The organism is Candidatus Uabimicrobium helgolandensis, from assembly GCF_041508025.1.
Lineage (GTDB): Bacteria > Planctomycetota > Uabimicrobiia > Uabimicrobiales > Uabimicrobiaceae > Uabimicrobium > Uabimicrobium helgolandensis.
Window position 1 is genome coordinate 1,321,273 of record NZ_CP165719.1, and the last position, 57,671, is coordinate 1,378,943.

Sequence of the window (57,671 nt, forward strand, 5' to 3'; positions counted from 1 at the left end):
ATATGGTCTGCTTCATCAATAGTAAGAATTTCTATTTTTGAAAGGTCGACGCTACGCGAATAAATATGATCGATGAGTCGCCCTGGTGTCGCGACTAGTATATTTGGCCATGATCCTAATGCTTTTACATCTTCTTTTATGGGTATACCACCAACTAAAAGGGCAACGCGCGCTCCGCTAGATTTTCCAAGTTTGCACAGCATCTGAGATATTTGTTCTGCTAATTCACGTGTTGGCGCAAGAATTAAGGCAGCCATATCCATTTTTTGGGCAACTTTTTGGATAATAGGTAGTGCAAAAGCGGCGGTTTTACCTGTACCTGTTTGGGCTAAACCGATAATATCTTTGCCAGTAAGCGCTACTGGAATGCACTGTGCCTGAATCGAAGTAGGATTTTGAAATCCCATTGCTGCGATGTCTTTTAGAATATTTTCATTTAGTTTATAACTGTCGAATTTTGTGTTTTTCAATTTCAAGAGAACCTCTTTTGTTAAAGTATTGGGTATAGTTGAATCTTTCAATATATTGGTTTAGTACGTTAGTTTTGTACATTGTAATACTCCAGAGTACTAGATGCAAACACTGCAAGTTTGAGAAATTGAGCTATAGTTTTGGAGCTCATTTAAGTTTGTAAATCGTAGTGAATAATAAGCACTAGAAATGTTTGAGAGGAACGTTTGCGTTGTTTGCAAGATGCCAAGGAAATGAAAGAGCAAAATTGAATTTAAGTGATCTAATTTGATAGGAGGAATGTAAGCATTCTATTAAGGTTTAAAACAAACTTTCAAGACCAATTAAATTACAATAGAAATTAATTTTTTTTATTTTAATTAAAATTTGAAACATTTGCAAATAAAAAATTTTAAGGCACGGTGTTTTAGGCTTTCTTTACAGAATGATTTTTATTCTGTAAGTCTTTAAGAGTAATAGAACTAAAGAAATTGCTAAGTTCATTTTGCAGGGACAACATGCTATTTTTGATATTGCAGTCGATATTTTGTGGACATTCGCAGTCATCTACACAATCAACTATTTTTACCGGCTTGTGAGTGGCATTTATTATTTCAATAACACTTATATTGTTTAAGGATTTTATTAATCGAAAACCACCTTTTACTCCCTGGATAGACTCGACAAGAGAATCTTGCGCAAGTGCATATAGAACTTTACGTAAAAGTTCTTTTGGTATAGAGAATTTTTCAGAAATTTCTCTTACAGAAAACACTTTATTGTTTTCTTTTGCCATATACAAAAGTGCCATAATTGCATATTCTGTTTTCTTGTTTAACTTTAACATAAAGAATTACTCTTATATTTGATGGTTTTGAAGTACGTGGATTTTCGTTTCTTAAGTCTTACTACTTCCTAAAATAACTCATGTTATGTAAAAACCTAAATGCTACCATACCTAAGTATTAACTTTATAATAGGTTCTTAGTTGAATAAACTTGACTATTTTAGTCTCAATTAGGTACAATATAACACATCGATATTTAATTTTAAAATAAATATTTTCTTGATTTTAAATGTAAAATTCAGTAATAACTTATATCAAATAAATAGGGTGTGTTAGCATGCCTTGAATATATAAAAATTTTTTTACAGTAAACGTGACTATTTTAGTCCAGTTTATTAGGGTTTGCCTCGTACCATTTACAATTAAAATCGCTGCACTTCAAAAATACAGAGGCTGATCCTAAACTTAATAAATAATACTTTATGATTGCAAAAGAGATTTAACATGTCTAAACAGCAAATAGAAGAACTTGCTACAAAGGAGTATAAACACGGTTTCCACAGCGATATAGAAACGGAACTTGCTCCCAAAGGTCTATCGGAAGATATTGTAAGACTTATTTCCGAAAAAAAGCAAGAGCCTCAGTGGATGTTAGATTGGAGATTAAAAGCTTTTCGTCACTGGCAAACAATGACAGAGCCGACATGGCCAAATGTAAAATATCCGCCTATTAATTACCAAGAATCGTACTACTATGCTGCTCCTAAAAAACACAAACCCCTTGAGAGCTTAGACGAACTTGATCCAAAGATAAAGGAAACATTTGACAAGCTAGGTATTCCCTTGCTAGAGCAAAAAAGGCTTGCTGGGGTAGCAGTAGATGCTGTAATTGACAGTGTGTCAGTGACCACAACATTTAAAGCGCAACTCGCAGAAAAAGGTATTATTTTTTGCTCTTTTTCTGAAGCTCTTCAAGAGCATCCTGAACTAATCAAAAAACATATTGGTAGCGTAGTTCCTTACACCGACAACTATTTTGCTGCTTTAAATTCTGCGGTGTTTAGTGACGGCTCTTTTTGTTATATTCCCAAAGGCGTAAGATGTCCAATGGATCTTTCAACATATTTCCGCATCAATACACCAAATACTGGGCAATTCGAACGTACTTTAATCATTGCCGAAGAAGGCAGTTATGTTAGTTACCTCGAGGGATGTACAGCGCCGCGTTTTGCCGACACTCAATTACACGCTGCTGTTGTTGAAATTATTGCTGACAATGATGCTGAAGTTAAGTATTCTACAGTGCAAAATTGGTATCCTGGAGATGAAAATGGCGTAGGTGGAATATATAACTTTGTAACTAAAAGAGGTATATGTCAAAAAAATGCAAAGATTTCTTGGACGCAAGTAGAGACAGGGTCTGCTATTACTTGGAAGTATCCAAGTGTTATCTTAAAAGGAGATAATTCTGTAGGAGAATTTTACTCTGTTGCTGTTACAAACAATCATCAGCAAGCGGATACTGGAACAAAAATGATCCACCTTGGAAAAAACACAAAAAGTACAATCATTTCCAAAGGAATTTCAGCGGGAAAAAGTCATAATTCTTATCGTGGACTGGTGAAAGTAGCTAAATCGGCTGACAAAGCTCGTAACTTTTCGCAATGCGATTCTCTCCTCATAGGTGATCGTTGCGGTGCTCACACTTTCCCGTACTTAGAAATTAGCAATAAAAGTGCAAAAATCGAACACGAAGCAACTACGTCAAAAGTAGGCGAAGATCAATTGTTTTATTGTGCACAAAGAGGAATTGAAATGGAAGATGCTATAGCTCTTATTGTCAATGGCTATTGCAAAGAAGTATTAGAAGAACTTCCTGTCGAATTTGCTTTAGAAGCGCAACAACTTTTAAAAATCAGTTTAGAAGGTAGTGTAGGATAGAAATATGCTAAAGATTAAAAATTTACACGTATCTGTTGATGGCACTGAAATACTACGAGGCTTAAATCTCGAAATTGCTAAAGGCGAAGTGCACGCTATTATGGGACCAAACGGCTCAGGAAAAAGTACATTAGCAAATGTACTTTCAGGAAAAGAAGACTACGAAGTCACTTCAGGTGAAATTACATACAACGGACAAGATTTACTTGAAATGTCTATTGAAGATCGCGCTCGCGAAGGTGTTTTTATGGCTTTTCAGTACCCTGTTGAAATTCCTGGGGTAACGATGATTAATTTTCTAAAAACAGCGCTTAATGCCAATCGCGAGTACCACGATGAAAAGAAGATGGGCGCGCGCGAAATACTGAAACTTGTTCGTGAAAAAGCGAAACTAGTTGAAGTGGATGATGATTTTTTGCGTCGTGCTGTTAATGAAGGTTTTTCCGGCGGTGAGAAAAAGCGTAATGAGATTCTACAAATGGCTGTTCTTGGATTTAAACTAGCTGTTCTCGACGAAACAGACTCTGGTTTAGATATCGATGCACTGCGTATTGTTTCAGCTGGAATCAATCAGTTACGTAATAAAGATAACGCTTTTATCGTTGTTACTCACTACCAGCGATTATTAGATCATATTGTGCCTGACTTTGTGCATGTTTTACACAAAGGTGTTATTGTGAAATCGGGTGATAAGGGTCTAGCTTTAGAACTAGAAAAACAAGGTTACGCATGGCTAAAAGAAGAGGCCGCAGCCGCTTCTTCATAAGAGAGGAATATTATGAATACAAAGCAACATTTTATCTCTCTTTTCGAAGGGATAGAACAAAGTGACTCTCCATTACAGCCTGTTCGCAAAGAAGCAATAGAAACATTTTCGCAATTGGAATTTCCAACAAAACGCAACGAAGAATGGAAGTACACAAACATAAATCCTATTGTGGAAAAAAATTATTCTTCGTCGCCAAAAAGTAATGTTACTCAAGAAAAAATAAACGAGTATTTGTTAGAACAAACACCAACAAATGTCTTGGTTTTTGTGAATGGTTTATTTTGCGAAGAACTTTCTAAGATTGAAAAGCAAGAAGGCATTGTTATTTGTAACTTAAATACAGCTCTTGAGGACCATCGCGAAAAAGTAACTAAGTTTGTAAAAGAGACAACAAATAACAAAGAGATATTTTCAGTATTGAATACTGCGCTACTCCAAGATGGTGTTTTTATCCACGTATCGCAAAACAAAGTAGTGGAAAACCCTATCTTTATCTTAAATATTTCTGATAGTAAAGAACCGTTTATTCATAATGGTAAAAACATTATTGACGTTGGTGAAAATAGCCAAGTTAGTATTGTAGAAAATTATCACCATATCCAAGATGGAACTTACTTCAACAATATAACTACCAATGTTTTTGTTGCGCAAAATGCTCATGTCTACCATACGCGTTTGCAGATGGAGAGCAGAGAAGCTTACCAAGTAACTGCTCTGAATATTCATCAACAAAAAAATAGCACTTATACATCTGTGAATCTAGATCTTGGTGGTGGAATTATAAGAAACAATATAAATGTTGACTTGCAAGATTCGCATATCGAGTCAAATTTATATGGTCTGTACTTGGGAAAAGACAAACAATTAATAGATAATCACACCTTTATCGACCATGCAAAACCACATTGCAATAGTAACGAATTGTACAAAGGTATTTTAGATGATAGAGCGCGCGCTGTTTTCAATGGTAAAGTTTTAGTTCGCCAAGATGCGCAAAAAACCAACGCTTTTCAATCAAATCAAAATATATTACTAAGCGAAAATGCTGGAGTTGATACCAAGCCACAACTAGAGATCTTTGCGGACGATGTAAAATGTAGTCATGGTGCTACTGTGGGCGAGTTAGACAGTGGTGCAATGTTTTACTTACGAGCAAGGGGTATTGGCGAAAAAGAGGCACATATTCTGCTAAGACAGGCATTTGTTGCAGAAGTGTTACAGTTTGTAAAACAAGAGTCTTTGCGCGAAAAATTAGAAGATATTGTAATGAATCACTTTTAGAAAGGTTAGCAAAATGAGTCGCGATGTAGAAAAAGAAATAAAAGCAACAGTAGAAAATAACAATGTTGTTCTTTATATGAAAGGAACAGCACAACAACCAATGTGTGGTTTTAGTGGTCAAGCTGTCGCTATGTTAAAAGCATGTGGAGTAACCGAATTCGTAGATTTCAACGTTTTGGAAGATGATTTGACTCGCCAAGGCATCAAAGATTACAGTGATTGGAAAACTATTCCGCAACTGTATGTAAAAGGTGAGTTTGTTGGTGGAAGTGATATCATGCGCGAAATGTATGACTCAAAAGAATTGCAAGAATTGTTGAAAAAATAGTTTTATTTCAATCTTGCGCAACTTATTATAGAAGCATATTTGACACTGTCGAATGAAGGGATAATTTCAGTTGTGTAAAAGAAATATTATCTTTTGCGATGCCCTTACTTCGTTTTGCGTGAGTCCTCTTCTTAAAAAGAGGACTCGGCATCTGTTTTAATCACAAATTCTAATACACTTCTTACTACTCAAATATAGAGCTGTAAACGACAACAGAGCAATTATAATAAAATAGATCAGAACTTCGCCCATCATTTCCGCTTCTATTGAAGAAAAATAAGGATGTGGGATATGGCTATTTATCACGCATAAAAAAATAGAAACAGGGCTAAGTAATGCTAAAGAAGGATAGTTTCTTCCAAATAATTCGTATGAAAATGCGTAGACTAACATCGGTAGTGCACACCAAGTAATTAAAACAGCTAAAGCAATAAAAATCATCTTCCTATTGTTCTTAAAAACCAGTCCTAACCACATCATTATCCATTGTAAACTAAAAAAAATCAAAATCGTAAAAATGCAGCCGTTTATCCACTTCGTTTTTAAAATACTATAATAGTAGGTTCCTAGAGTTGTTATCTGAAAAAGATGTGTACAAACAAGAAGTATTGTGGAATATGTTGTAAATTTTGTAAGTGCTAACACTTTTTGAAAAAAAATACTCCTAGTGCTGATTGTTGTTGTAAGAAGTATTTCCCAGGTTTCTTGTTTTATTTCGCGTTGAAATGTTGTAGCGCTTTTTATTGTAATATATAAAATTGATAAAACTACGCTCAATAAATATATTGAAATAATTAGTATATTGAGTATTGAGAAAGATTCAGAGATAATAAGGTCTATTGCAATAAGTGTTCCTATTACCATGACTACAAATATTGATAATCCTCCGTAATTATTTAAGTTTTCGCGCCATACGATAGGTAAACGAATATGGAATTTGTTATTTTTCTTTGGTAAAAATTTGTAGTAAATTTTGCGTGTTCGTGATTCTTGATTAGATTGTGTCTGCTGTATTAAAAAGTATCTTGCACCTATAAAAGCAAACAAAACTGTAATCCAAATAGGCAAAGTATAAATAAAAATATTAAGATTAGTTACAAGGAAATTATCGAAATAAAAATAAAAACCTGGGGGAAAAAACAAAGTTATGCTGTAGTTGCTTATAGAAGAAAGTAAGCTGTAAAATGGTAAAGCCGCGTAAAGTATAAATCCATAAATATAAGTTGCTACTATGGCTGTTATTGATCTTTTACAGTAGCAAGAAAAAAATAAGGCTAGTGTTGCTACTTGTACAGTTGCTAAAAACTGAATATAAAGTGCTAAAAAAATCTTTTGGTTTGTCACTCCTCCCAGCAGATAAGTCATATACATTATAGGAAATGACATCAATAAAAAGCCAAACATTGAGAGTACTAAACCGAGGAGTTTTTCAAATAGAATTAAGCTTGGGCTAAGCGGTGTAAGAAGTAGTAAAGATAAAGTACGCTTTTCTTTTTCATTTGTAATGACATAGGAGCTTACCATAGGTAGGATAATAAATATAGCACCTATATTTACTTTAAATATATTTTCTAATAACCAGTGTCCACTTCCTAGAACTTGATAGACATTATTATGATTGGAATAACTAGACCAACTGACTAAAAAAACAGCGTAGATACATATCCCATATAGAATACGTAGTAAATATATACGCTTTGTTGAAGCGTACTCAATCAATTCTTTTTGCAATAATGGAAATATTGATATCAATTCTTGTTCCTCAATCACAAACTCGAATTTGTTTCTTTCCAGAAAAATACGCCCCTAGAAATGAAAACAAAGTGATTATTGCAAAGATAATGAAAGCTTTATCCATAAGACCATATGCGTTATAATAATAGTTAGTATGTTGGCCTTCTATTACACATGAAAAAATAGTGACAGGGCTAAATATTGTCAAAAAATGAAGCCGCTCATATCTTCCTCCAAACATCTCATATAAAAATGTAGGTATGCACATAGGTAATGCGCACCAAGTAATAAGAATTATCAAGGCAATAAAAACTACTCGCTTATTGTTCTTGAAAATGAGTCCCAGCCAAGTCATTGTCCACTGGATACAGGAAAAAATCAAAATAGTAAACGTACAACCATACACCCACCGTGTTTTCATCGGTATTTTACCATAAGTGTAATGATCTAATACATTTCCTATTGCGCATACGTGAAAAGTATGTAAACAAATAGGAAGTATAGAAAGATATATTGTATATTTCGTAAGGGTTAAAGCCTTTTGAAAAAAAATACTTCTAGTGCTCATTGTTGTTGTGAGAAGCACATCCCAAGTCTGTTGTTTGACTTCGCGTTGAAGTATTGTTGTGCTTTTTATTGTAACGCACAAAGCGACAAAAATTAAGCTTATGATATATATTGAAAGTACTATTAAATTCAGTATTGTTAAAGATTTTGAGACTATAAGAGATATTCCGAGAATAGCTACTATTATCATAACCACAAGCATCGAAAATCCCCAGTAATTATTTGAATTTTCACGCCACAATATAGGCAAACGGATACGTAGACTATCATTTTTTATCAACGTAAATTCGTCGCTCATTTTAGTTGTTAGTGACTTTTTATTAATGCGTTGTGGGTAACGTATCAGAGTATATCTTGCGCTTATAAAAGCAATCGAAATTGTGACCCAAGTGGGTAAAGTAGAGATAAAAATGCCTATAGCTAGACTAATATCAATAACACCGTTTTTGACATAAAAATAACACTCGGGGGGGAAGAAAAAGTTTATAATACCACCGTTTACTATAAATAAGTTATAAAATGGCAAAATACTGTAGAGCGCAAAACAACAAAAATAAGTTGCGATAATAGCTCTTATTGATGTTTTGCAATAGCAAGAGAAAAACAAACCTAATGCTGCCACTTGTAGTGTGGTTAAGAGTTGAGAATAGAGAGATAAAAAAATCTTTTGATTGGTTACTCCTCCCAGCAAGTAAGTCATATATATCACCGGGCATGACATCAATAAAAAACTAAACATTGAAAATACTAAACCAAGAAACTTTTCAAAAAGAATAAATCCTGGACCCAACGGTGTAGAAAGTAGTAAAGATAATGTACGTTTTTCTTTTTCACTGGTGATGATACAAGAACTCATAATCGGTAAAATTATAAATATAGCTGCTATGTTTGCTTTAAATATACTATCGAGTAACAAGTATCCACTTCCAAGACTCTGATAAATATAACGATGGCTTGTGTATGGAGACCAACTTATAAGAAAAACTGTGTAGATACATATTCCATATAGAATACGTAGCAAATATATACGTTTTGTTGAAGCGTACTCAATCAATTCTTTGTGTAATAATGGAAATATTGATATCAATTCTTGTTCCTTAATCACAAACGCGAATGTGTTTCTTACTGCTAAAGTATGCGCTTGCAAAACATATAGCAGCCATTGCCAAATAAATGAGTAAAGAAAGATTCAAAGCAGTATATGCGCCTTCGCCTCGAAAATGAGGTATACGACCTTCAGTAACAAATACGAAAATAGCAAATGGACTAAAAAGTGAGAAAATACGGTAGTCGCCTCGCGATCCGCCAAAAATATCGCGCGAAAATTCGGAAGCTAATATGGGTAAGAGGCACCAAGAGACGATAATTCCAATGGCAACAAATGCGATTCTTCTGTTTCTTTTGAATACTAGACCTAGCCATGTCATTGACCACTGAATAATTGAAAATATCAAGAACGTAAAAATAAGAGAGTAAATCCACTTTGCCCCGGTAGATAGACGGACGTTGTAATAATTATATCTATGAAATGCTGCTATATTAAAAGAATAGACAATTACAAGTAATGTACATATATATATCGTGAACTTTGTTAAGGCCATTGTCTTTTGAAAAAAGATACTTTCCGTTTTGATTGTTGTTGTCAGAAGCACATCCCAGGTTTCTTGTTTAATTTCGCGTTGAAATAAAGAAACACTTTTCATGGCGAGAAATAAAGCTGCTATCGCAAGGCCAAAGAAATAAATTATCATGGCCATTTCGTTTCGCCGATGTCGAGAGTCGGGAAGGTTACCAATAATGGCAATAGCTATAACGACTCCGACGCCAAAGAAAATTTTAGCAGAAAGCCCCCAAGTATTGTGAGTTCCTTCGCGCCATAGTAGAGGTAAATGGATACGTGGTGTTTTGTGCCTATCCAATTTGAAATCTTCGCGAACTCTAACCGCTAAGGGCTTTTGGTTAATTTTTCGAGGATAACGTATCAAAAGATGCCTTGCTCCTAAAAGAGCAAGTAAAATAGTGATCCAAATAGGGAGTGTGTAGCTCAAAATATCCCAACTATTTAATGAATATCTATCCAAATAAAAATAAAATCCTGGAGGAAATAGCATGATTTCTCCGTAGTTGCTTATATTGGTAAATATATCAAAAAAAGGCAAAAAGGCGTACAGAATAAAACCCCAGATATAGGTTGACATGATTGCTTTAATTGAGGTTTTGCAGTAACAAGAGAAGAACAAACCTATCGCTGCTACTTGTGCAATAGTTAAAAACTGTATATAAAGTGATAGAAAAATCTTTTTATTTGTGAGACCTCCAAGCAAATACGTCATGTATATAATTGGAAATGACATTAATAAAAAATAAAACATTGATAGCACTAAGCCAAGAAATTTTTCAAATAGAATTAGTCCTGGTCCCAACTTGGTGGTAAGGAGTAAAGACAATGTACGCTTTTCTTTTTCATTGGTCACAACAATAGAGCTTATCATGGGTAAAATAATATATATAGCACCTGTATTTGTTGCAAAAATATATTCCAGTAGCCAACGTCCACTTCCTAAAACCTGATAAAGATTATCATAACTTGTATACTGAGACCAGTTGACTAGAAAAATTACATACAGGCATATACCATACAAAACACGCAATATATAAATACGCTTTGTAGAAGCATACTCGATTAGCTCTTTTTGTAGTAGCGGGAGTTTAGATATCAATTTATTGCTCCTAAGCGGTTTTTCCTTCTGTTAGTTTCATAAAAACAGTTTCAAGGTCAATGGCACCTGGCTGAAACATGCGAATACAGGCATCTAGAGCAATAAGGTTTTGAAGGAGTACTTCTGGTTTTAGTTGTTGTTCTTTGATATGAATCTCTACGCGATTTTGTTGCTTTTTCACAGATGTAACCCCTGGAATTTCTGAGATTTTTTGATGTAAATGTTCATCATAATTGAGTATTTGTGTGTGCACTACTTTTTCTACGCCAAGTTGAGTGTATATCTCTTCGAGAGAACCTTCTGCGACTATTTTTCCTGCTTCGATAATTCCGATGCGTGTACAAAGTTCTGATAGTTCGCTCAAGATATGGCTAGAAATCATGACTGTTTTACCCATGTTGCGCAGTTCTTTTAACAATTCGCGCATTTCTATACGCGCACGTGGGTCTAAACCGCTTGCTGGCTCGTCGAGAATCAAAAATTTGGGATCGTGAATAAGTACGCGCGCAATACCCAAACGTTGCTTCATGCCACGGGAAAGAGAATCTACTTGCGCATATTTTTTTTTGGTGAGATCAGTGAGAGCTAACAGGTCATTTACAAGATTTTTACGTTTAGACCAATTAATACGGTATGCTGCTGCGAAAAAATGTAAGTACTCTTGTACAGTTAAGTCGTCATAAACTCCAAATGCATCAGGCATATACCCTATAATACTTCGTATTTTTTTGGGTTCTTTTAAGACATCTATGTTATCAACAAATACTTTGCCGATTTGGGGTTTTAGTAATGTCGCAAGAACTTTCATAGTTGTTGATTTCCCTGCTCCGTTTGGTCCAATAAAACCAAATACTTCGCCAGCAGGTATTTGCAAGTTCATTGTATGAACAGCAATAAAGCTATCATAACGAACTGTCATGTTACTAATATTAACAAAGCTCACATTATGCTCCTTTGTAGAATAAATAACGAAAAACAATGATTCGTTCTTGCTCTTCACGAACAAGGATAAAAATATACTGGAGAGGATTTGTCGTGTCGTGAACAGTTAAATCGGTAGATGCGTCTGATCCTCCACTTGGAGACCTTTGAGAAAAGAGAATACGTTTTCCTTCTGGAGGAGAATAAGTAAATTGAAAAATCCCACGGTCCATGTCGTTTGATTGTCCTTTAATATAATAAACATGACCTTGGTGTATTACATATACACGATCAAATTCTTGGATTTCAGGATAGAATTTCGTTGCTCGATGATTACTGTGACTTCTCCTGTTATAATAACTTTTGTACATTCTTACTGATTGCGATAAGTGCATATTTTTTAATACGGTTTCAAAATTTCCTTCGAAAGGAAAAGGAGTGCCTTGTTTAACAATACGTCGTAAGTAAGGAGACCATTTTCGTAAATTTTGGGTGACAGAAAATTCAGAAGGAAATGCACCTTCATAAGAGCAGTTATCATTAACAACATTATCGCGATAATAATCTATTGACGTCTCCAAATTAGCTTGAATGGCATTCTCTAACTTGTTTGTGATTTGCTTAGGCATCGAACTCATAAAAAAATTAAGTTCGTTGTAACGCACAGTTCTTTTTTGAGAGTCAACATCAACAATAAAAATGGTTTTGCTTGATTTTACATCGCTAAGATACAAACTCGCAATCCATTGGCAAACAAGCCAAAAACAAAGAGTTGCAATTGGAAATGTTATCCACGTGAGAACACGCTTGTTCATTTTCTTAAGTACAAAATACTCTATGGGGCCAACGAAGATTAAGAATAATACAAGCAGTAATGCTAGCAACATTGTCGGAGGAATTTGTATGCTTTTTGGGAGCAAATAGTTTCCTATTTTGCTCGAAGCTCCCCCACTATAATTGCGATAACGAAAATCATTACGCCAATTTGCAATTTCTTGGTAGTAGCTGAGGTTTTCGATTAGATTTATTCGGCCATCAACAATTTCTTTGATTACGCTGCTTCTTATTTTCCATAACCACAAGATCGTTTTTTGCCAATTTAAACTACTAAAATCATCATAAGGCTTTTGCAAAAAATTGCAAATCATTGCTCTACCCCAACCGTGTCTGTAGGTAGTTACAATGTTGCTTAAATTGTGAATATTATTTGTGGAGCTTATTTTTGATATAAAATTGCGGTGATGTTGTTGAAAGAGATTATCTTTGTTGATTACGAAACACGCGCTCCCTCCCATAAGTATCCATTTGTCTAGAGTATTAAGGTGTTCTTCTGTCATAAGCGACAAGAAACTACTATGAATTAGTATTATATCGGTATTGTGATATGCCGTTATAACATTCGAAGGTAGATCCTCTAATAATATTCGCCGATAAGCAGTCATATTTTTCCCATTGCTAGTTTGTGGCAGCAAACTTGTTATATTGCAGGCGCGTTCAAGAGGTGTGTTTTTAGTAAACGTAGTGGTAATGAGTAAATCGACTACTTGCCCTAGATCACGAGAACCTAAATTTATTTTTTTATTTTGTGTTTCAAAAAAAACGCGATAGTAAGAAGTTTTTAGCGGAGGAAGCCAAAATAAATATTTGTTATTTTTTCCTGCTGTAAGGATGATGTCTTTACTACGATAAAACAAAGCATCATTATCGTAAAAAAAGCTCAATTTTCCTTTGGTACTTTTTGTTGTTGTAAAAGAAACTTCTAGCTGACAGGGACTATTAATACGAATCAACTTTTTGTTGATCGTAAGTTTTACTTGTGTTTCTGCTTGTAGCATAGATAAGCAGAAAAGTGCGGGTAACATCCATTTCATAAGACAGTCCTAACTAAAGGAGACGGTGCAAAATTTGGCGACTTATTTTACACTATCTCTTAAATGATGACTTTTACTAAATTCACTGGCATAACCAGTGAGCTAATTTTGTATAACGCGTTCGCGATTCCACATTACGTACAGCAATACCTAAAGCACGCCAACTACCCACAATGACGACCATTTTTTTACCGCGAGTGATTGCTGTGTATAGTAAATTTCTTTGCAACATAATATAGTGTTGTGTAAATACAGGAATAATAACAACAGGGTACTCACTACCTTGCGATTTGTGGATACTAATAGCATATGCTAAGGCCAGTTGATCTAACTCTGAAAACTCATAATTTACCTCCTTGTGATCAAATGCAATAGTAAAAGTGTGGTCTACGCGATTTACACCAGAAATAATACCAATGTCACCATTATAAACATCTTTTTCATAGTTATTACTGACTTGCATTACTTTATCACCTTCGCGAAATTTACCACCGGAAATTTTCTTCTCAGAAGCGTTTAGGCTTTGCGAAAGTAGTGCGTTAAGGTTATCAGCTCCTACTTCACCGCGATACATAGGAACAAGAGTTTGGATATCGTGTATAGGATCTAAATTATATTTTTTACGTAATCTTGAAGAGACAAGATCGACAATCATTTTTGCGCCTTCTTGCGGATTATCCGTTGGTAAAAAAAAGATATCTGATTTATCACTATTGATAATTTGAGGCAAAGACCCAGAATTAATTTCGTGTGCGGTACGCACAATAGACGAATCTGTAGATTGACGATAAATATGAGTAAGACGCGTTAAAGGTATTTCGTCACTCGTAATTAGGTCTCCTAAGAAATTTCCTGGTCCTACAGAAGGTAACTGGTCACAGTCCCCTACAAAAGTTACTCCTGCACCAGGAGGAATAGCGCTTACTAAGTGATAAGACAATGATATGTCCATCATTGATGTTTCATCTATGATTAGCCAGTCTATCTCTAGGTGCCGCTCTTTGTTGTATTCAAAAGCATTTTCATGAGGATTGTAATGTAAAAGTCTATGAATAGTGCTTGCTGATGTTCCGGAGGCTTCAGCAAGACGTTTAGCTGCGCGTCCTGTAGGAGCAGCAAGAGCAATACGGCAATCATTTTTTTGCAAAACAGAAACAAGGGCCTTGATTATAGTTGTTTTTCCGACTCCAGGCCCTCCAGTGATAAGAGAAATTTTATTGGTAAGAGAAAGTTCTAAGGCATTTTTCTGTTCAGGATGAAGTTCTACATTCATCGTTTTTTTTATGTGCTTAATAATTTTAGGTAAAGGTGGTAAATCAACTGCAAATGCCGTACGCATTATACCTGAAAGATAACGAGCAACCTGGGTTTCGCAAAAATATATTCTTTTGAGGTATACAGGATGTTCAGGGTCCTCAATTGTCATTAGTTTTTGTTGCGATATATTTTTTTGTAAAATATCAGCAATAAGAATAGGGTCAACTTTTAGCAATGTATAAGTACGATCAACAAGCATATCTTGCGGCAAATAACAGTGTCCTTGAGAACTTGCTTCTCCCATTGTATGCAAAATAGCTGCCTCTATACGTTCTGGAGAATCTTCGGGAATACCTACTTCGCGAGCTATTTTGTCCGCTGTTAAAAAGCCAATACCATCAATGTCAATAGCTAAACGATAAGGATTATTTTTAATGATGGCAACGAGATTTCCTCCGTACTTTTTGTAAATTTTGGCTGCGCGGCTGCCTTTAATACCATGTGAAGTCAAAAAAAGCATCATTTCATGGCGATTGCGTTGCATTTTCCACGAATTTTCGATATCAGCGGCTTTTTTTTCTCCTATACCCTGCACCTCTTGAATTCGCTGGGGTTCTTTGTCTAGTACTTCAAAAGTACTATCTCCAAAATGTTTAACTATTCTTTTTGCCAATGAAGGCCCTATTCCACTTACAATTCCTGAAGCCAAGTATTTTTCGATTGATTCTTTTTGAGTAGGAAGGATTACTTCAAAACGTTCAATTTCAAGCTGCAAGCCGTATTTTGCGTGTTTCTTCCATACCCCACTAATGCGCAATTTTTCTCCAACATTTGCGGAAAAAATATTACCGACAACAGTAATAGATGGTTCACTTTCTTTGTATGTAAACCTTGCTATTGTAAAGTGTGTCTCTTCAGAGGTAAATATAACACTTTCTAATACTCCTTCCAAATTTTCAACTTTTGTATTGACAACATTAACCATACTATGTCTTTTCTGTAAAGGAATGTGCGGACTACTATTTAAAGTCTTGTAGAAGCAAGGTTATTGTGAATTGTGAAGATTATTTCTGTTTACGCTTGTACATCGTTTCGCGAATATTGTATATCCTACGCCACAAACGCTGACTGCGAACGAACGATTTAAATATAGTCAAAATAAAATTAATCGTATTCTTTTATAAATTCTGAATAACCATTACTTGTAGGATGCTATCCTATTTAAAATTTTGATACGCCCTACTTGGGTAGGTGTAGTTGGTGCCTGTATACACATATACTACGATATATCTTTAATGCATGGTGATGTAGGAGTGGATCGGCACACGGTTTCACACTTTTTGTAATTGATGACAGGTTCTAGTAAAATCTAACCTGTGGATACTCAAAAATCAAGTACAACAAAAATTTTCGTTGACCTAAAACTATTTTCACCTACAATTAAGCAATTGTATAAGAACCTGTTACAAAATTGTAGTGAGAGAAGTGGTTGAAAATAATATACTATATTTTACATAGAAATTTTATTCATCAACTAAGCATTTTGAGCGCGCATCGCCGTAGTTCTGTAAGTAAAGAATAACGACGTTGATGAATAAAAGAGCATGTGAAATGGTAAATTATTTTCCGCCACTTCCCTGAAGAGAATATTTGTAGATGATTTTGAGTCTGGGGTCGCTTTATGGAAAAAGTTTTGTGCTTTTCTGGTGTTTCGGGTAGTGGCAAAACAACTGCTGTAGAGAAAATGATTCGAGAATTAAATAATCGAAAAATAGGTGGTATAACAACCACTGGTGATTTCAATAATGGCAAGCGTCAAAATTTTTGGGTTCGCGATGTTACTACAAATAACAATGTATTACTAGCGCAAAGAGATTTGGTGGCAACGACAATACAAGGCGCTTTTGGCTTTACACAAGCAGGTTTGCAGTTCGGCAATAATTGCTTATACAAAGCACTTAGTACACAAGTAGAGGTTTTATTCATAGATGAAATAGGGCCTTTGGAATTAAGGGGTGAAGGTTGGTATCCTAGCTTGCAAATAATGATGAAGACAGAGATAGCAGACGTTGTGTTTACTTCAAGGCCAACAACTGTCGCGCAAATTTGCGATACATTTTTTCCGAATAGGGATGTCCAAATAATAGAAGTTAATAGGATATAGTTATGGATTTACAAAAAATTATTTTTAGCCTTACTCTTCTAGGGCGTGAACACGAACAAAGAGAAATTGTTGATCGCATAAAACTATTATCTCAAGGGCAGGGAGGCGTTCTTCTTGTTGAGGGATCATCGCAGTACGGGCAAAAAAATATTCTACGCAACATGGTAACAAACAGCGGCTTGCCGTATTATCTTGGTTTTGGTTCCCACATTCCTACGCCGTATGACATATTTCGTTTTTCTTTTAGTAATATTTTTGATGAATTTGCCAGTAATCGTGAAACTAATTTACAAGAAGTCAATAAGCTGGAAAAAGCTATCTACAAAGGAATTATAGGGAAAACAACGCGTAGATTTGCTCGTAGTAATCAATCACTGCAACAAAAAGACATAACCGATTTACACATTTCTTTTTCACGCCATCTTCTGGATGAAGATTTACCCGCTATTTTTTATTGCGAAGACTTGCAATGGGCGGAAACTAGTTCTCTGGAATTACTGTTATTTTTGATTAAGAGTTCTATGAGTATCTCAGCTCCTATTTTATTTGTCATCCAACTTGATATTGAAGATCAAGGAATGATAACGCCTTTTGAGCTTCGAAAAAAAAATGTATCGATTATGCAACAACTTCAAGCAATGAAAAGTATTAAGAGACGTACAGGAATGCGACCGAAGGAGTTTGTTGCCCAAATAGAAAATTTAGATTACACAAAAGCACTTTCTTTGCAGCCTGTTAGTGAAAAAGAGATAGAAAGAGTCTTTAAAAAAATACTAGGGTTAAAGCTTTTTTCTTCTACCTATATCGATGCTTTTTGTTATTTAGCAAAGGGTAGTGGCTTTTTTGTTGGTGAACTACTTTTGTATTTATCGCGCAATGTTTTGGAGTTTCGATCACAGAAATGGAACTTAAAATATGAAGAACACCAAATAACACTATTTGACAGTATTGATTATTTTATACATGCAAACTTAGAAGATTTGGGACCGCAAGCTTTTAGTGAATTACAACGCGCAGCTTTTTTGCACTCTCCTATTGCTAAAAAAGACTGGGCTGCTAGTTCATCTTTATCTTCAGAAGAATTTGACAATATTGCACAAAGTGCTGTCAAGTATGGAATATTGCAATTAATAAGTGATGAACACTATGTATTTAGTCATGATTATAGTAAGTATGCTTTAATTGCAGGTTCATCAAAAGAAGACAAGCTTCACTTCCATACAAACATTGCAGCATCGCTTACAGATGACCATCCACCTTATGTACATCTTTTCCATTGGAAGAATAGCCAAAAACCAGAAATGTCATTAGATCACATGCTTAAAGCTGGTATTGAGAATGAGAAAATGATGGCTTATGAAAATGCTTATTTTTTATACGAAGAAGGTGCTAAGCTATTTCCTGAAGCAAGAGATATGTTTATTGACATTGCTAAAGATATGTTAGAGTCTAGTAAAGACAAAGAAAAAAAGAAAGAAAAAGACTTCCTTGAACCACTTCTTGCTTTGTTGAAATTATATCGTATAGCAGGACTTATCGAAGGAGGTCCGTTATTAGCAGAAGAAGACATGTCTTTGTGGAAAAAAATAATATATAATTACAGCCCAGATAAAACCTTTCCTGAATTTGCATGGCTGTTACTTTTCTTACTAAAATCCTATAAAGCCAGCGTTAGAACATATTTTAAACCAGAAGTCGAAAATTTAGCGCTGCTCTTAATACGTGAACTTTGTCCTGGTAAAGATCATCAAACAAAAGCAATCTTCTTACAAGCTCTTGTTTCTTTTTCTAACAATAATGATCAACGAAATCGTCTTGCTGTCAATATTGAAAAATGGGGTAGCTATCAAGCTAAACAAGGCAACTTACTAAAGGCAGCGGTAAAATATCTCGATAGCTATAATGTTTACTTATCTTGTAAAGATTATTTTAATTGCGCGCGAGCTTTGCACTTGACTATTAAACTTTGCCAAGAAAATATTCACGAAAACCATCTTATGCCACTTTTACAAGTTGAGGCTTTGAGGTTACTTGGAATTAACTACCAAGATTGGTCAGAAGAAGAGAAAAAACAACATGTAGAAGATGAATATGCTCCTAAAAAATACTTAAATTACGCATTACAATCTGTTGCTGCGTACATCGATAGTGGTCGATTTTGTCTAGAAAGATACAAATGTTCATGGTTAGCAATTTACAGTTTGCAGCAAGCTTATAGTTTTAGCGAAGAGATGTATGTTGAAAATGATCAGGTGAAAGAACTTCTCGAACAAGCGAAGAATGAATGGGAAATCCTTTTGGATCATGAGTATGAAAAGTCAGCGTTAGTTATTGCTAATAGCAACGATGCCGGAGCAGCTTCTGTTATCGGTGAAGCAGTTATTCGCGAAGGTTTAAGGGTAGAAATTGATGTTGAGTGTTACAATGACTTGGAAAAAGCACTCGAAAAAATGTCTAAACACGATATTTCATTCTTACTTTTACAACCAGATTCTAAGTTTAGTTTTATGACAACAGAAGAGGCTTTATCCATTGTTGCTTCATACCATGAGAAAAAATCTAGTGGATGGTTTATTCGAGAACATGGTGATCATGTTCAGTTTATCTTTTGGGAAACAACTTCTTCTAAATTACTAACCGCATGCTTATCATTCTTAGACGAAAAAATATTGCGTAGTTATGTTTAAGTGTTCTTTATACTAAGTGTTGATATGTTCTAACAACAAAAAAATAGCAGATTCACCAATTTTATTTGGCGGTCTGCTATTTTTTTGTTGTTTAGGGCGCGTCGACATTTAAAATATACTAAAATAGAATTTAGTCTTGTCTTGAGAATTCTCCCGCTCCTTCAGTAATATTAAGAATTAAAATGTAACACAAGATAGTGATGATGAATATGCGCTACATTGATTCAATGAGTGTTAAAGCGCATTAACATATCAGGTGCAGGAAAGAAAGAGAATACCAAATGCCCCTGCTCTGGTCCTAATTGAGACATTTTATTTTGTCCACATCTCTTATGTACTCTTCTTTCTTTCTTTTTATTTCCTTACTTCACTTCACAGAGTGTAGGTTAAATTACGGTTAAGTCCCTGAGGGGATCGGATACAAAAGAATGCTCTTCTCGATATAACGAATCGTTTCGATTATGAATGTCTTGGGCTCGCAAGCGGGCTCGAAGAAATAGACTACTCAACTCAGATGATTCTGAAATCGCTCAAGTGATGGACCACACCTACTTTTACTTTTTATCGAATAAAAGTAACAATTCTTTTGCTTGTAAATTCCCTGCTTTTATTGCACTTTTTAAGCATCTTTCGGCTAAACGAAGTTCAGTACTAGAATTCTTAGTTTTTGCATAGCTATATAGCAACAAACCAAGAGAATATGACACATCAGGATCTCCTAGGTATTTACTTTCTAGCAATTTAAACATGTACTGTGCTTTTATCTCTCTATACTTATACTTCTCTACGGAACTGTATGTTTTTAGTAAAAATGTTCTTTTTTTTGTTGAAACAACTATTCCACTGCGTAATTTTCCAGAGATCATTGCTAGGGGAACTTTCTTTTTACTTCTTTTTAAAGATCGTAATTTTTTATAAATAAGCAGATCCATTTTTTCTAGTTGTACTAAATCTTTGATAGCTTGATCTAGTTTGGCATCCCACGAACTACTATTTAGTTTTGTAAGAGTCTGTTTATAGTCGAGAATGCGTTTACGTGCTCCTTGATAATTTTTATTAGTTAAATATTCATAGTAACTGCCATTGAAAAAACTAGCCACTAGTGTTGAAACTCTCTTTATTTCTATAGCATTTTCTTTTTCTTTTTGTTTTATGTACTTAGCGTGGCCCGTTCCCATTTTTCTGTATAACGCTGAAATTCGGCGAAAAAGCGTTGATGTTTTTTTGTCTTTGGAAAACAATTTTTTGAGTATAGCGAAATTTTCTTTAGAGAAAAAAGAATTGTAAGTAGTGTCGAATTCGCTATCCATTTTTTCATAACTTTTTTTTGTACTTATCTGCTTCATAATACTGTACAAGTTATCTATGTTCCTAAGAATCTCATCTTTAGAATTGGAAATATGTTGATGGACTTTATCAACAATTGGCAATCCTGCATATTTTTCTAATGGAAATTCATTCCAAATTAGCCAGTTTTGTAGCGGCGTTTTTGGATTTGTGCGCGAGAGATACTGTTTATAAAGAATTTTAGTTTCATCAGCAAACATTTCTTGCTTTAAACTGTTGATGCGGTCTTGTGCTTTTTCTGAGTAGATACCGATAGAATATGTACGTAAAAATTGTTCTAAATAAGTTATTTCTTCTTGGAGTGTTGTAAAGATTTTTTCATTATACTCAGACCACATTACCTCTTCAGATATTTTAGAGTGTCCTTCGCTACCCAGCCATTTCATTTCATCAATAAAATTAGAGTCCAAAGCCCAATTTATAATCAAACTGTCTTCTTCAGTGTGTAAATTAATGTTATTTAGTAGTTCAACAGAGTTTTTGATTTTTTCTGTTTGAAATGATTGGACATAATTTTGTAGATTTTGTCTTTGTTCTAGCAAAAATCTATATAGTTTTTCGGCCACATTGCCATCTTCAAATGCACCCTTAAAATATATGTAACCCTGTTTTTTATTATGGCCAATTTCGAAAGACATTCGATATAATGAAACATACGAACGATATTCTTGAGGAATTTGTCCAAACTGAGGAATTTTGCGAAGCCCTTCTAAGTCTATTTTGCCATGAAGCTTAAAAATATAAGGAATTTGATTTGTGCCACTCTTTAAAAAATTTAGGTCAAAACCTGTCTCAGCAGAACTTCCGTTATCATAGCGATCAATAATTTTTTCAAGCCTTTTTTTCGAATCTGCTAAGGCAAGTAAGTCTTTTTGTAGTAAAGAGTAGTATGTTTTTCGATTTGTTTTCGGAACCTCTAGTTTACCTACACCGTAACCTTGATAATTACTGGAAAGCCCTTGGTATCTTTCGGGAATGAATTTTCCGATAATGAGCATTTCAACATCTGGCTTTTGTTGTTCACCTGAGGTATAGATAAATACTTGCTTTAAACTACCTTCGCTAAATGGGGCATCTTTGGGAAGAGAACGAAACAAATTACTTACAAATTTGCGGCTGTTTTTGTCAAATAACTTTTTCAGGCTTTCGTAGTTGACAACTATAGCGCCATTTAGATCGTCTGGAGCAAGATCAACAACTTTAGAAACTGTAATTGGAGGTGCTTCATATTTACGAATAAAAAGTACATAAACTCCAATTAGAACAGCTAAGCCCCCGAGTAAAATAGGAAGCTTATTTTTTTTGCCAACACCTGTGACAATAGGTTCTAATGATACACCAGTATCATTGTCTACTTTTCGAGCCGGAGGCACATACTCAGGCGCAGGTTTTAAATTATCTTCTGCTAAATCATCAGGGATAGTAATGTCAGCATCTAAATCAATCTCTGAATCACCGTTATTATGATCATTGTCATCATTAATATCTAGCGTTGGATCATCATAAACATCTTCATTTTGTGTGCTATCGTGGGAAAAATCGTCATCTGAAAATCCCAACTCAATAGAAACAGCATTTCCGCAACTTGGGCAGTTTACTTTTTTACCAAAACACTCATCAGGAACTTCAAATGCATGACTACAACTAGAACAAGTACATTTAATTGCCATTAGTTTTTCCTTTTGAATACAAATACGTTCCAACAAAACAATTATTTTCGATTACCATACATACTTTTACATAGTATTTATCTGATTTTAAATTTTCTGTGGGGATTCGAAAGACACCATCTTTATATGTTGTAGAAATTTTAAAAATAGCATTGTTGTTTACTGTATGGTAAGTCGACTCATTTTTTTTATTTGCAGTGAATAAACTTTTTTCCATAGACACTTTAACAATAGTATCTTGTGGAATTTTAACGCTTGATTTTATTTTTAAAGTTAAAAATTTAGTATCTTTATTTTTTTCTTCGATAGAAAGAGCACTTTGGGGATATCTTATGCGTATTGCTGGGTCACCGAGAATATTGTACAAATACCGATGTTCTTTGCGAATCCGTTTTAGATCTTGAAGAGGAGTTCCGATAGTAAATATTTTAGCTCCACCATCTATGAGAATTTGCAAAAAATCAAAACGCGGAGGAGATTTTAGCTCTTTATTAACGTGGTTTACTAGTTTTCCAAGAGTTGTTATTTTTTTTTCAAAAAGTCCTTTTAGCAGTGATTTACCAACAAGAGCGTTAGCATATGGATGAGAAATGCGTGTTGATCCTAAAAAAGCAGCTGGCCCAAAAGGATGTAACAATAATTTTTCGCCTAGAGAGTTTCCATCAAAATATGAATTTGAACAAGCGATAGATACCATAATTGGAGAAGTATTACCTTTGGCAAGTTTTGCCACATCGCGAAGGCCAAACATTTTGTACTTGCGATTTTTATAAATTATTCGAGAGAAACTATCGCGATTACCATGCCCGATGTAGACAAAAAACAATGAACCTTTTTGTATTTTCTGTAATATTCTTTCCGTAAATTTTTGGGGAGGAATAAAGTAAGGAGAGCTAGGATTTGCGTATGCCATGTTTATTTTATATTCTACAGGTAAGTAACTTGCAATGAGCTTTTTGAAAATAAGTTCACTGAAATTGTCAATAGCTTCTCCGAATCCACCTTGACCAGCAACAAAGTCTATTCTTCGTTGCCATAGTCCTCCTTTGGATTCATAATCAATAATCTTTGCGATTACTTTTTTCAAGGTCTGTGGATTCTGGGATGGAATGCGCCCTACGGCGATATGACCATCTAAACTGTAAGGAAAGTCGCTTGCTGTCACTCCATCAAAATAAGTATATACATAATTAGTGGGGATGCCAAAGTTTGTGTCGGGAAAGACATCTCCTACAAGCAGTAAATATTCTAGATTGCTAGAATTCTTTTTATGAGCATAAGCAACGAAGTTTTTTATTGCTTGAGAGCTGGGAATACCATTACCAAAAGTATTATAGATTTGCTGCGGTGAAATAAAAGAAATTTTATGATTTTGTTTTTGACGCCAATGAACTAATGTTGTAAGTGTAGACTGTAAAACAGTAGGAGCAATTATGATGTAATTTGCATCGAAAGATTTTAGATTATAATCTTTTACTGTGGTGATCTTGGTAGGAGTTAAAAAATCTTTTTTACGCCAAAAATAAACACTGCCTGATTGCTCACAAAAAAAAGTGCTTTTTACTCGCTGGTACACATAGTTTTTGTCTAAAAAAAAGTACATATCGTTATTGGTAATTGTTAGTAAGTGTTTTTTACCGCTTAGTAATAAACGACCACGATTGCGAATTACTCCTAAATAACGAATAATGATTCTGTTTAAATAGACAGGTAAATAGGAGCCTGCTGTTAGTTCAAAACGCAAAACATTGTTACCTAGTTGCAAATGAGTCGTTTTAATTTTCTTCAAGGAACTAATGTCGAATTTACCTACATAGTTGTCATTGAGGAATATTTTTGTTTGTCCGATAGCTTTACGCGTATAACTATGAATGAGGTCAATAAATATTTCTGACTCTTTAGGAAGATAATTGTCTAGTGAAAATTGAATCTCAAGAAGACCACTACGATTAGCTTGTTTCCACATCTTATAATCGATATGTAAAGGTGTTATTGGCAAGTTTTCTTGTGGAAAAGAGGCAAAAACATTATTTTGCTCAAATACTTTTTCAATTATGCATGCATGCTTAAAATTCTTTGATGATCTATTCTCGGTTTTTTCCTGCCAACGCAAAGTACAAATCTCGTTTTTAAGCCATAATAAATAATGAGTTTTATGCGGGAAGGTGTTATAAAAATATAAAGCTTTACGCTGTGATTCAGTGTCATTTAAAATACAAAGAGGAATATTTTTTCCATTGTGTTTTAGATGGAGGTAATCACAGTTGAGTTTGGCAAAAAACGGTTTTATTTGGTCGAAATAAATGACATAAGGACCTTCTTTATTAACGGTTATTTTTATTGCTTGGTCAGCGAGAATTTGTGTGTATAAAAAAAATAATATTATTAAGATGGGTCCGTGTTTTGGTTTTTGTATCGTACGAAATATCTCGACTAGTAGGGTACTTTGAAAACGCATGGTTTTTCTCTGCAATTGAAAAGTAACAAAGTTAGTGTAAGGTATAACTAAATTATAAAGGTGATGAATGCGTACGCGTTCTATTCCAAAGAGTTTTTTGCTTGTTGTAAACAAAGCGCTGCTTCCTTATGCTCAGGGGAAAATTTAAGTACTTTTTTAAAGTCAAAAATCGCGGAAGAATATTCTTCTGTAGCTAAAAAACATTTTCCTCGTAAAAAACGCGCTTCGTTGTGAATATCATTACCAAAAGCGGTGGTTAAATAATCAATGGTTTGTTCATACTTTTTGTTGTTAAAAAAGCTGAACGCATTTTTAAGAGCGTCTTCTTTATTGATTTTTTGGGAATCAACAGAGACAGACTCTCCTAAGTAAACATCGCGCACAATAGGACTTGCAGCAACAATATCAGGTGTGTCTTCTACTAAAATTTTTCCTTGGTGCATTACATATACATAGTCGCTAATTGCGAGAGTTTCTTTGGGTTTGTGGTCAGTGATAAGAATCCCAATTCCCTTTTCTTTAAGATCAAGAATAATTTTTTGTAGGTATTCTACTATAATAGGGTCGACTGCAGCAAACGGTTCATCCCACATCATAAAAGAAGGCGAAGTGGCAAGTAGTCTTGTTACTTCTAATCTTCTTCGTTCTCCGCCTGATAAACGCTCTGCGTATGTCTTTTCTAAATGCTTTAAGTTCATTTCATCCAACAGGGATGCTAGTAAGTTTTTACGCTCTTTGGAACTTAGTTTTAGGTGTTGGAGAACTACAAGTATGTTATCGCGAACTGTTAAACGGCGAAATATAGTGGCCTCTTGTGGGAGATAGCCAATACCAATACGTGCTCTCATGTACATTGGTAAATTTGAAATATCTTTATTATCTAATACAATGCGTCCATGATCTGGTTTTACTAATCCGGCAACCATACGAAAAGTAGTTGATTTGCCAGCACCATTTGCCCCAAGTAGACCAATCACTTTACCTGGTTCTATACGTAGAGAAACTTTATCGACAACGCGTCTTTTTTTATAAGCCTTTACTAACTCTACAGTTTGTAAAAATCGTTCCATATTGTTCACCTAATACTGTTATGATAGCGATATAACACGGTCCAAACAAAATGCTTCGTTTCGAGTGGAGCATGCGTTTTTAAGATGGCAACTGCTGAGATATTTGGTGTTTTTCTAAGCCATTTTTTTACACGATTAGGACCACAGTTATATGCAGCTAACGCTAAAATTTTACAACCATAAAAAGAATCTAACAAATAGTGAATATAGTAACATCCAAGAAATATATTTTGTTGTGGTTGTAGTAAAATATCGTCAGAAAAAGAAATTTGCAGTTTTTGACATAAATTTTTGGCTGTTTCAGGTGTTATTTGCATTAAACCCTGTGCGCCTTTTGGAGAAACAGCCTTGACATCACCACTAGATTCTGTCATAATCATCGCCGCAATTAAATTTTCATCTATAAAAAATTCGCGGGCGTATTTCTTAACCCACATCTCATGAATATTTATATTGGATTGTGGGGAAAAAAAGTTACCAATAATTGCACTTACACAAAATAACACAACGAACAGAAATTTGATGTTATTTGGAGAAATCATAGGCAAATCTCAATTTTTAAGATTATAATTTTGGTAGGACGTGTCGGTATTTAGATTTTAATATAAGTCAAATTAAGTGACGACATGCCCTCATCTTAAGTATAGCAAAATATTCTTAAATTGGGTAACAAATATAACTATGAGTAAGAAAAAATTCCCCCAACCATCCTTGACAGTTGACCTTGTCCTGTTTAGGTGGTATCGTTCCAAAGTAGAACTTCTCCTGATCAAAAGAAAACAAAATCCGTTTAAGGATTGTTGGGCATTGCCAGGTGGTTTTGTGGCTAAAGGTGAAACAGCAAAAGAAGCTGCCTATCGCGAATTGCAGGAAGAAACCAATCTAATTGCCTCTTCACTAGCACCGCTAACTTTATTCGATGAGCCAGGTCGCGATCCTCGTGGCTGGACAATATCCATGGCATATTGGAGTATTGTTAAATCAAAAACAAATATTAAAGCTGGAACAGATGCTAAAGAAGCAGAGTGGTTTTCAATAAAAAGTCTTCCTGAATTAAGTTTTGATCACGATAAAATCATTGACTATACACTAAACACCATAAAGGATCATGCAAAATTGGCAGATCAACTTCTAAATGGTGTTGAAGATCTCTCGATATCGAAATTGAAATCGATATTGAACTATATATAAGAAAGGCCGAACAATGAAAGTAAAGACAAGAAAATCAAGCATAAAGTATCGCAAAAAAACTGGTTTTTTGACACGAATGAGAACAAGAGGCGGACGTGCGATTCTTACCAACAAAAGAAGACGACGTGCTAACAAGAAAAACTAGTACTAGTACGAAAAATACCAAGCGATAGTAGAGAAATATAAAGAATACAACGGTTACGGTCTCCCATATCGGCGAAAACCGTAAGCTCCCCCTGCAGGGGGAGCTTGTGTATATCAAAAAACACAACTAGTACTGAGAGAATGATGGAAAAATTACAAAAACTAATAGAAAACATCGAGCAAGTGATCGTAGGTAAAACGGAGTCTGTAAAGTTATCTGTAGCCTGCTTACTCGCTGGTGGCCATTTACTCATAGAAGACATTCCTGGAACGGGAAAAACAACATTAGCGCTTGCTATTGCAAAATCAATAGAAGCTAATTTTTGCCGCATTCAGTTTACTCCAGATCTTATGCCTGCTGATATTACTGGAGTTTCACTCTTTAACAAAGAAGCCAACGATTTTGAGTTTCGTAAGGGACCAATATTCCACAATATTATTCTTGCTGATGAAATAAATCGCGGAACTCCTAAAGTACAAAGCAGTCTTCTTGAGGCAATGAATGAGGCGCAAGTAACTGTTGATGGTACCACATATCAATTACCAGATCCCTTTTTTGTTATTGCAACGCAAAATCCTATTTCGTTTACAGGTACCTTCCCTTTATTAACGGCGCAGTTAGATCGCTTTTTATTAAAAATTTCTTTGGGTTATTTAGATGATAACCAAGAAATGGCAATGATGAAAAGCCAGTCGCAAAATCATCCAATAAATGAGCTCAAGTCAGTTTTGCACGTAGAAGATATTTTAGCTTTACGTCAAAAAGTCAAAGAGGTTGTTGTCGATGACAATATATATAGGTATATAATTGCTTTAGCAAATGCTACGCGTAATACAAAAGAAGTTGCCTACGGTGTTAGTCATCGTGGAAGTTTAGCTCTTTTTAAAATAGCTAGAGCATATGCATTAGTATCTGGCCGTGATTATGTTCTTCCCGATGATATAAAAGAATTATTCCTACCTACGCTACTACACCGTGTCGTTCAATCTATGGATCATCATAATCAAGTGTATGTTAAGAAATTTTTGTTGCGTGTTTTAGAACAAACCTCTGTACCGCTATGACACTTACAAAAATGGGAAAAATCCTCATAGTCATTATACTCGCTTTGTTATTTGCAGGATTAAATACTCGTTCAAATTTGATGCATTTATTCAATACCTTTTTAATTTGTATTTGGTTGCTTTCTCCGATGTTAGCACAGAGAAATTTATTAGGCATAAAAGCAAAAATTAGTAGCCCAGGTGAAGTTTTCGTTAATGAAGAGCTATCGATACAAGTATTATTTGGTAATGAAACAAACGAAAACAAATATGCAATGGTCTTTAAGGATCATACATGTAGCAAGGATGTCTTTATTCACCATATTCCCCCACAATCAGAGATACTCTCGACATATAAAACAACTTATCGTCATCGAGGTGTAGTATATTGGGAAAAAATATCACTAACAACAAAGTACCCTTTTGCACTATTCCAAAATAAAATATCTCTTTCTGCGAGTAATAAATTGTATATTTTGCCCCCAGTTCTCAATGTTGAAAATTTTTCAATAAATTATTTTGATAGGTATTACAATAATAAAAAGCAAAGTATTACAAATAACAAAACCTCACAGGATTCATTCTCTCGTTTACGTGACTATATTCAAGGAGATAATCGTCGTTATATTGATTGGAAAGCGTCTGCAAAAAAAGATCATTTGATTGTCCGTGAATATGTAGATGAAAATCCATGCGAGTGTAGTGTAATCATTGCTTTTAAAATAGATACTCCGTACATCACAGGGCAAAGCGAGATGTTTGAAGAACTTATACTCGCAACTTCTTCTATAACTGCACAAGTTTTTCAAAAAGCTAAATTGAATTATTTTGCTGTCGGTAGCAAAGAATTACAAAATAATTCACTTAAGCTACGAAATGTTTTGCGTTTTTTAGCAGAGTTGAAGATGAAAGATATTCCATTTATCGCACCTGAAAAATCATATAAAAAGCTCATTATTGTAACCAACGTTGTAACCCAAGAAATCAAAGAGTATTTAAAAAATAATTCTGAGACAACTTTAATTTGTACGGAACAAAATGTAGAAAGATATACTCGCTATCAATATACTTTTTCTGTACAGCCAAATTCAATTAGGTTAAGAGTATGCTAAAAAAAACAATTGCTCTGAGTAGTAAAAATATTGAAAAATACTATATCCGTTGGATGTACATTAATATGCTTGTAACTCTTGGTTGTTTTAGTTTTGCGGTAGAGAGAGCTTATTTAATTTTTCCATTATATTTACTTGTAACTGTTGGATTTTTGATCAACAAACCTCTTTCAAATAAGATAATAGATGCACTTGCTTCCGTTTTACTCATTGCAATATTTGCCTTGATTTATACCTTCACCCAAGGAGATACTCTATTCTCGGCCGGTGGTATTCTCATAGGCTCATATTTTTTGTTTTTTTTTAGAGAAAAGAATCATCAGAAGTCAGCAGTGAATCTACTTACAATCCTTGGTATGATGCTATTGTGCACCTCTTTATTAAACCGCTTTGAATATTTAGTATTTTTTATTCTCTTTGTTTTTAGTAGTATGCGTTTATTGTATTATTCATTATTATTCCAACAAGAATTAGCAGTATGTCAGGTGATTTCACAACGCCCTGTTACTTACCGCAATTCTCTAAAAACCACCTTTGTAAAACTAGTAATAGTTTTAATAAGTGTTGTAGTTGCAGTTACCGTATTTATTTTAGTGCCACGTTCTCATAAGTGGGAATTTGCAACTTCTGGCCAGCTTAATATTGGCAAAACAGGATTTAGTGGGAAGATAGCTAGTTCTTCGGTACGTAATATTCTTTCTGATCCAAATGTATTTTTTGTGGTTCAAACAAAAAATACGTCAGATTATTTTAAAGGTGCTATTTACAACAGATTCGATGGAAGTAATTGGCATGCTGACCTTCCTACTAAAAATATTCGTTTTCGAGGTTATCTTGAGATTAATCCTTCTGTCAAAAATATGGTTGCAGAAGTTTACAAATTCAACAATAGCCCAGGAGAAACTATATTTTATCGCAATACCCCTTACGTTCTAAAATCGAGTAATTTTAGAACGCAATTAATCATTGATGAAGTTGGCAATATTAGTTCAAAGCGCAAATTTAAAAAAAGCTTTACTTATTTTCTGTTGACAGGTCCAAAAATCAAAAAAAAGTGGGACCCAAAATGGATAAATCAGCACTTTTTACAATTACCAAATATTTCGCAACGAGTACATAATTTAGCGCAAGAAATAACGGAAGGTTTGAGTGGCAGCCGCAAAAAAGCCCAGGCGATAGAAGATTATTTAAAGGGAAATTATCCATATACGCTCAATATGAATCCAGGAAAGAATGAAGTAAGCGATTATTTCTTATTTGAAGCAAAACGCGGATATTGTATTCACTTTGCCACAGCAATGACAGTTATGCTACGCTCTGTAGGTGTTCCTGCGCGTGTGGTTGGAGGGTTTCGTTCAGGGAAATATGAAAAAGGTCATGCTATTGTCAGTAACGAAGATGCGCATGCATGGGTAGAAGTTTTCGATGAGCGCCAAAATTGGGTATTTTTTGATCCTACTCCTCCTCAGAGTGATTATTTAATAGGTCTTAGCTACTGGAAAAAAATTTACTATAAGATTTATGCCTTTTGGACACTTGATGTGTTAGGGTTTTCTTACTCTCAACAAAAATCTGTTTATACTTATGTAAAATCATTGTTTCTTTCCGCGAAAAAATACTGGTGGGTACTTGTTGTTCTCTTGATAATGTATAGTAGCAGAACCTCGTTATATAAAAAGAGAAAACAAAAAACCTTAACTAAACAACAACGTGATGCACTTATCGATAAAAGCCCTCATGCTATAGCCAATTCTTTTTATCAAAATATGCTTTCTATTTTAGGTAAAGTAAACTGTTATAAATATATAGAAGAAACACCTTTTGATTTTCTAGCAAGAATAGAACATCAGTTTCCACAATACTACGAAACAGTCAAAAATATAAGTACGCTATTTTGCGAAATTCGCTTCGGTCACGTAGAGTTTTGTACAATAAAACAACAGATTATCAAAAATAACATTGCGCAAATGCAAAAAATTGTGGAAAATCAACTAGAGTGCACTGACATTTAAAAAAAGTACACTTCATTTATACCCGAATTTCGTGACGGCAAGGTCTCACTCATAATCAATTGCTAACAGTCCTAAAAACTACTACCTCACCTATTCACAAGAAACATCTATAATAAAAGAGAATTTAATGACTAATTTTACAAATCAAACTTTACAGGAAATCGAAAATAACGCGACATACGATAATTGTACATTACAATTATATGGAGATAATCAAGATTTGACAGGCTGCAAATTTAAGAAATGTAAATTCAAAAGTGAAGTAGTGCTTATATACGGAAGCAAGAATTGCTCTTTTCAAAATTGTGAATTTGAAGAATTACGCATAGCTAATGAAATAAACGCAACAACGATATCAGAATGCAATATAAACTACCTCAATTTAGAAACGACGAAAATAGAAGATAAGAGTTTAAGCTTTATCGAGGCAAATAATTCGATACAAAAACTTAATCTTCATTGGACTGACTTAAAAGAAATTCCATCTGCAGTACTACAGTTAAAAACGCTACGGAATTTATATTTAGGAAATAACTATATAAAAATGGTGCCTGAAAATATTATCAAACTGTATCAATTAGAGTTGCTAGATTTAACAGATAACAAAGTTGAATCTCTGCCAAATAGTTTATCGCAATTGCAAAAATTAAAGGTACTTGGATTATCGGGTAATAGCATCCAGCAAATACCAGGGATACAAAGCATGAAACAATTATCTAATCTAATCCTTGACCACAAAAGTTTTTCTCCCGAACAACAAAAAGTTATTCGCGAGTACTTACCTTCATGTGATGTATTTTTTGAGTGATGTTGATATTTTTTAGGGATTTTTATCGTTACTTTTCTGTTGCGGGGCATCATTATTTTATTTTGAGGTGCCTTGTTACTCCCTAAAATAGCTCATATAATAAATAAAGATTAAAAAGACTATTCTGCCCCAGGATTTTCGATGGCACTTTCCCATAATCTTAAAAATTCCATTGCTTGATTCGAATGGTGCAAAAACGAAAATTTTGCAAGTTGTTGCCCTACATTTTTGACTTGTTTGTGTAAGTCTTTGTCTGCGAGACTACCTTTATCATCAAATTTTTTCCACGCTTCGGAAATAGAAGCTTGCTGAGGAATGACCCACGAGTGTAAAGTACGTCCAACTACACGTAAACCATTTAATGCATTGATTGCGCCCATTTTTCCGCCAGAAACACCGATAAGCCCCATCATTTTTCCTTCGAATTGTTTGAAGCCCATCAAATCAAGAGCATTTTTAAGTACACCACTGTAACCACCGTGGTATTCAGGTGTTCCTAGGATAATTCCGTGGGCAGACTCTACCTTTTCACGTAACTTAGCAACATCTTTAGGGTAATTATCTTCTCCTTCAGTATTACAAAACACCAATTCGTATTTTCTTAATTCAATTAATTCAACTTCTGCGCCAAATTCTTGGGCGCCTTCTAGAGCTAATTCAACAGCGGCACTGGTATAGCTATTTTCGCGGATACTGCCAGAAATGCCAATGACACTAATTTTGTCTTTACTCATTTTAAATTCCTTATGATTTGTTTCTTAAATGGCTTAATAAACGTGTTAGTATTCAGAGTTTACCTCAGATGTTTACGTGTTTTTTTTATTTTAACGAAATGTATTAACTCTGGTAAAATATAACAATCCCAAAAAAATGCAAAAACAATACCGACTTGAAACAATAGTGCAAAACTATGATAAACACTTAGTTCACTTACAAAAAAAGCACAAAACCCACCCAATAAGATAAGTGAACTAGAAAAAATTGCTGGTTTTACATGAGATAGTGTATTTTCTAAACAGGTACTATTGTCAAAGTCTTGGTGATGTTTACAATAGTAATTATAGTGTAAAACAAAATGAATGGTGTCATCAACCATAATTCCTATAAGTCCAGCGAAAAGAATTACTGAATACAAGGTAATATCGAAACCACATATAAAAAATACTGACGCCACTCCTGTTAAAGAAATGATATTTACGGCCATTGCTAATAACATTAAAGCTAAAGATTTCATGACAACGAAAAAAAGTATAGCAATTAATGCACTTCCCCACAGTATAGATATATATTGTGTATGATATATATTCGTTGCGGTGTTTGCAATTAAAAGTGTATAACCAGTGCAATAAATATGAGCGTTTAAAATGCGCTCATATTTTTGAAAAACTTTTTGTAAATTTTTTTCAAGATTTAAAACTATTTGCGGATCATCGTGGAGTAAGCGACATCCAATACGAGTGTATTTTCCTTCAGAAGAAAATAATTGCTGCATTTGTGAGCGATAATAACTAAGAATATCGTGGTTTTTATCATTTTGGGGTTGTTTAAAAAAAACAAAAAACGGTTTCACCAACCACGAAATAGCAAACTGGGTTGCTTTTCGCGTAACTTGAAAATTTTTATTGTTTGTATCTCCATTAATATGATACTCAAATTTCCAATTCAAACTAGACATAAGAGTTACGGCACTTATGGTCTCAGCAATAGATTTTTCACTATTTGATATTATTTCGTTTTCCATATTTTGTAAATGTATGTAAACATCAGGATTGACTAAGGCATTTTTTTCGTTAAATTTAATCATTATTTCAAAAGGGTGCTGTGCTTTAAGTTTTTTAGATACATAATCGAAATCTTTTACAACAGCATGATTGCGCGGTAAATATTCAATGAATCCTGGTAGAATTCGAGGTGGACTGCAAAAAAGCGCCCAAGGAAAGCCTAAAATTACTGCGAATACTACTAATAAATGTTTGTTATAGTGTTTCGTTATCTTACGTTTTTTTGGGGGAATATCTTGCGGTGATGAGAAATGAATATTTACTGCCAAAGAAATAAACATAACAAAAGGTATTTCAATACCTAAGAGAGAAAGTGGGCCGATATCGCTAAAATATAGAGTAAAAATACTTAGTGCTGTTGTTGTCGTTGACAAAAAACAAATAGTGCGTGTAATTTTTTCTTTACTATAATTCATGTGCACAATGGTGGGGATAGAGGTAATGAAAAAAAACAAAGGCACAATATTACTAAAAATGTGTAAATGATTACCGCTTAAATACAGGTATAAAACAAAGGAGCTAAGCGTAACTAAAAGTGATATTAAAAAACCAATGATTGCCTTAAAGGGAATTTTATACGCGAGAAGTAGCAATAAACTGACTAAAAAAGAAATGCAAAATAAAACTTGTGCGTCTCGCATCACGAGATCTTTTATTGTTGCATATATAAGAGGGAACCCAGAAACGCGAACTTGAGGTGGAATTTGATGTCGTAAATCATTTATGTATTTTGTAAAATCAGGTTGCTCTTTTAGTTCAGGTTTTAATAGTAGCCAAATAAAAGTTGTTTTACGATCTTGAGTTATTAGCCCTGTGTAAAAAAATGGATCGCTAAAAATTCGATACTTTATTTGGTTATTGATATTGTTATAAGGTTTAGATAGCAAAAGTCCTTGCGGATAAGGAATAAATTTTGTATCGAAGAACGGAACAGAAACTTTCTTAATCGAGAAATCTTGGATGTTAGTAATACTAACAACCATATCAATATATTCATCTTTTGCAAAGTGAGTTGTAATCTCTGAGACTAGCTGCAAAGATTTCTTATTTAGTATGTCATCTTTATCTGTGGTAACAGCCAACACCAAAAATTCATCTGTGCCAAAAATCTTGTGGAACTTCGCGAAATTGCGATAGACACTGCTTTGTTCCACAAACAATTGTGAAATAGATGTATCATAACGAATTTTTGATAAATACATAAATAATACAATGCTAGATATAATAATGATAAAAAACCAAAATATCTTCTTCATACAAAAATCTCACAAAAAATTAACAAATATTTAACTTTGACTGTAGAAGAAAGTACATTATAATTCACCGCTCCTATTAAAACTCAAAAATCGAAAAATAGATTTAAGACGGACACCGAGCAGTACTGTGGCCGATTACTGCTAGAGAATCTCACTCTAGAAAATAAGTGGGAGGTCATTACAGTCTAAGAGAGTGTAGTGCCAAGAGTAAAAACTCAACTTATAGTTCCCTGTTAGAGACAGCAGAGTAAATAATTCTTTTATTTCTAGTGGCCAAGCCTGCAGACAAGGAGCGTTGCTAGAAAAAATTATTCACAAAATATTTGTTACAGTTTTTGTACGGTTTATTATACATTTGTTTTATAATCAGTCAATAGTAATTTTAGGCTTTTGAGATTTTTTAGCTGCTGTACGCAGCCCCATTCAAAACGATTCACTTTCCAAAATAAAGTAAAAAAAGGAATACACAATCATGGATAAAATTGATTACTTTAAAATGGCCTACACAGCTTTAGGGGGTTTAGGAATTTTTTTTCTAGGAATGAAATTCCTTTCCGAAAGTCTACAAGCTATGACCGGAGGTTTGATAAAAAAATTGATTACCAAGGCCACTTCAAATAGAGTAATCGCTGTTCTTGTCGGTTTATCAGTTACCGCTTTAATTCAATCATCATCCATATCTACAGTGATGGTTGTTGGTCTAGTAAATGCACAACTTATGAATTTGACGCAAGCAGTTGGTGTTATCTTGGGAGCAAATATTGGTACAACCATTACTGGTTGGATCTTAGCAATTAAAATTGGAAAATATGGTCTACTGCTGATTGGTTTAGGCATATTTCCTATGCTTTTTATAAAAAAATCAACCTTAAACGCTTTAGGTAAAGTTGTTGTCGCTTTAGGTTTCATCTTTTTTGGATTACAGTTGATGAGTGGAGCCTTCAAGCCTTTGCGTAGCGATCAGAGTTTTTTGAGTTTCTTACAATACTTTGATGCACAAAGCACTATGAGTCTCTTAGGCTGTGTTATTATTGGTTGTTTTATGACTTTCATTATTCAAAGTAGTTCGGCAATGCTTGGTATTACTATGGCGCTTGCAAGCACAGGGTCACTAAGCTTTGCAACAGCAGCAGCTTTAGTCTTAGGTGAAAATATTGGAACGACAATCACTGCGCAGCTTGCGTGTATTGGAGGTAGCACTAACGCGAAAAGAGCAGCTTTATCTCACGCATTTTTTAATTTGTTTGGTGTTCTTGTTATGGTTGCTATTTTTCAGCCCTATATTGCTTTTATAGAGAACCTTGTACCTGGATTAGCTGATTTTGCAGAAACTGATGGCTCTAAAATATACATTGCAGCTCACATTGCTGCTAGCCATACGATTTTTAATGTGTCTGCAACGATTATCTTTTTACCTTTTATCCAGTACCTTACGCGTTTTGTTTGTTGGTTAATTCCCGATAGTAAGAGTAAAGAAGTTGCACAGTTAAAGTATTTACAAGTAGGTGGTTATCAATCATCAGGTGTTTCTCTCAAAATGGCTTCTCTCGAATTAGAAAATATGGCGCAAATGGTTAAAAAGTCATTGAAACATACGAGATCTTACTTATTAGAAAGAGAAAAACCTAAAAAACCAGACTTTGACGAAGTTATGCATCTGGAAACAATTACTGACAATATTCAGGAAGAAATTACATCTTTTGTTTGTCATGCGATGGAAGGCTCGCTTATTACGAAGCAGACAGAAGAAGCCTATACTATTATTCGTGCAGCAGACGAATTAGAATCTATAGCTGACCAAACTAGCTCACTTTGTATATATCGTTGGCGTATATATAAAAACCAACAAACCTTTAGCAGTCAAGCTTGGGATCAGCTCTCCCAGTACTATGAAAGTACTTACACTCTCTTCAATAGTGTCGTTGAAAATATACGTGATTTAGAGGGAAAAGTAGATCACTACGACCAAGAAGCTAAGAACTTAAGTAACACAGCAAATGCAATGCGCGACGATCATATCGAACGAATGCGCGACGGGATTTGTCAGCCGTTATCAGCTCTTACATTTAGCGATATTTTTGTGTCTTTAAGACGCGTTAAAAATCATACCATAAATTTTGTGGATGCTGTAAACTACCAAAATTTAAAAATGCGCGAACTAGAAAAAGAACAAAAGAAATAGAGTGTGTCGATAGGTTTTAACTATATCGCACCAGGAGATATATTTTGTTCGCGACTGCTTTGTTTTTATAGTTAGCGGTCGCGAATTACTATTTAAAGTATGGTTTTATACTAGGGCGTGTCATCATTCAAAATATTGTGTGTTTTTTCGAGCCCGTTTCCTAAACTTTCACTAACAATTTATCAAAGAAGCAAAGTTTCTTTTTCCATCGCAAAAAACTAGTATTGAACGAATAAATCACTTTCTGTCGCTTTCAAAAAGTTTTCAGGCGCGGGCTCACAAACGGGCTCGGGCTCAATACTACTGGCGTATCATTAAATGAATCCGTTATATTTTTATCTGTATTGAATGATGACACGCCCTAATGATAAAATTATTTAGAGTAGATACCTTATGCGATTTATAGTCTTTTTTCTGCAAATACAACTTTTTTTGTACGCAGATTACACATTGAAAGAACTACAAAAAATATCTCAACAATCCGATAACAAAATATACTCTTACATCAAAAAAGAGAATATTTTTGGCGTTTTGCAGTGGGAACAACAAAAGTCGCCGCAAGATTTTATGTTTTTGCCTGGAGTAAGCTCTATATCTGAGTCAACAGCAAAATCTATAAAAAATTGGAATGGAAAATATTTATTTTTAGATATAAAAAAAATAGATGATAAAGTAGCTCGTTATCTATTTCAGTGGAAAGGTTCAGTACTAACTTTAAATAAAGTTGCTAAAATAGACCATATAACAAACCACTTATTAAATTGGCGCGGCAATTATATTTCTTTTAATGGAATAAAAGAGCTTTCAGTAAAAGATGCACAGTGCATATCGCAAGTATCAGGAGCTATATCTTTAAACGGATTACAAAAACTTCCTTCTAATATAGCAGAACATTTTCAGTATAGATCGGGAGCTGTATACTTAGATAGTTTAGTAGAAATAGAGAACAACGCATTAAAATTTATCACTCAAAACAATCCTAGTGTTTTGAGCTTTAATGGATTAAAAACTGTATCTTTAGAGTTTTTTACGATCATAAAAAAACATAAAGGCACACTTTATTTGAATGGTATTGAAAAATTGCAAAAACATCATTTTTCTAAGTGGTCTGGAAAAAAATTTTATATCAACGGACTTCAACATTTGTCCTCTGAAAATAGCTTACATTTGTCTTACTGGCGCGGTAAAGAACTTGAGCTAAGAGGATTACATACAATTAGTCATGATAGCTTAAATCTTCTCAGTAAATGGCAAGGTCATACACTTGTTCTTGGTATAAAAGAATTAGACTCTAGCTTGGCGAAAATATTACAACAGTGGTTAGGATACCAATTACATTTAACGGAAGTAAAAGATATGTCTCCTGCTACTTTATCACACATGGTTAAATGGCAAGGTAGTGAATTACACTTACCTAAATTTGCGCCTTCTACTTCCCAAGCAATGATTTTGAAAAATTGGGATGGTAACCGTTTATTTCTTGCTGAAAATACATCGCTTGAAGTAAAAAATATTTTGCAAAAATTCAAATATTAGAACGGGCCAAAATTTAGAATTCAAATCCAAAATAATCAATGTACTTGCGATCTTTTTCGTATACCCAGTTGCGCGTTTCATCATCGTAATACTCTCGATAGTCTTTTTTTCTTGGTACGGGAACATTTTTTTGTAGATAAGAATTATGACCAGTCATTGAGTTTAAATGATTTGTTATAGGCTTGTTTTTCGCTTCTTTGTTAGTATTAAATTTTTCAAGTAGTAAATGAAACTCATCCAGGGAGTTCGTCTTACACCAAGAAACATCGGCAAGCTTTTCATCTACACAGTACATATGTTCTATCAACCATGACCAAAAACCGTATGAGGAAGTTAAGTATTTTTCACAGTCCGATTTTGTTAAGTTATCAATTTTTATAGATTTCCAGTCGTAAGTATTCGGAAAATAAGCAAGAACTTTTTCTTTTTGTGGTATATCTTTAATTCGCAGAAGATAAGGTATGGTATTTTTGAAATCTAATTTCTCAAAATCAAGCAACCAATTTAAGAAAGTACTTGCCCCTTTAGGATAACCAAAATTGATAGCGTGGTGATAAACAGATACATACCAATCCCAAGGATTTCGAATAGTTCCTAATACAGGCAAATGCTGTAAAGAAGCAGGGATCATTTTTCGTGGGCGATGATATCCAATCATTTTCCCCTCAAAATGTTCAGACAAAAAATTATTAACAGTCGTTCCGCCACTACGGAACATGTGTACAAAAATAAAATGATTTGTTGCAATCAATTGTTTTTCCTATAATATGCGTTATTGAAATATTATTATTTCAATAGCTTGAGATACAGAAATTCGCGTCGTAAGTAAGGACTAAACATGCAATTAAAACAATACTGGCTACAAATAAGTATATACTTGACAATATTCATTGAGCTTATTACTTGTCTTTTTCGTTTCGGCTTTAATATGGCGTCTTCGCAAAATACAAAATTTATAGCAAATATAACTTTTGGTATTCGCATTCATCATGGCTATATTGGTATACTATTTTTAATATATGCTCTTGTTATCCATCGCCAAAAGTCACAAATATACTATTTGTTTTTAGTTATTGGATTGTCTCTGTTATTTTCTGATTTAGTGCATCATTTTTTAGTGCTATGGCCTATTACCGGACACCCTCAATTCGATTTATTTTATCCCAAATAACAAAGATTAGCGTTAACACTTTAGTTTATTTCATTGCTATACAAAATAGATTCATTGGTTGCGATGTAATCTCATTATTCGATTTTCAATCCCAATCATCAGAATCTTGCTTTTCATTCTGATCCCAGCTACCAGAATCCTCTTCATCAGAATCTAGATCTAGATCTTCATCATCATCATCATACCATGTACCGGGACTTAATTTAGATTCCCAGTCTGGATCTTCATAGTATTCTACGTCCTTATCCCAATCGTCATTTCCATCCCAGTCATCATTTTCATTAGTTGTTTGTTCCTCAACATCGTCACTTTTTGGCGCAGGTACCCATTTATAATTCTTCGGTATATATGGATCTAATGATGCTAAACGACTGCCATCATTATTTTTGGTAAATTCCTTTGCTTTTAAAGTAACTAGGTTCGCCCCAGCCTCTAAGTGTTCTCTCTTATTCATGTTTAGCTTCTTGAAAAGAGTTAGCAATTGTCCAATTTCGTGAATTGCACCAGCCTTTGAGTTTATAGCACTTAAGATTTTGTAGGTTTTACTTACTTTTTGCTTCATATTATCGTAGTACTTTCCAGGCTCAGTTACTTTTATTAAACCACGCAAGGAGTATTCTAGATCTAACATGGCGCCAATTATAAACATTACCCGTAAGTGTTGAGGAGTAGATTTGGCATTATTTTTATTATTTGTGCGGATAAAGTTATGGCGCTCCATACCTTGTGACCAACTAACAAGTTCAAAATGACTAGAAGCCTTATGTCCTCCGGCATTTACAAGCTCTTCATCTGGTATACTGTGGCACTTATAACAAGTCTGAGCAATTAAATAGATATCTACAGGATTGTTCATTCCTTTAGCAATGGATTGTTGGCGCCTAGGTGCTTTAGGAATACTTCGATCATTGTGAATTAAAATCCAATCTTTCCCGGCTCCATGGCAAGATTCACAAGAAACTCCTGAAACTGCTTTCACTTTTCGCCCATTGTGCTTTTGTGTAAAGTGACACTTTGAACAACGGCCATTTCTTTTTATAGAACCTTTTAATCCTAATTTTTTGAAGATAGCCTTTGATTTTATTTGTTTAGACATAGTATCAAAATTGGTGTAATGAGGAGTTTGTTTCCATAATAACATTTCTTTTTTATGACAGTTTCCGCATTGCTGGGCTGTCATAATTTTTTTATAATCTATTGGCCGATTCTTGTCTCTATTTATCTCTTTTATTTGGACTATTTCTTTAACTGTTAATGTATTTCGATATTGCGTTTTTTCTTTGGGAATATTTTTTTCAGAAGCGTCTTTCTTTTTAGAGATATCTTCGTTGATTTTTTTTTCGGAAATGTTTTCGAGTTTTTGTATTTTTTGCTTCAGTAGTAATACTTCTTTACGATAAGACTCTATTGTTTTCTTAGATTCTTTTAGTTCTGCTTGAAGTTGTTCTATCTTTATTTGGTAACTTCTGTGTTCATCTTTTGGTTCTTGTACAGCAGGCAAAGTATAAAATTCAAATGTAATAACGCGAGAAAAACTAACAGAAATTTTTTCTCCTGATAACGACTTATTCGTAACTGTATATTTGTAGCGACCGATAAGATCATCTGTATGCAAATCTTTGTCATATAAAGAAAAACGTATCATTTGCCCTTCAATAACAGCATAATTTGTGGCGATCATTTCTTCAATAAATAAGCGATTTGAGTACTTTTTGCTTATAAATACAGATGACCAATTGTTATTCTTCCAGACATCTACATGTAAAACAATGTCAGGTTTACTACCAAAGCCATCCCAGAATATGCTTCCTGTTTTTGTTTTACCAACCCAAATTTTCGAAATACAAAGATATTTTTCTTGGCAAATACCGAAAGTTGCTAGAAAAATACTAAAAAGTAGTGTATAGATTTTCATGTTATCCTTCACATTCTCAATTATAAAATATAGTCAACACTTCTAGTTATAAAAATCGAGAGAACAAATGTTTACAGTGAGTGAATGTTTACACGGAGATTGTAGTGCAACAGTAAATAAGAAGAATAAATGAAAATGGTTTGTTTTCGAGTGTTTATTCTATTGCGTAGAGATGACGATTATGGCTTGTAAAGTATGTTGTGTTTTTATGTAACCATGGTGAAGATTCAATAGTCTTTTTTGTGTGAAAGCTGCTTAACTTTTTACCATTTCTATCCACAAAATAGACGCTTCCTCTTTTTGTTGTAAAACATACAAAATCTTTGGTTACTGCAGCAGAAGCAAGGAGAGGTCCATCAGCTTTGAATTTCCATTTTAGGCCACTATCTTTTGCTGATATTGCGTACAAGTGATGATCAATACTGGCGATATAAGCAAAGTCTTTTGATAGTGTAGGGGACGCAACAATTTCACCCTCGCAACTAAACATCCATTTAAGTACACCACTGTTTCTTTGTATACAATAAACATTATTGTCTTCACTAGTAAAAATTAAACTACTGCCATATAGAATTGGTGCCCCTTTTATTTTGCCCTTTGTAGTAAATCGCCATTTCACTTTTCCTGTGACTCTGTGAAGAGCATATATATGAAAATCATCACTCCCAAAATATACTAATTTGCTATTGATAGAAGCGGCAGATTGAATAACACCTCCGGTTTTCCATTTCCATTTTTGTTTACCTGTAGTTGCGTCGACACAATAAAAGTAATGGTCATGACTGCCTACATAAACACTGCCGAGATAACAGGTTGGAGATGCAGTTATCTTTCCTACAGTTTTAAATTTCCATAGAGGTTTGCCATTGTCGGCTTTAAAGGCATATAAATGATGATCATTACATCCTATGTAGGCAACATTTTTTATCACTGTGGGGGTTGATTTGGAATTACTACCCAAAGGTCGCGACCATATCTTTGCTCCTGTTTTAGCTGATATGGCGTAAAAGTTTTCATCTAAACTAGGGAACAATAAATGTCCGCGATCAAAAGTAGGAGAAGCAGCAATACGACCGTTAGTGCGATATATCCATTTTATTTTCATTTTACCTACAGGTAAACTAACACCTGAAAAATATCTATTTCGAGTAACAGGTCTTGTTTTTTTGAAATGCTTTGTGTTTTTTGCCGCTGTTTTCTCGGTGCTTATTTTGCTCTTGTCATCTATATTAAGAGTTTTTTGCAAAGCACTTAGTAGCTCTTTTAGTGAATTGTATGCTGTTTGCGACTGATATACATAAATGGCAGTGGCAATAAGAGATGCAATAAGTATGACAAGAAGCGTTTTTTTCATGATATATCGTTTCTTATATTTTCGTTCAAGCGACGCATAAATTCTTCACTTATACGACTAGCCATCTTTGGATTTTTTTCAATTAGAACATTGAAGGCTTTAGGTGTAAGAACGTATAACTCACTGTCTTCTACTGTAATTGCTGTGGCACTTCTTTTTTGATTTGCGATAAGCGCCATTTCTCCGAAGAATTGTTTTTCTCCTAGAATAGCAATTTCAATTTTTTCTTGCCCGTTAGTTGCTGGTTTATAAATACGTACTTTTCCTCTACGTATTATATAAAGAGCATTACCTTCATCTCCTTCATTGAATAAGATTTGATCTTTTGCTATTTTGTCTAAGGAAGTGTTTTCTAGTATTGCTTTACAATCGTCTTCACTTAAGCCCTTAAGCGCTTTTATATTTTTTAAAACACTTGGTATACTCATTTTCCTTTTTCCCTAAAAACGAATTCAAGTTTAATAATTTAGAAGAGAGCGCACTAACATATCAAATGCATCAACGCGCTCTAAAACTAATTTTTTTTCTTATATACTAATAAACATGCAAGTATAAGGCTTATGGCGCTTAATATTTGCGGCAACCAATCTCCATACTTGGTGTAAAATGTTAGCTGTTTAGTGCTTTTTATCGGAATATTCACAACAAAAGTTCCTGGGAAATCTTTCCATTTTACTTTTTCACCGCCTATTTTTAAGTCCCAACTATCTTTGACGGATGAAATAAAAGACCCTTGTCCCCAAAGACATTGTGGTAAATGGTGCCAATTAATTAGAGTCTTGTTTTCCCAACGTTCCTGCATATACTGCGGTAGCGATTGCCAATACTCCTCTATTGGTTTTGAGTGAATGTATTTTCCATCGAGTTTACCGTTTGGTGGTATAGCGAGTGTTACTCCTGAGTTTCCTACTCGTAAAACACCAATGCGATTTTCAATTGCGCGAAAAATCGAATTTGCAGTGATTTGCTCAATTTCACTACTGAGAGAAAACCAGCCTTCGTTGGTTACGTTTACTACAAATTGACAGCCTTTTTTAGCTAAAATGCGCGTTTCGTCTGGGTAAATAATATCGAAGCACACAAGGCTACCAAATTTATATTTATCGTCCATTGAAAATACTGGGCGCCTTTGTCCTGGTTTTAGATCAGGAACATAGCCAACAAGAATGTATACTAATGCTGGAACAAAAGGAATATAAGAGGAAAAGGGAATACTTTCTCCAACGGGTACTAATCTGATTTTATCGTAGTATCCATTTATATCTCCTGTGCGATTAAAAAAATAAGCGCTATTGTGACTAAAAAATGTTTTCTTTTGTGTATCTAACAAATAGCGATGAGAGCCGATCAATAGATTAGTATCATTACTTGTTGCTAGGTCGTTAAATATTTGCCAACTTTCAGGAGACAAATTGCAATCTCCTGGAGCCATTGTTTCTGGCCATACTAATAAATCTGGCTTTTGTTTAAGAGCCTCAATTGATAAAGAGGTATAAGTGTTAAAAACTTTTGTACGCAATTGCGAAACATTGTCTTTGATATCTTGAGGAATATTACCTTGTATACAAGCTACTTTTGGACCCTCTGTAAATGGCTCTTTGATTTTACTTGAACCATAAATATAAGCTGCGACAAAACATAGTAGGACAACTATTGTTCCCAAATATAAGTTTAGAGGCTTTTTTTCATTTTTGAGTTGTACCCAATTTGCGACGACACCGTTTACCAGAAGTATTAAAAAGGTAACTCCGTATGCACCTGTTATATCGGCAAATTGTATTAAGGTTGTTTCATAAGCAAGAGCATGACCCATATATAGCCAAGGAAAACCAGTAAATATATAGCAGCGTAAGTAATCATTTGCAACCCAAACGAGTGGTGCTGCTAACCACATGGGCATAAAGTTCTTAGAAAAATGTTTGTACAAAAATGGAAAAGGCAAAATGATAAAATAAAGAGGAAATAGTATCGCTATCGGACTTAAAGGATGTACTGTTGCCATCCACGAAATGCCAATACCAAAAAAAGTTAAATCAAATACCAAGTTACTCATAAGTATTTGTTTAGTATTTAATTTAGGCAAGGACCATAACCAAGGTACTAAAGCTATCCACGCAAAAATATAAAACTCACATGGAGGAAAAGTGATCGCTGCAAGCGTACCACTCACAAAAGCTGGCCATGTATAATGTTTTTTGTATACGAGATACACAGCAAAAACAACAGGTATCATTTGCCCTGCTAAAAATAAAATATCTGCAAACATGTGTTTTCTTCTTAAAAACGCAAGGAACGCTTCCATCCAAAACGCTGTTTTCCAAAAAAATACAGTAAAATTTTGTCTACTCTTTTTGCCCACGCCGCTTCGTTATGCCTAGCACCTTCGATTTCAAAATAAGCTAAATCATAGCCAAGTTTAAAACCGTTATTTACTAATGTATCGCGTAATAGTCTTGTGTCGTGAACAGCATATGGAATTTCATCATCGTCGTCATCCATTTTGCCCTCTAGTGTACCAATGTCTAGCCATATTTTGATTTTATTTTTTAGCTTATTTTCTTTGATAAAGCGAATGATATCCTTATTTCCCCACCACACTGATGGCGATACAACGCCCGCCATTGAAAATACATCTGAGTATTTCCAACTAATATACATAGAAACAAGACCTCCCAAGGAAGATCCCATAATTCCAGTGTATTGTCTGTGTTTCAAAGTGCGGTACGTTTTATCGATAAAGGGCTTTAAATCATTAATAATAAAATCGGCGTAAAGATCAGCCTTACCACCACCGTAGTTCTCCATATAGACATGAGTATATTCTTCTTGCCTTTGGATGTTGTTTTCAATTGCGACAATGATGACTTCGCGTATTTTTTTCTCTTTGACTAATTTTTCTGCTGTCTCGTCGAGTTCCCACTCAACACCAAGAAATGCTGTGCGACTATCAAATACATTATTGCCATCATGAGCATACAACACAGGGTATCTCTTCGACGGGCTTTTAGGGTAATTAGGTGGTAAATACACCCATATGTTTCTTTTATTTCCTAGTTTAGTTGCTAAAAAGCCATTATGTTCTTTTATTATACCAGACCATGTATGAGATGCCTTTAACTTGGGTTTCCCCATATCAGCCCAGTTATGAATAGCAAAATGTACAGTGCGACCTTTTGTTACGTAGACGCTTCTGTCTGGATATTCAAAGAAATTTTGATCTTTCTCAACTGTTTCCCAGCTACCTCTGGTAAATTTATAGTCAAGGTGAGTACCCTCATTAAAGATAAAGCTAGCTTGATACTGCCTTTCTCCTACTTTATTGAGTTTTGTAGCGTTTGGTACCCACCCACCTAAGTTCTTATGGTTTCCGCAAATATATATATCTGAATCCGTAGGAGTATTCTCCGGTACGGTAACTAGGAATGTAATTCGATATTCGGGCATCATTATGATCCTGAAGAAGTTTCAAACTCTATTTTAGGAGAATCGGCCCACAGATCTTCAATTTCATAGAATTCGCGCATACCTTCTAAATAAATATGAACGATTACATCTATAAAGTCCATGAGAATCCATTTTCCTTCTTGATAACCCTCTATATGATGACATTTTTCTTTGTGTTGTTTTTTTAATTCAATTTCTATTTCTTGTGAAATTGCCTTAACGTGTTTTTCTGTATTTCCCGTGCAAACAACAAAATAATCGGCAATAACAAAATTCTTCTCTACATGAAGAATTGATACTTCTTGCGCTTTTCTATCATGAGCATGTTTTGCACAAATTTGCGCCAGTTCTATACTGTCCATTTTCTTTGGTCCATAAAAAACGAAAGCGGGTAAAATATACCCGCCACTTTGTGTACTGAGTATGTCTTATTTTGCAAAATCGAAATAAGATACTCTATTATTGCTTAAGGCGTGTTCTTCGAATGGAGTAAGTAATCATTCGTTTTTTTTGTGTTGATATTTGGGTTTATAACCTAAATACCAACACTACCTAAAAAATAATGATAACACACTATTTGAAGAACACGCCCTAAGTAGTTGACTGACTTTTAATTATTCACTATTCGCTAGTAATTGTCAGTAATTTCTGACCTGCGTCATGGTCTACTTTTATTATTGTTTTATCTTGAAAATTACCTCTAAGTAATTCCTCGGACATTGGGTCTTCCAAAAGGCGTTCAATCGCTCTTTTTAACGGACGAGCACCAAAATCAGCATTGAAGCCTTGATTCACTATATGTTCTTTGGCTTTTGCAGTCAACTCCATATTAAGGTTTTTTTCAATAAGACGTTTTTCTAGTTCTGCGAGTTCAAGATCGAGAATGATCTGAATATCGTCTTTTGTTAGAGGTTTGAAAACAATCATGTCATCAAGACGATTGATAAATTCTGGGCGAAAGTGGTTTTCAATTTCTTTGTTCAGTTGGTCTTTCATTTTTTCATAAGAAATCGCATCGTTATGAACTCTAAATCCCATAGCGGCTTGATTTTTTATTTGTTTTGCGCCAATATTTGAGGTCATAATTAAAATGACATTTTTAAAATCAATATGGCGGCCGAAAGAGTCTGTTAATCTTCCTTCATCCATTATTTGTAATAGCATATTAAAAACATCAGGATGCGCTTTTTCAATTTCGTCTAGTAATACTACAGCATATGGACGACGGCGTATTTTTTCTGTTAGTTGTCCGCCTTCTTCGTAACCTACGTAGCCAGGAGGGGCACCGGTTAATCGACTGACATTATGCTTTTCCATATATTCGCTCATGTCTACTTGGATAAGAGCTTCTTCTTCGCCAAACATAAATTTAGCTAACGATTTAGCCATATGAGTCTTACCAACACCTGTAGGGCCAAGAAACATAAAAGAACCCATTGGTTTGTTTGGATCTTTTATTCCTGTACGACTACGTCTAATGGCTTTTGAAATGGCTTTTACAGCTTCTATTTGACTAATGACTATTTCACTTAAGGTATTTTCCATTTGTAGTAGGCGTTCTGCTTCACCTTTTTCAAGCCTTGTTAATGGTATACCGGTCATATTTGAAACAGTTTCGCAAACAATATCTACATCAACAACTCCATCGGTTTCATTAGACTGTTCGCGCCAATCTTTGAGTACTTGGTCGCGCTTTTTGCGGAACTTCATTACTTTGTCGCGAAAGTTAGCTGCTCTTTCAAAATCTTGGTTGGCAACAGCTTCTTCTTTTTCTTTGTCTAACTTGCGAATTTCGTCTTCGATTTCTTTGATTCCAGTAGGTTTGGTCATTGATTTTAAGCGTACTCTTGCACCTGCCTCATCCATAACATCGATAGCTTTGTCAGGCATGAATCGTCCTGTTATATAGCGATCAGCAAGTTCTATTGCTGTTTTAAGAGCTTCATCTTGAAATTGTACGCGGTGGTGAGCTTCATATTTGTCTCTCAAACCTTTTAAAATGATAAATGTTTCATCTTTTGAAGGTGGTTCAACAATGATTGATTGGAACCTACGTTCTAGCGCACCATCTTTTTCAATATACTTGCGATATTCATCCATAGTTGTTGCGCCTATGCACTGAACTTCACCTCTTGATAAAGCAGGTTTCAACACATTAGAAGCATCAATAGCACCTTCTGCGCCCCCAGCTCCCACTAAGGTATGGAGCTCATCTATGAATAGTATTATATTTTTCGAACGTCTTACTTCTGCCATAACAGCTTTAATTCGTTCTTCAAATTGACCGCGATATTTTGTTCCTGCGACCATCATTGCTAAATCGAGAACAACAAGTCGCCTTTCTCTGAGAAGTTCTGGTACATCGCCTTTAACTACTTTTTGTGCTAGACCTTCAACAATTGCAGTTTTACCGACACCAGCTTCACCGAGAAGAACAGGATTATTCTTTGTTCGACGCGACAGTATTTGTACAACTCGTTCTATTTCTTTTTCACGCCCAATAACTGGGTCTAGTTTTTCCCCACGTGCCATTTCTGTTAAATCTCTACCGAAAGCGTCAAGCGCTGGTGTCTTCGATTTTGCAGAGTTCGAATTTTTAGTAGAGCTTGTGCCTTGAAATTCAGCCCCTAAAAATTCAAGTACTTCTTCGCGAACATCTTCAAGTTTTAAAGATAAATTGACTAATACTTGTGCTGCTACGCTTTCGTTTTCACGTAAAAGTCCTAGTAATAGATGTTCTGTTCCTATGTAGTTGTGACCAAGGTTATTTGCTTCTTCAAGAGCTAATTCCAATACTTTTTTTGCGCGAGGGGTAAAAGGAAGTTGGCCAACTTGTAGAGCACTAGCTCCTGATTCAACCATTTTTTCTACTTCTAAGCGTATTTTTCGTAGCTCAACATCCATGTTTTTCAAAACGTTAGCTGCGACACCACTTCCTTCTTGTATCAACCCTAGCAAAATATGCTCTGTGCCTATGTATTCGTGATTAAATCTCTGCGCTTCTTGTCTTGCTAGACTCATTACTTTGCGAGCGCGTTCTGTAAAGCGTTCGTACATTTTTTTTTCCTCAAGAATATCTTGTTGGAATCTTAACTTTGTTATTTCTTTTATATTACATGATGTAAGTTTATAGCAATATAATACTCACCATTGTTATTTATACGTTCTTTTATGAGAGCTAAAACATTTGGGAGTGGCTGCGCAATTCTTTTTCGCAGGGAATCTTTTTGGACAACAGACAGATTCTGAGAAATATGCTCGACTATTTGGCTGGCTGGTAGTTTATTTTTTGTTTCCTCTAGATCCAACATACGTTTTTGATAGTTTTTAGGAATGAGACCACTTATAATTAGTTTACCATGAATTAGATCATAGCGAAAGGAGAGTAATACTATTCCTGTATTTGCATCTACGTATTCTAAAGTACCTGTCTTTAGTATCCATTGACCATATTCTTCCCAGCATTGCCTGACAAAATCAACCAGTAGTTTTCCTAATGCAGCAAACTCTCTGATACGACTCTTTAGTAGCGTATCTTTTTCATCTTGAAGCCGTAAATAGATAAAAATTTTATTATCTTGTTGCAAAAATTATTCCTTTCACTTGCCGCGAAACTAAGACTTTTGTGGAGGAGAATATACAACAGAGACTTGCAGTGAATAACTTTGAGAAGCCAGACTAACTGCAATTGTTTGATCCGCATTCTCAGGTATTTCTATATTTCCAAGCGATGTTACAACCTTTGAAGGCTTTAAATCTACCTTAATGTCTTCTTGGCTTAATTTTGAAGCAGTATTTCCAACAACAATATTTGCAAACTCCATAACAGAGTCTTTAGCAAAATCGTTTACTTCCCATATTTTTTCGTGAGCTACTTGGGATGCAATCTTTAAAAATGGTTCATCAGACAGAGAAATTATATAAGTACCATCTGTATCACCGAAAAATTGTTGGTATACATTCCACATAAATGGAGCAACTCTTTCTTTGTTATTGTGTGACTCTATTGTCTGAACTTCCATATCAACAAGGCGTAACAATAACTTTGCAGTTACATCAAGGAAAGTATCTGCTATTTGTGCTCCTTGCAAATTTTCAATTGCTTCGCGCGCTTGAACAGAGTACCCTTTTTGCTCTTCTTTGTATGCGTTGAGCTCTACTTCCAAATCTCCTAGGGTCAAATATCCCTTTTGAACCAGTGCCTCGCCAAGAGTGATTCGCTCATTTTTTTGAATAACCAACAGCTCTTCTAATTGTTCAGGAGATAGCAAACTTTGTTCTAAGGCAATCTCACCAAACATTTTGTCTGTTCGCTGCTGTACCCCATGTATTCCTTCTATTTGTTCGGCTTTTAAATAACCAGCGTCAAGAGCAAGCGTTCCTAGCTTTACATTTACACTTTTTTGAAAATCTAGAGCATCCATAAGTTCTTCTTTTAGAATTCGTCCGCGCTCTAAAAGAAATTGACCAAAAAACTTAACAGACATTTAGCTGCCTTTCTATAACTTTATATGGAAGATTACTTGGTAAACTTCATATTAGCTTTCATTTAGAACCTTTTTGAGAACTTCAATAAGGGTTCCTTTTTCGTAAGGTTTCATTACAAAGTTTTTGGCACCCTTTTCTAACGACTCCATAACTTTCTCTTTTGCTCCCATAGAAGAGACCATAACAGCTTTAACATTTTCATCTTTTTGTACAAGATGTTCAAGAGTCTGAATACCATCCATTCCAGGCATAATAATGTCTAGTAGAACTAAGTCTGGATTGAGTTCATCAAACTTTACTAGTCCTTCTTCTCCAGACGTTACCTCGCCGACAATTTCAAACTCAGTTTCTTTTAATGTTTTTTTGAGTATTTTCAAGGTCACCAATGAATCATCAATTGCCAAGATTCGTACTTTGCCTTCAGACATAGCAAAAGGCTCCTCTCACATTATGATTAAATGTTTCTTCCAGAATTAAACACAATACCTGGCTATTTTACGACAGAACTAAACTTCAATTAAAAGTTTATTATTAGGGCTTGCCCCAGCATATCCTAGAAAATGTTGGATTGTAGATTATTTTATAAAAACAGAACCAATACTATATTTTCTAGCGCATTCTATGAAATAGCAAAATACAACTTTTTTGTGATTGTACAACTATAGACTATGTTTTGCAAGAATAAACTCTAACGAGTTGCGACATTTCGCTAAGAAAATTGGTCATTGAAAATAGGAAGGATTTAAGGATTGTCCAAAGATAAGCGTAAAGTACAACAAAACAAGGAGTATACTCCTTGTTTTGTTTATAATTTAAAGGTTAAGCGTATTTTCTAGTGCTTGACGACTTTGTTCATCAAGAACCCAGTTGAAGATAGCTTCTTCTACTGGAGCTTCAGGATTAGAATGTAGCAATGCAAAGTTTAGTGTTAGGTTTGCTTGTCTTCTGACAAAACGACCATTTACTATAACAAAACGTTGCACTCCAAGACGCATAATCGCAGTACGCTCTTCTATATTGATTTCGACTGCAGCGTTTAAGAAAAAACGGAAAGAGTTAATTTGATTTCCATATACTTCTCGTAGTACTGGAATAAAATCATCAATAACTTTTTGTTGAACGAAATCAGTTTCTTGAGGTTCTGGTTCCGGCTCTGGTTCTGGTTCTGGTGCTGTTAACGTGATTAACTCATTTACAGAGTTAAGAGCATTAATCGCACCTGCACCTGTAACGTTAACAATCGCCTGTTCAAATGTATTTTCTGGACGTGTAAAGATTTGTTTGAAGAATGCAGTGCGAGTTAGACCTTCAGGAAGAACAAAGCCATTTGCTTCCGCAGGCTTTAGTACTTCAAGCATTAAAGCTGAAATACCCGAAACGTGAGGTGTTGCCATTGATGTTCCAGAAAAGAAAGCAAAACCACCATTGCGTACAGAAGAACGAACTCCTACACCAGGAGCCATAAGGTCAGGACGGTTAAGGCCATCCGCATTTGGACCTCTAGAACTAAAATTAGCAATGTCTCCGTTTCTATCGTGAGCACCAACAGAAATAATGTCTGGCGAAGTACCAGGGCTTCCAAGTGTTCCAGCACCATCTCCACTGTTTCCAGCAGCAACGACAACAACAACTCCAGCAGCAACAGCATTATTAACAGCTTGTTCAATACCATCTGTTCCTGGGTTATCGCCTGCTGTTCCAAGGCTCATACTGATTACGTCAGCACCGTTACTTGCAGCGAACTGGATTCCTTGGATGATTCCAATACCACTTCCGTTACCAGCAGCTCCCAGAACTTTCACAGCCATAAGCTGAGCATCTGGAGCAACACCAGCTGTAGCACCAGCAACTGTTCCTGCACAGTGTGTACCATGATCATTTAGGTCTTCGGTATTGTTTTCACCATTTACAAAAGATGCGCCGGTTACAAATTTACTAATGTTGTTTCCATTGATGTCTTTTGCAGAATTTGCAAACTCAGAGTGGCTAGATAGTATACCAGTGTCTAGTACTGCAACAAGTACACCTTTTCCTGTAATTCCTAGAACGTTATTTACTTCATCAGATTGAGTAACTTCTAAACCATAAGTATTGAAGTCATTAAAACCAGGAATATCTTCATTTACAGCTAAACCACTTACATTATCTTGACTATTTGAGTTGTTTTTATTGCGCTTATTACGTCTGTTGCGCTTACCACGTCTACCGCGTTTACCGCGTTTACGTTTTGTAGAGGCAAAGAGTTCTCTTTTTCCTGAACGCTTTTTAAATTTTCTTTGATTTACGGCTTCTGGTTCAAGAAATAGTTGAACCACATTTAATTCAATTTCCTCTACTTTAGGATGAGCAAGAATCTCAGTTATTGCATCCCTACTTAATTCTAAAGAAACAGAATTAACTGCCCATAAATATCTACCTTCTGCGGATGTTAATTTAGAAAGCACACGACGAACATTGCGTTGTGTACGTTCTGCGCGTTTTTTCAAGCGTCTAATAACTTCTTCGCGGACGTTATCTTGTCCACGTAACGACTTTCGTACAGCACGACGGATTCTTTTTCCGTTTAGTTTTTCTTTTAGTTTAATAACTACATCAAAACTCTGTGCATCTCCCTCTAATGCTTCTTGTAATTTGGGGCCGATTTCGGCAGCAAAAATAGAAGACAATAGAGACAATATTGTTATAAGGATTAAATTACGCATACAAGCCTTTCTATAACAAGATGTCTACCAGTCAGCCTTTCCTAATCGTTAGAAAATATAAGTAACTGACTAGTTGTATGTTAGCAAATGTAGATTGTAAACGCCAGTTTTTTTTTCTACCTGAGCTCTTACACTTTGTTAACGTTTTCCCCTAATTGTTCTAATAATTTATTAAATTTTTCTTTAGATAGCATTAAGTTTTGAAATAAAAACTCTGTAGCATTCTCTGTGCCATCGGAGGTTTTTTTTACATATGAGTGCTCGGCTGATATAAGATTTAGTCCATCGCAGCCTCCACAATACGTTATGTAAATCTGTATGTATGGTTTACTTTTTGACACACGAACATCATCAACCCAACGAAGACTTCCTGTAAGCATATCTTTTTTTATATCTTTTGCAATCGTTGCGTCAATTGTCATTGGAAGTGGTTCTTTTTCTAACCAAGTATAACAACTCTCGCAGTAAACATCATATTTCGAAAGCATGGCGATAGAATAAAATGCAAAATAGACCCACAATACTTCTAAAATAGGATATACATCCTCAAAATAGAAGTTTTTTGATATATACAATCCCACACTCTTTGGATCGGAAAATACGTCAAAAAATGGAACTCTTTTGTTTATAACTATATTAGCGCACCACAGAGTATATATTACAATTGTTGCTGCTATAGTTGTGCCGATAAAAGATAGCTTACGATTGCGATTGTGCCCTTTTTTTTCTTTACCTTCATAAAGAGTGCAAGCATATATGATATACACAAAATAAATAATAAAAAACTCTATAAAGTAATAAATAACATTTCGTATGTATATTTGCAAAAAGGCAATTATTATGGATAACAGCAAAACAGTGACAATCGCGTTTATTACTCCTAGAACCCCCGATCGCCCTGAAAGTTTATAAAAGTTCTCCATTGTTTAATACTCTATCAATTCGTTGATCGCATCTAAAACAAAGCGTCGACGTAGATCATGAGATTCATTAAAGAAATCCCATTTTTCAACTTCATCATGGATAGATAATAGATCTTCAACGGACATCTTTTTTAATACTTTACGCCAGTAAATACTTTTGAGTAGTTTTTCAAGAGCAGCAACGGAATCGATAGGACCTCTTCCTCGATCACTTAGTGTTTTTAAGTGTTTCTTCATTAGAGGAGCACTTATTTGATCTAGGCGACGCACTCCTTTGTTCTTTATTTGGTAAAGTCTTTTGTTGACTATTTGGTATCCCGCAGTTATTTGTATGTTTTTTGCTGTGCTATGTGCATATACAGTGTAATGTGTAAATATTCGTTCTTTTCTGATTTCTAAATGATTATCTGGTACAAGCTGAGCATCTACAAAAATTTGGTATTCATATTTGATACCATCAAGTTCGGTGGAGTCACCAGTGATGAAAAACTTGTATTTCCCTAATTTGCGTAAAGGAGCTTCTATTACAAATGGCCCATTTCCTGGAGCTACGCGAATTTCGGTTTGTAGTAATTCGTACTCCTTGAATTTCGCTTCGATATTATACTTTTCACCTACTTTAAAAAGATCTTCTTCTGATATTTTTTTTCCAGCAATTTTTATCTCTAGTGCTACTGCAGGATGACCATTCTCGTTTTTTATATGAAGAGAGATTCTTCTTTTGCTATTGCTTGCTGTTTGTGGCTGTAGTTTCGCAATAGCACTTCTATATCTATCTTCTGTACGTAGTAGATCAAGGTCTTTTTCTTTTTGTATTTTTTCTATATTGCTAAAACCACTTCTTATACAATCTTTCAAAGCGCTGATTGATTTACTTATGTCGCCATTTTTCTTACCTAAACCAACAGGCGTATTTTCGTGTTTTTGTGCGTGTAAACTATAACAACAAGCAAGTAAATAATAAGCATCTGCCTGTTTACTGTCCATGTTTATTGATGTTTCTAGATGCTCGATTGCTTGTTTGATGTCTCCATTTTCTTTTGCCGCAACTGCTTGTAATAAATAGTAATTAGCGTCCTTGATTTCACCTGCAATGTTAGAGCTATCGGTGACGTCAATTTTCCATAGCTTTGCGATGTGAGTGTTTGTGTTGGCAAATAAAACAGCACTATCTTTGCTAAAAGATACTTGTGAGATTGGAGTAGAATAGTCGGAAATGGTTCTTAGCAATTTGCCTGTGGAGATTGACCATATTTTAATTGTGGAATCTTCGCTACCACTAACTATAATTTTTTTGTTGGGACTAAATGCTAAGCAAGTGATTGGAGCGCTGTGGCCGGATAACGTGAGTATATCTACTCCACTATTTACAGACCAAATTTTAATTAACATATCATGACCAGCACTTGCTAGTAAAGCGCTGTCTGTGCTAAATGCTAGAGTATTGATGGAGTGAAAATGTCCTTTTAAAGTGAAAAGAATTATATTGCCAGTTGCATTTCGCAAACTAATATGATTGTTCTGATGAGCAACGGCCATATATTTTCCATTACTGCTATATTTAACAGCTCGGACATTTTGAAAAACATTCCATTCCTGAATATCAATCTTCTCTGCACATACAAAAAACGCAAATATGCAACATAAAATCGGGATATATTTTTTCATTACTTTATGACGAGAGTGTCTTATTGTACGAGAGTTGTAAACCTAACTAATAAGTTAACAACACTTAAAACTCTCGTATCTCCTTTCTGAAAATTACAGCATTTTTTTAGTTGCGCGAGACCCCGTTTGCAGAGCATACGAAATATTTTTAAATGCGCTTTTTTAAAATGCATTAACTAAGATTGAACTATAAAACAAAATAGAGTTAGGAGGGCAAGATTCCTACCGAGCTTTTTACAAGAAAAGGAAAATATGAATTTGGTAGTACTTCTTTCGTTTAATAAAAAAGCTAAATTACAAAGCTTTTCAGACTCACTTCGAATCGCGGCCGCGGCAAAAAGAAAGTCCGCGACCTAATTGTGCACTGTTAATTGCTAATAGCATAGTAAAAAATAATCGAAGCCTATTTGGCGCTGACTAGTTTTACTTTTGCAAGATCATTTAGTATATGATTATAACATATTTAGTTATGATGTGAATTCAATTTATGACTCGGTTTGATGATGAGAGAAGTGATTGCGACGTGCATTTTTCAAAAAAAAATTACTATTCGCCACCAGAAAAGGGATTTTTCGAGTTTATATCCAGTGCTTTTGAACATAGGTCTTTTGCTTCTTCTAGGTTACCAGTAAAAGCGCAAAGTAAACCCATTCTTGCCATTCCATCAGAAATAGCCCGCTTGTCGTTTATATCTTGAGCGATTTTTAAAGCCTCTGTTTGATTTTTGATTGCTTCTTCTAGACTATTACTGTCCATATTTGCAATAGCTAAATTACTCAAGTGTTTGATCTCTAAATCTTTTCGGCCTTGTTGTCTGGAAATCTCTAGAGCTTGATTGTGATAATCAAGTGCTTCTTTGTGTTTACCCATTGCACCATGAACCATAGCAATATTTGATAGAATCATTGCTAAATCATG

Annotated in this window: 43 protein-coding genes (2 of these 43 only partly in view); 14 read left to right on the forward strand and 29 right to left on the reverse strand. The window is 34.7% G+C overall.

Annotated elements, in window-relative coordinates:
- Together UABHE_RS04790 and UABHE_RS04795 are read right to left on the reverse strand one after the other, a co-directional pair.
- Positions 1-476, reverse strand: partial view of a DEAD/DEAH box helicase gene (locus UABHE_RS04790; protein WP_372369098.1) — the beginning only. Its footprint begins 715 nt before the window's first position; the window shows 476 of its 1,191 coding nt (coding positions 1-476); its start codon is at positions 474-476; the stop codon falls past the left edge of the window.
- 401 nt (positions 477-877) lie between these two features.
- The gene (locus UABHE_RS04795; RefSeq protein ID WP_372369099.1) at positions 878-1,297 is read right to left on the reverse strand and encodes an Rrf2 family transcriptional regulator; all 420 of its coding nucleotides are present in this window, start codon (positions 1,295-1,297) and stop codon (positions 878-880) included.
- A 444-nt stretch (positions 1,298-1,741) separates the two neighbouring features.
- Between UABHE_RS04795 and sufB the strand changes: the two genes are divergently transcribed.
- From sufB to grxD, 4 genes are read left to right on the forward strand one after another with little or no spacing between them, the layout of a single operon-like run.
- Positions 1,742-3,178 carry a Fe-S cluster assembly protein SufB gene (gene sufB, locus UABHE_RS04800; RefSeq protein WP_372369100.1) on the forward strand — a complete coding sequence of 479 codons (1,437 nt, stop codon included), beginning with the start codon at positions 1,742-1,744 and terminating at the stop codon, positions 3,176-3,178.
- Positions 3,179-3,182: 4 nt separating this feature from the next.
- The gene (gene sufC / locus UABHE_RS04805) at positions 3,183-3,944 is read left to right on the forward strand and encodes a Fe-S cluster assembly ATPase SufC (protein WP_372369101.1); all 762 of its coding nucleotides are present in this window, start codon (positions 3,183-3,185) and stop codon (positions 3,942-3,944) included.
- A gap of 12 nt (positions 3,945-3,956) precedes the next feature.
- Entirely contained in the window at positions 3,957-5,228 is a 1,272-nt protein-coding gene (gene sufD, locus UABHE_RS04810) for a Fe-S cluster assembly protein SufD (RefSeq protein WP_372369102.1), read from the forward strand.
- A 13-nt stretch (positions 5,229-5,241) separates the two neighbouring features.
- Positions 5,242-5,556 (forward strand): Grx4 family monothiol glutaredoxin, encoded by a 315-nt coding sequence (gene grxD, locus UABHE_RS04815; RefSeq protein WP_372369104.1) that lies wholly within the window; start codon positions 5,242-5,244, stop codon positions 5,554-5,556.
- 156 nt (positions 5,557-5,712) lie between these two features.
- On the opposite strand, the gene UABHE_RS04820 is transcribed toward grxD, so the two are convergent.
- The 6 genes from UABHE_RS04820 to UABHE_RS04845 form a co-directional block, all read right to left on the reverse strand.
- Positions 5,713-7,308 (reverse strand): ABC transporter permease subunit, encoded by a 1,596-nt coding sequence (locus UABHE_RS04820; RefSeq protein WP_372369105.1) that lies wholly within the window; start codon positions 7,306-7,308, stop codon positions 5,713-5,715.
- A 10-nt stretch (positions 7,309-7,318) separates the two neighbouring features.
- Positions 7,319-8,944, reverse strand: coding sequence for an ABC transporter permease subunit (locus UABHE_RS04825; protein WP_372369106.1), 1,626 nt, complete (start codon positions 8,942-8,944; stop codon positions 7,319-7,321).
- A gap of 10 nt (positions 8,945-8,954) precedes the next feature.
- Positions 8,955-10,577, reverse strand: coding sequence for a hypothetical protein (locus UABHE_RS04830; RefSeq protein WP_372369107.1), 1,623 nt, complete (start codon positions 10,575-10,577; stop codon positions 8,955-8,957).
- A 10-nt stretch (positions 10,578-10,587) separates the two neighbouring features.
- The gene (locus tag UABHE_RS04835) at positions 10,588-11,520 is read right to left on the reverse strand and encodes an ATP-binding cassette domain-containing protein (protein WP_372369108.1); all 933 of its coding nucleotides are present in this window, start codon (positions 11,518-11,520) and stop codon (positions 10,588-10,590) included.
- A gap of 1 nt (position 11,521) precedes the next feature.
- A complete protein-coding gene (locus tag UABHE_RS04840; protein WP_372369109.1) occupies positions 11,522-13,369 on the reverse strand; it encodes a hypothetical protein in 1,848 nt (615 codons plus the stop codon).
- An 82-nt stretch (positions 13,370-13,451) separates the two neighbouring features.
- Complete coding sequence (locus tag UABHE_RS04845) at positions 13,452-15,611, reverse strand: ATP-dependent RecD-like DNA helicase (RefSeq protein ID WP_372369110.1); 2,160 nt, start codon at positions 15,609-15,611, stop codon at positions 13,452-13,454.
- Between the two features lie 696 nt (positions 15,612-16,307).
- Between UABHE_RS04845 and UABHE_RS04850 the strand changes: the two genes are divergently transcribed.
- Together UABHE_RS04850 and UABHE_RS04855 are read left to right on the forward strand one after the other, a co-directional pair.
- A complete protein-coding gene (locus tag UABHE_RS04850; RefSeq protein WP_372369111.1) occupies positions 16,308-16,790 on the forward strand; it encodes a nucleoside-triphosphatase in 483 nt (160 codons plus the stop codon).
- Positions 16,791-16,792: 2 nt separating this feature from the next.
- Positions 16,793-19,477, forward strand: a complete 2,685-nt coding sequence (locus tag UABHE_RS04855; RefSeq protein ID WP_372369112.1) for a hypothetical protein — start codon at positions 16,793-16,795, stop codon at positions 19,475-19,477.
- A 554-nt stretch (positions 19,478-20,031) separates the two neighbouring features.
- Here UABHE_RS04855 and UABHE_RS04860 read toward each other — a convergent pair.
- Genes UABHE_RS04860 through UABHE_RS04875 form a run of 4 tightly spaced genes read right to left on the reverse strand, consistent with a single transcriptional unit; the run spans position 20,032 to position 26,564 of the window.
- Positions 20,032-22,494: a hypothetical protein gene (locus UABHE_RS04860; RefSeq protein ID WP_372369113.1), complete on the reverse strand. Its 2,463-nt coding sequence runs from the start codon at positions 22,492-22,494 to the stop codon at positions 20,032-20,034.
- Positions 22,484-25,066, reverse strand: a complete 2,583-nt coding sequence (locus UABHE_RS04865; RefSeq protein ID WP_372369114.1) for a C25 family cysteine peptidase — start codon at positions 25,064-25,066, stop codon at positions 22,484-22,486. Before UABHE_RS04865 ends, UABHE_RS04860 begins: the two co-directional genes overlap by 11 nt.
- Positions 25,033-26,022: an LPS export ABC transporter ATP-binding protein gene (gene lptB, locus UABHE_RS04870; protein WP_372369115.1), complete on the reverse strand. Its 990-nt coding sequence runs from the start codon at positions 26,020-26,022 to the stop codon at positions 25,033-25,035. The genes UABHE_RS04865 and lptB overlap by 34 nt, the downstream gene beginning before the upstream one ends.
- Before the next feature lie 5 nt (positions 26,023-26,027).
- Positions 26,028-26,564: a lytic transglycosylase domain-containing protein gene (locus tag UABHE_RS04875; protein WP_372369116.1), complete on the reverse strand. Its 537-nt coding sequence runs from the start codon at positions 26,562-26,564 to the stop codon at positions 26,028-26,030.
- A 139-nt stretch (positions 26,565-26,703) separates the two neighbouring features.
- Here UABHE_RS04875 and UABHE_RS04880 point away from each other — a divergent pair, with 139 nt between their 5' ends.
- The 5 genes from UABHE_RS04880 to UABHE_RS04900 all read left to right on the forward strand — a co-directional run bounded on the left by UABHE_RS04880 (position 26,704) and on the right by UABHE_RS04900 (position 32,333).
- Entirely contained in the window at positions 26,704-27,213 is a 510-nt protein-coding gene (locus tag UABHE_RS04880) for an NUDIX domain-containing protein (protein ID WP_372369117.1), read from the forward strand.
- Between the two features lie 249 nt (positions 27,214-27,462).
- Positions 27,463-28,422, forward strand: a complete 960-nt coding sequence (locus UABHE_RS04885) for an AAA family ATPase (RefSeq protein WP_372369118.1) — start codon at positions 27,463-27,465, stop codon at positions 28,420-28,422.
- Entirely contained in the window at positions 28,419-29,513 is a 1,095-nt protein-coding gene (locus tag UABHE_RS04890) for a DUF58 domain-containing protein (protein ID WP_372369119.1), read from the forward strand. The genes UABHE_RS04885 and UABHE_RS04890 overlap by 4 nt, the downstream gene beginning before the upstream one ends.
- Positions 29,507-31,525 (forward strand): transglutaminaseTgpA domain-containing protein, encoded by a 2,019-nt coding sequence (locus tag UABHE_RS04895; RefSeq protein ID WP_372369120.1) that lies wholly within the window; start codon positions 29,507-29,509, stop codon positions 31,523-31,525. The genes UABHE_RS04890 and UABHE_RS04895 overlap by 7 nt, the downstream gene beginning before the upstream one ends.
- Before the next feature lie 127 nt (positions 31,526-31,652).
- Positions 31,653-32,333 carry a leucine-rich repeat domain-containing protein gene (locus tag UABHE_RS04900; RefSeq protein WP_372369121.1) on the forward strand — a complete coding sequence of 227 codons (681 nt, stop codon included), beginning with the start codon at positions 31,653-31,655 and terminating at the stop codon, positions 32,331-32,333.
- Between the two features lie 119 nt (positions 32,334-32,452).
- Here the strand turns inward: UABHE_RS04900 and UABHE_RS04905 are convergent, their stop codons facing one another.
- Both UABHE_RS04905 and UABHE_RS04910 read right to left on the reverse strand, forming a co-directional pair.
- Complete coding sequence (locus UABHE_RS04905) at positions 32,453-33,067, reverse strand: NADPH-dependent FMN reductase (protein WP_372369122.1); 615 nt, start codon at positions 33,065-33,067, stop codon at positions 32,453-32,455.
- 59 nt (positions 33,068-33,126) lie between these two features.
- On the reverse strand, positions 33,127-35,370 hold the full coding sequence (locus UABHE_RS04910; protein ID WP_372369123.1) for an RND family transporter: 2,244 nt from the start codon (positions 35,368-35,370) through the stop codon (positions 33,127-33,129).
- A 472-nt stretch (positions 35,371-35,842) separates the two neighbouring features.
- Here UABHE_RS04910 and UABHE_RS04915 point away from each other — a divergent pair, with 472 nt between their 5' ends.
- A complete protein-coding gene (locus UABHE_RS04915; RefSeq protein ID WP_372369124.1) occupies positions 35,843-37,552 on the forward strand; it encodes a Na/Pi cotransporter family protein in 1,710 nt (569 codons plus the stop codon).
- Between the two features lie 393 nt (positions 37,553-37,945).
- Positions 37,946-39,088 carry a hypothetical protein gene (locus UABHE_RS04920; protein ID WP_372369125.1) on the forward strand — a complete coding sequence of 381 codons (1,143 nt, stop codon included), beginning with the start codon at positions 37,946-37,948 and terminating at the stop codon, positions 39,086-39,088.
- A 13-nt stretch (positions 39,089-39,101) separates the two neighbouring features.
- Here the strand turns inward: UABHE_RS04920 and UABHE_RS04925 are convergent, their stop codons facing one another.
- Positions 39,102-39,839: a hypothetical protein gene (locus tag UABHE_RS04925; protein WP_372369126.1), complete on the reverse strand. Its 738-nt coding sequence runs from the start codon at positions 39,837-39,839 to the stop codon at positions 39,102-39,104.
- A gap of 87 nt (positions 39,840-39,926) precedes the next feature.
- On the opposite strand from UABHE_RS04925, the gene UABHE_RS04930 reads away from it, so the two are divergent.
- On the forward strand, positions 39,927-40,259 hold the full coding sequence (locus tag UABHE_RS04930; protein WP_372369127.1) for a hypothetical protein: 333 nt from the start codon (positions 39,927-39,929) through the stop codon (positions 40,257-40,259).
- Between the two features lie 85 nt (positions 40,260-40,344).
- Here UABHE_RS04930 and UABHE_RS04935 read toward each other — a convergent pair whose 3' ends face one another.
- The 14 genes from UABHE_RS04935 to UABHE_RS05000 form a co-directional block, all read right to left on the reverse strand.
- The gene (locus UABHE_RS04935) at positions 40,345-42,174 is read right to left on the reverse strand and encodes a multiheme c-type cytochrome (protein WP_372369128.1); all 1,830 of its coding nucleotides are present in this window, start codon (positions 42,172-42,174) and stop codon (positions 40,345-40,347) included.
- Positions 42,175-42,328: 154 nt separating this feature from the next.
- Positions 42,329-43,528 carry a PQQ-binding-like beta-propeller repeat protein gene (locus tag UABHE_RS04940; RefSeq protein ID WP_372369129.1) on the reverse strand — a complete coding sequence of 400 codons (1,200 nt, stop codon included), beginning with the start codon at positions 43,526-43,528 and terminating at the stop codon, positions 42,329-42,331.
- Complete coding sequence (locus UABHE_RS04945) at positions 43,525-43,956, reverse strand: Crp/Fnr family transcriptional regulator (protein ID WP_372369130.1); 432 nt, start codon at positions 43,954-43,956, stop codon at positions 43,525-43,527. Before UABHE_RS04945 ends, UABHE_RS04940 begins: the two co-directional genes overlap by 4 nt.
- An 86-nt stretch (positions 43,957-44,042) precedes the next feature.
- On the reverse strand, positions 44,043-45,794 hold the full coding sequence (gene lnt / locus UABHE_RS04950) for an apolipoprotein N-acyltransferase (protein WP_372369131.1): 1,752 nt from the start codon (positions 45,792-45,794) through the stop codon (positions 44,043-44,045).
- 11 nt (positions 45,795-45,805) lie between these two features.
- Entirely contained in the window at positions 45,806-46,975 is a 1,170-nt protein-coding gene (locus UABHE_RS04955; RefSeq protein WP_372369132.1) for an alpha/beta hydrolase-fold protein, read from the reverse strand.
- Positions 46,975-47,334 carry a ribosome silencing factor gene (rsfS, locus tag UABHE_RS04960; protein ID WP_372369133.1) on the reverse strand — a complete coding sequence of 120 codons (360 nt, stop codon included), beginning with the start codon at positions 47,332-47,334 and terminating at the stop codon, positions 46,975-46,977. The genes UABHE_RS04955 and rsfS overlap by 1 nt, the downstream gene beginning before the upstream one ends.
- Positions 47,335-47,593: 259 nt before the next feature.
- On the reverse strand, positions 47,594-50,029 hold the full coding sequence (locus tag UABHE_RS04965; RefSeq protein WP_372369134.1) for an ATP-dependent Clp protease ATP-binding subunit: 2,436 nt from the start codon (positions 50,027-50,029) through the stop codon (positions 47,594-47,596).
- 50 nt (positions 50,030-50,079) lie between these two features.
- A complete protein-coding gene (locus tag UABHE_RS04970) occupies positions 50,080-50,559 on the reverse strand; it encodes a hypothetical protein (RefSeq protein ID WP_372369135.1) in 480 nt (159 codons plus the stop codon).
- Between the two features lie 27 nt (positions 50,560-50,586).
- Positions 50,587-51,459 (reverse strand): chemotaxis protein CheX, encoded by an 873-nt coding sequence (locus tag UABHE_RS04975; protein ID WP_372369136.1) that lies wholly within the window; start codon positions 51,457-51,459, stop codon positions 50,587-50,589.
- A 51-nt stretch (positions 51,460-51,510) separates the two neighbouring features.
- Positions 51,511-51,888, reverse strand: coding sequence for a response regulator (locus tag UABHE_RS04980; protein ID WP_372369137.1), 378 nt, complete (start codon positions 51,886-51,888; stop codon positions 51,511-51,513).
- 384 nt (positions 51,889-52,272) lie between these two features.
- Positions 52,273-54,162, reverse strand: coding sequence for a S8 family serine peptidase (locus UABHE_RS04985; protein WP_372369138.1), 1,890 nt, complete (start codon positions 54,160-54,162; stop codon positions 52,273-52,275).
- A gap of 128 nt (positions 54,163-54,290) precedes the next feature.
- Positions 54,291-55,085: a hypothetical protein gene (locus UABHE_RS04990; protein ID WP_372369139.1), complete on the reverse strand. Its 795-nt coding sequence runs from the start codon at positions 55,083-55,085 to the stop codon at positions 54,291-54,293.
- 3 nt (positions 55,086-55,088) lie between these two features.
- On the reverse strand, positions 55,089-56,753 hold the full coding sequence (locus UABHE_RS04995; RefSeq protein WP_372369140.1) for a hypothetical protein: 1,665 nt from the start codon (positions 56,751-56,753) through the stop codon (positions 55,089-55,091).
- A gap of 546 nt (positions 56,754-57,299) precedes the next feature.
- A protein-coding gene (locus tag UABHE_RS05000; RefSeq protein WP_372369141.1) for a tetratricopeptide repeat protein crosses the window boundary here: on the reverse strand, positions 57,300-57,671 show its 3' portion. Its footprint extends 513 nt past the window's final position; only the last 372 of its 885 coding nucleotides appear in the window; its start codon lies off the right edge, out of view — the gene reads right to left on this strand; its stop codon occupies positions 57,300-57,302.

Coding starts and splice junctions, on each gene's coding strand:
- UABHE_RS04795 (WP_372369099.1), bottom strand. CDS start 1,297: ATGTTAAAGTTAAACAAGAAAACAGAATATGCAATTATGGCACTTTTG.
- sufB (WP_372369100.1), top strand. CDS start 1,742: ATGTCTAAACAGCAAATAGAAGAACTTGCTACAAAGGAGTATAAACAC.
- sufC (WP_372369101.1), top strand. CDS start 3,183: ATGCTAAAGATTAAAAATTTACACGTATCTGTTGATGGCACTGAAATA.
- sufD (WP_372369102.1), top strand. CDS start 3,957: ATGAATACAAAGCAACATTTTATCTCTCTTTTCGAAGGGATAGAACAA.
- grxD (WP_372369104.1), top strand. CDS start 5,242: ATGAGTCGCGATGTAGAAAAAGAAATAAAAGCAACAGTAGAAAATAAC.
- UABHE_RS04840 (WP_372369109.1), bottom strand. CDS start 13,369: ATGAAATGGATGTTACCCGCACTTTTCTGCTTATCTATGCTACAAGCA.
- UABHE_RS04845 (WP_372369110.1), bottom strand. CDS start 15,611: ATGGTTAATGTTGTCAATACAAAAGTTGAAAATTTGGAAGGAGTATTA.
- UABHE_RS04850 (WP_372369111.1), top strand. CDS start 16,308: ATGGAAAAAGTTTTGTGCTTTTCTGGTGTTTCGGGTAGTGGCAAAACA.
- UABHE_RS04855 (WP_372369112.1), top strand. CDS start 16,793: ATGGATTTACAAAAAATTATTTTTAGCCTTACTCTTCTAGGGCGTGAA.
- UABHE_RS04860 (WP_372369113.1), bottom strand. CDS start 22,494: ATGGCAATTAAATGTACTTGTTCTAGTTGTAGTCATGCATTTGAAGTT.
- lptB (WP_372369115.1), bottom strand. CDS start 26,022: ATGGAACGATTTTTACAAACTGTAGAGTTAGTAAAGGCTTATAAAAAA.
- UABHE_RS04875 (WP_372369116.1), bottom strand. CDS start 26,564: ATGATTTCTCCAAATAACATCAAATTTCTGTTCGTTGTGTTATTTTGT.
- UABHE_RS04880 (WP_372369117.1), top strand. CDS start 26,704: ATGAGTAAGAAAAAATTCCCCCAACCATCCTTGACAGTTGACCTTGTC.
- UABHE_RS04890 (WP_372369119.1), top strand. CDS start 28,419: ATGACACTTACAAAAATGGGAAAAATCCTCATAGTCATTATACTCGCT.
- UABHE_RS04895 (WP_372369120.1), top strand. CDS start 29,507: ATGCTAAAAAAAACAATTGCTCTGAGTAGTAAAAATATTGAAAAATAC.
- UABHE_RS04900 (WP_372369121.1), top strand. CDS start 31,653: ATGACTAATTTTACAAATCAAACTTTACAGGAAATCGAAAATAACGCG.
- UABHE_RS04905 (WP_372369122.1), bottom strand. CDS start 33,067: ATGAGTAAAGACAAAATTAGTGTCATTGGCATTTCTGGCAGTATCCGC.
- UABHE_RS04910 (WP_372369123.1), bottom strand. CDS start 35,370: ATGAAGAAGATATTTTGGTTTTTTATCATTATTATATCTAGCATTGTA.
- UABHE_RS04915 (WP_372369124.1), top strand. CDS start 35,843: ATGGATAAAATTGATTACTTTAAAATGGCCTACACAGCTTTAGGGGGT.
- UABHE_RS04920 (WP_372369125.1), top strand. CDS start 37,946: ATGCGATTTATAGTCTTTTTTCTGCAAATACAACTTTTTTTGTACGCA.
- UABHE_RS04930 (WP_372369127.1), top strand. CDS start 39,927: ATGCAATTAAAACAATACTGGCTACAAATAAGTATATACTTGACAATA.
- UABHE_RS04935 (WP_372369128.1), bottom strand. CDS start 42,174: ATGAAAATCTATACACTACTTTTTAGTATTTTTCTAGCAACTTTCGGT.
- UABHE_RS04940 (WP_372369129.1), bottom strand. CDS start 43,528: ATGAAAAAAACGCTTCTTGTCATACTTATTGCATCTCTTATTGCCACT.
- UABHE_RS04945 (WP_372369130.1), bottom strand. CDS start 43,956: ATGAGTATACCAAGTGTTTTAAAAAATATAAAAGCGCTTAAGGGCTTA.
- lnt (WP_372369131.1), bottom strand. CDS start 45,794: ATGTTTGCAGATATTTTATTTTTAGCAGGGCAAATGATACCTGTTGTT.
- UABHE_RS04955 (WP_372369132.1), bottom strand. CDS start 46,975: ATGATGCCCGAATATCGAATTACATTCCTAGTTACCGTACCGGAGAAT.
- rsfS (WP_372369133.1), bottom strand. CDS start 47,334: ATGGACAGTATAGAACTGGCGCAAATTTGTGCAAAACATGCTCATGAT.
- UABHE_RS04965 (WP_372369134.1), bottom strand. CDS start 50,029: ATGTACGAACGCTTTACAGAACGCGCTCGCAAAGTAATGAGTCTAGCA.
- UABHE_RS04975 (WP_372369136.1), bottom strand. CDS start 51,459: ATGTCTGTTAAGTTTTTTGGTCAATTTCTTTTAGAGCGCGGACGAATT.
- UABHE_RS04980 (WP_372369137.1), bottom strand. CDS start 51,888: ATGTCTGAAGGCAAAGTACGAATCTTGGCAATTGATGATTCATTGGTG.
- UABHE_RS04985 (WP_372369138.1), bottom strand. CDS start 54,162: ATGCGTAATTTAATCCTTATAACAATATTGTCTCTATTGTCTTCTATT.
- UABHE_RS04990 (WP_372369139.1), bottom strand. CDS start 55,085: ATGGAGAACTTTTATAAACTTTCAGGGCGATCGGGGGTTCTAGGAGTA.
- UABHE_RS04995 (WP_372369140.1), bottom strand. CDS start 56,753: ATGAAAAAATATATCCCGATTTTATGTTGCATATTTGCGTTTTTTGTA.